Genomic DNA, 55,138 nt, shown 5'->3' with positions numbered 1-55,138 from the left:
TTCCTGGCCAATGGCAAAGCCTCCCAGGCGCTGATCTCGATCATCAAGCAAGCGGGCGCCACCGTTGCCGGCCTGGGTATCGTCATCGAGAAGTCGTTCCAGGGCGGCCGTGCCGAGCTGGACAGCCAGGGCTACCGCGTTGAATCGCTGGCTCGGGTCAAGTCGCTGAAAGATGGCGTGGTTACTTTCATCGAGTAATTCGCGTTGATCCAATCGCCGGCAAGGCCGGCTCCCACAGGGAACTGGGTTGATCCTGGACTATTGTGGGAGCCGGCCTTGCCGGCGAATGGCCCTCAAGCGACCGCTGTAGCCTGCAACCCCGCCAGCAACAACCGCTGATACAGCTCCTCTTTCAGCCCCTGCGGCTGCGCCAGCCCCATCCGCGCCAGCTGTTGTGGGTAAGCCTCAGGCGCCGGAGCGTCGAGTGCTGCCCTGCCCAGCTCCAAAACCTCGCTCAACTTGAACTTGCTCTTGAGCCAGTTCAACGCCCGCAACAAATCGCGCTCTTCATCGGTGAAATCACTGCCCAGCGGATACTCGGGAAACAACCGTGCATGGGCGTTACGCAACTGCTGCAGCCGTTGCGGCGTGTTGTTGGTAAAACGCGCCTCCAGCTGAAATCCGGACGGTAGTTTTCCAGCTTTCTGCGCTTGCTCGATCAGCCCGGGCTGAAAACGCGAATCACAGACCGCCAGCAATCGTTGAATCGTCTCGGCATCGGTTTGCCCGCGTAAATCGGCAATGCCGTACTCGGTGACGACCACATCACGCAGGTGCCGGGGAATGGTGCAATGGCCGTAGTTCCAGACCAGGTTGGAACTGACCTCGCCGCCTGATTCGCGCCAGCTACGCAGCAACAGAATCGAGCGCGCGCCCTCCAGCGCATGCCCCTGGGCAACAAAGTTGTATTGCCCGCCGACACCGCTGAGCACCCGCCCATCTTCCAGCTGATCAGCAACCCCGGCGCCCATCAGGGTCATGGTGAACACCGTGTTGATGAAGCGCGCATCGAGGCGTTGCGAGCGCTTGAGCGACTCCTCACCGTACAGTTCGTTGATGTAGCTGATTGCGCGCATATCAATGCATTTGCGGGTTTCCAGCGGCATATCACGCAAGCGCTGGTAGAACGCCTGGGGCCCGAGGAAGAAGCCACCATGCACCAACACGCCGCCATCGACCGGGCGCCGGATGATGCCCGCCTCCAACAGCGCCAACAGGCCGTTGACGAACATCTCACTGCAGCCATACAGCCCGTGGGTAAAGGGCTCGGTGCCACCTTCGCGGGCAATCAGTTGCTGCCATGGCTGAAGATCCATGTCTGCGAGTAACGCCTGGTAGGCTTCACTTTCAGCTTGTCGGGCCAGGAGCGCAGCAGTCAGGGCATCGCCCATGGCACCAATGCCGATCTGCAAAGTGCCGCCATCGCGCACCAGGGTGCTGGCGTGTAAACCAATGAAGTGATCCTGGGTGGTGACCGGCATGTTCGGCGTCGAGAACAGGCGTCGGTGCTCGACGGTATCGATCAACAAGTCGAACTCTTGCCGAGGCAATTCAGAAGCACCGGGCATGTAGGGCAGCTCGGCATGTACCTGACCCAACAGCAGGATGGTTTCCCCTGCCACGCGCCGACGCTCGATCATCGGCAACAGGTCGAGGGTGATGTCCGGGTTGCAACTCAAACTCAGGTGATCCGGGTGTTGCGGATCTTCAGCCACCAGCTGGGCCACCAGGTTCAGGCCTTTGGCGTTGATGTCCCGCGCGGCGTGGCTGTAGTTGCTGCTGACGTAATCCTGCTGGGCCGTAGCACTGTGCAGCAGACTGCCGGGCTGCATGAAGAACTGCTCGACGCGAATGTTCGCCGGTAATCGGTCCTTGCGCAGGTCACTTAGGTATTCGAGCTCTTCATAGTCGGCGAACACGCGCTCGATAAAGGGTTCGAGAAAGCGCCGTTGCAGACCATCGCCCAGATCGGGCCTGCCCAGGCTCAAAGCGGTATAGATCGTCAGGCGCCGTTCCGGTAACTGGCGGATGCGCGCATACAACGCGTTGACGAAGGCATTGGGCTTGCCCAAGCCCAGTGGCAGGCCCATGTGAATGTGCGCCGGCAAACGCGCCAGCACTTCGTCTACGGCCTTTTCGATCGAGCAGCTTTGCGCCATCTGCGCCTCCCGGTCATCCTTGCAGGTTCGACCGAGCATGGCCCGAGATTGCTCCGCAGGCCAGCGCTAAAAACGACAAAGCCCGCACACGGCGGGCTTTGTTGGCGAAGCGCAGGCTTACAGGCCGGACATCTTCTTGATGGCGCCCATCAGGTCGTCATCCGAGCAGTCGGCGCAGGTGCCTTTAGGCGGCATGGCGTTGATACCAGTGATGGCCTTGGCCAGGATGCCGTCCAGACCACCCTGGTGGTCGGCACGCTCTTTCCAGGCCGGGGTGTCGCCGATCTTCGGCGCGCCGAGCAGTCCACTGCCGTGGCAAGCATTGCAGTGCTTGGCGATGATTTCATCCGGGGTCTTGGCACCACCGCCGCCAGCGGAGGCAGCGACTTCCATACCCTTGCATTCCTGACCTTGTACACACACCTGGCCGACCGGTTCCAGTCGCTTGGCGATATCGTCGTTGGTCGCAGCTGTTGCGCTGACTGCCCAAAGGGCCAATACGGCAGCTGGTACGGCCAGCATTTTCTTGATTAGATTCACACGTACACCCTCATGGTGGCTAGTCACGCCCGCGGCCACGGATTCGCAGGCGGCGCAAGTATAACGGGAACCCTGCCATACCGAAACAACCCTAGTGTCCAAAGGGTCTTAGCCGCGACAATCCGCCGCGCTATACGCCTTAGAAGTTGGCCGGGGTCGCCGCACTGATCAGCCGGGCCGGCTCATCGTACGGATTACGGAAACGGTGCGGCTTGGTACTTTCAAAATAGTAGCTGTCGCCCGCTTCGAGGATAAAAGTTTCCAGGCCGACCACCAGTTCCAGGCGACCTTCGAGAAGAATGCCGGTCTCTTCACCATCATGGGTGAGCATTTCTTCGCCAGTATCGGCACCCGGCGGGTAGACCTCATTGAGAAACGCGATCGCCCGGCTCGGGTGCGCCTTGCCGACCAGCTTCATGGTCACCGCACCGTCGGAAATATCGATCAGCTCGTGGGCCTTGTAGACGATCTGCGTGGGGTTTTCCGGCTGCAGTTCTTCAGAGAAGAACTCGACCATGGACATAGGAATACCGCCCAGCACTTTACGCAACGAGCTGATTGAAGGGCTGACGCTGTTCTTCTCGATCATCGAGATCGTGCTGTTGGTGACACCCGCACGTTTGGCGAGTTCACGCTGGGACAGGCCCTTGAGCTTGCGAATGGCTTGCAGTCGTTCACCGACGTCCAATGCTGGAGCCCTCCTAAACGAACGAGTGGGGTCGAAATTGAACGTTATCATCGCAACAGCGTTCAGTATTTACAACACTTCGACCCGCAGCCTGTCCGCTTTCGCGTGTTAATCGCCGCTGTAGTCCAGCGGTACGCGCTTGAGGTTGCAGAAAATCTGGTAGGGGATGTTGCCGGCATGCATGGCCACTTCGCTGGCCAGCACGTTTTTGCCCCACAATTCGACCGGGCTGCCCAGGCCGGCTTCCGGTACGTCGGTAAGGTCGATGCAGAGCATGTCCATCGATACCCGGCCGATCAGCTGGGTGCGCTTGCCGGACACCAGTACCGGGGTGCCGTTTGGCGCCTGGCGTGGATAACCATCGGCATAACCCATGGCCACTACACCGACCCGGGTCGGCCGCGGGCTGACGAACTTGGCGCCATAGCCCACCGGCTCGCCGGCCGGCAGCTCACGCACGCTGATGACCCGCGATTGCACGGTCATCACCGGCTGCAGCCGGGCGGCCTCTGCCTGTGGCACTTCGAACGGCGTGGCCCCGTACAGCATCAGACCCGGACGCACCCAGTCGCTGGGCATGTTCGGCCAACCGAGCACCGCCGGCGAGTTGCGCAGGCTGACCTCGGCACTCAGGCCCTGACGGGCGCTCTGGAATACCGCGAGCTGCTCGTTGCTGGCTGCGCTGTCGAGTTCATCGGCACGGGCGAAGTGGCTCATCAGCACGATGCGCGCGACCTTGCCGCTGGCCAGCAGACGCTGGTAGGCCGCCTGATAGTCCTTGGCGTGCAGGCCAACTCGGTGCATGCCCGAGTCGAGCTTGAGCCACACGGTGATCGGTTTGCTCAACTGCGCCTGCTCGATGGCTTCGAGTTGCCACAACGAATGCACCACGCACCACAGATCATGCTGGACGATCAATGGCAGTTCGCTGGCTTCGAAAAAGCCTTCGAGCAGCAACACCGGTGCCTTGATTCCGGCCGCGCGCAACTCCAGCGCCTCTTCGATGCAAGCCACGGCAAAACCATCGGCTTGCTGCTCAAGCGCCAGGGCGCAACGCACGGCGCCATGACCGTAGGCATCGGCCTTGATCACGGCCAGGGCTTTGGCACCGGTCAGTTCGCGGGCAAGTTGATAGTTGTGACGCAGGGCTTGTAGATCGATAAGGGCACGGGCAGGACGCATGACGGCAGCCTTCTGGGCAGTCTGGTTAGAAGTAAAAAGCCCGGTGCTCAATCGCAGCTGATGGGCCGCCAGCGGCACCGGGTGAGGGATTGCGGTTACGGCAGTGCGGCGACCACCGACAGCTCTACGAGGATTTCCGGCTCGCACAGCTTGGCTTCAACGGTGGCGCGGGCAGGTGCGACGCCTTTCGGCAGCCAGCTGTCCCAGACACTGTTCATGCCCTGGAAGTGGGCATCGATGTCCTTCAGATAGATGGTCACCGAGAGCAAACGGCTCTTGTCGGTGCCCGCCAGATCCAGCAGACGCTCGATGTTGGCCAGGGTTTCACGGGTCTGCTGCTCAATCCCGGCATTCATGTCGTCGCCCACCTGGCCCGCCAGGTAGACGGTGCCATTGTGGGTAACGATCTGACTCATGCGCTCATTGGTGAGCTGGCGCTGGATTGCCATGTTTTGCAGGCTCCTGATGTTTTCCGTAACGAGAGATATCGAGACCTTCGGCACTGATCTGCGGCTTTTTGCGCGCGATCAGGTCGGCCAGCAAGCGACCGGAACCGCAGGCCATGGTCCAGCCCAGTGTACCGTGACCGGTGTTGAGGAACAGGTTGCGGAACGGCGTGGCACCGACGATCGGCGTGCCGTCCGGAGTGGTCGGACGCAGGCCGGTCCAGAAACTGGCCTGGCTGAGGTCGCCGCCACGAGGATAAAGATCGTTGACGATCATCTCCAGGGTTTCGCGCCGACGCGGGTTCAGCGACAGGTCAAAACCGGCGATTTCAGCCATGCCACCAACGCGGATGCGATTGTCGAAACGGGTGATCGCAACCTTGTAGGTCTCGTCGAGAATGGTCGAGGTCGGGGCCATGGCCGGGTCGGTGATCGGCACGGTCAGCGAGTAGCCCTTGAGCGGATAGACCGGGGCCTTGATGCCCAGCGGCTTGAGCAATTGCGGCGAGTAGCTGCCCAGCGCCAGCACGTAGCGGTCGGCGGTTTCCAGCTTGCCGTCGATCCACACGCCGTTGATACGGTCACCGGCGTAGTCCAGGCGCTGAATGTCCTGACCGAAGCGGAATTCGACACCGAGCTTGATGGCCATTTCCGCCAGGCGGGTGGTGAACAGCTGGCAGTCGCCGGTCTGGTCGTTAGGCAGACGCAGGGCGCCGGCGAGAATGTCGGTGACGTTGGCCAGGGCCGGCTCGACGCGGGCGATGCCTTCGCGGTCGAGGACCTCATATGGCACACCGGACTGCTCGAGGACGGCGATGTCCTTGGCGGCGTTGTCCAGTTGCGCCTGGGTGCGGAACAGCTGGGTAGTACCCAGGGTGCGGCCTTCGTAGGCAATGCCGGTTTCGGCACGCAGCTCGTCGAGGCAGTCGCGGCTGTACTCGGACAGACGCACCATGCGCTCTTTGTTCACGGCATAGCGGTTGGCGGTGCAGTTGCGCAACATCTGCGCCATCCACAGGTATTGGTCGATGTCAGCGGTGGCCTTGATCGCCAGAGGTGCATGGCGCTCGAGTAGCCATTTGATGGCCTTGAGCGGCACGCCCGGCGCAGCCCAGGGCGAGGCGTAGCCTGGCGAGACCTGGCCGGCGTTGGCAAAGCTGGTTTCCATGGCGACGGCCGGTTGACGGTCGACCACGACGACTTCAAAACCCTGCCGTGCCAGATAGTAGGCACTGGCGGTTCCGATCACACCGCTACCAAGTACCAGAACTCGCATGTTGATTACCCTCGACGCAGCGTACCGCTGACATTTGTTGTTAATGGCATAGATGCGCGCAGTATAGGAAGGTATGACCAGTGCATTTCACTATATAAAAGCCTATATTTGGCGAGAATTCTCGGCAGAGTACGCTTTTACGGAGGGGCATCCACTATGAGAACCCAGCACCAAAGCAAACGTGAACTGGATAAGATCGACCGCAATATCCTGCGGATCCTGCAGGCAGATGGACGGATCTCGTTTACTGAACTGGGCGAAAAAGTCGGCTTGTCGACGACACCCTGCACCGAACGGGTCCGGCGTCTGGAGCGCGAAGGGATCATCATGGGCTACAACGCCCGGCTCAACCCGCAGCACCTCAAGGGTAGCCTGCTGGTATTCGTCGAAATCAGCCTGGACTACAAGTCGGGCGACACCTTCGAAGAGTTCCGCCGCGCGGTGCTGAAGCTGCCTCACGTACTGGAATGCCACCTGGTTTCGGGCGACTTCGATTACCTGGTCAAGGCACGGATCTCGGAGATGGCCTCGTACCGCAAGCTGCTCGGCGACATCCTGCTGAAGTTGCCGCACGTGCGCGAATCGAAGAGTTACATTGTCATGGAAGAGGTCAAAGAGAGCCTCAGCCTGCCGATTCCGGATTGAGGTTCAGACCAGCACCTGACGGGTGCTGGCGATGTACTGGTGCACCAGCTTCTCGGCCTGGGGATCGATCATTTCGGCCGGGCCGCGACCGTTGGGGCATGGCAGACGCTCAGTGGTACCGAACAGCCGGCAGATCAGTGGCCGCTCTTCGTACACCGTGCAGCCGTTGGGCCCCAGGTGCACACAGTTGAGCTCGGCCAGGGCGGCCTCCTGCTCGGCGGCGCTTTTGCGTGGCAGCCGGGCCATTTCTTCCGAGGACGTAGTCACCGGCCCACAGCAGTCATGGCAACCGGGGACGCACTCGAACGACGGGATCTGATCGCGCAGGAAACGGATCTTGTGGCTGTTGCAACTCATGGCGGCCTGCGGCGAAGAACGGGAAAGGCGCTATTTTGCCCCATGGTTGCCCGGTGCCGAAAGTGCAGCTTATCCTGCGTCAATTTTTCCAAACACTTAAAATCAGGACTCATCCATGAGCGCCCCTGTTCAATCACCCGCTTCTCACGTCGCTTCCTACTACGCCGCCAGCAGCCTGCCACAACCGGAGTATCCACCGCTGCAGGGCGAATTGAGCTGCGACGTCTGTGTGGTCGGCGGCGGTTTTTCCGGGTTGAACACGGCGATCGAGCTGGCCGAGCGCGGCCTCAACGTGATCCTCCTTGAGGCCCGCAAGATCGGCTGGGGCGCCAGCGGGCGTAATGGCGGGCAACTGATTCGTGGCGTTGGCCACGGCCTTGATCAGTTCACCCCGGTGCTGGGCAGCGATGGTGTGCGTGAGCTGAAACTGATGGGCCTGGAAGCGGTGGATATCGTCCGCCAGCGCATCGAACGCCACGCCATCAGCTGCGACCTGACCTGGGGCTACTGCGACCTGGCCAACAAACCGAAAGACCTGCAGGGCTTCGCCGAGGACGCCGAGGAGTTGCGCAGCCTGGGCTACCGCCATGAACTGCGCCTGGTGCAACCTGATCAGATGCGCACGGTAGTGGGCTCGGACCGCTATGTTGGCGGCCTGATCGACATGGGCTCGGGACATCTGCACCCGCTGAACCTGGCTTTGGGCGAGGCGGCTGTGGCCAACAAGCTTGGGGTTCGCCTGTTCGAACAATCGGCGGTCACCCGCATCGACTATGGCTCGCAGGTGCGGGTACACACCGCACAAGGTTCGGTGCAAGCCAGCACGCTGGTGCTGGGCTGCAACGCCTACCTCAATGACCTGAATGCCGAACTGGGCGGCAAGGTACTGCCCGCCGGTAGCTACATCATCGCCACCGAACCCTTGAGCGAAGCGCAGGCGCACGATTTGCTGCCACAGAACATGGCGGTCTGCGATCAGCGCGTGGCCCTGGATTACTACCGCCTTTCCGCGGACCGACGCCTGCTGTTCGGCGGCGCCTGTCATTATTCCGGACGCGATCCGCAGGATATCGCCGCGTACATGCGGCCGAAGATGCTCAAAGTGTTCCCGCAGTTGGCCGACGTACGCATCGACTACCAGTGGGGCGGCATGATCGGCATCGGCGCCAATCGCCTGCCGCAGATCGGCCGCCTGCCAGGCCAGCCGAACGTGTACTTTGCCCAGGCCTACTCCGGCCACGGCCTCAATGCCACCCACCTGGCCGGCAAGTTGCTCGGTGAGGCCATCAGCGGCCAGCACAGCGGGCGCTTCGACCTGTTCGCCAAGGTGCCGCACATCACCTTCCCGGGCGGCAAACACCTGCGTTCACCGTTGCTCGCCTTGGGCATGCTCTGGCATCGGCTCAAAGAGCTGGTTTGAGAAAGGCCTCAGGGCCTCTCGCCGGCAAGGCCGGCTCCCACAATGGTCAGTGCCGCTTTTGTGGGAGCCGGCCTTGCCGGCGCAGCGATTTCAGCCACGCCAGAACGGCTTGAGCCCTTCCTCGCGCGCCTGCTCCGGCGTCAGGCCAACATCACGCAGCTGCTCGGGCGTCAGCTCCAGCAGGGCGCGGCGGCTGTGCCAGCGGTGCGCCATCAGCCCCCAGCGCCCGAGCCCGGCCGGTACATCAAACAGCTGCAGACGCTGTTCACGGCCCAGTTCATCCGCGTGTAATTTCAGGCGCACATCGCTCATACCGCTCATTGCTTGACTCCTCCGGGTTTGGATAACCGTAGGAAAAGCTTGCGCGCATGAGGAAAAGCATTACAGATTCAAAACCTAGTTATTATTTCCATACAGAATTGGCAGTTTTCCTACTGAATGCTGTATTTTTTTGCCATCTGTATTGGTGATTAGCTGAAGCCTTCTACGGGAGTATGCCGTGACCCTCTATGTCAACCTTGCCGAGTTGCTCAGCGCCCGCATCGAACAAGGCCTGTACCGCCCTGGCGACCGCTTGCCGTCGGTACGCGCCCTGAGCGTGGAACATGGCGTCAGCCTGAGTACCGTGCAGCAGGCCTATCGCCTGCTGGAAGACAATGGCCTGGCCGCGCCACGGCCCAAGTCCGGTTACTTCGTACCCACAGACCGTAGCCTGCCAGCCCTGCCAGCGGTAAGTCGGCCGGCGCAACGGCCGGTGGAAATCTCCCAGTGGGAACAGGTCATCGAGCTGATCCGCAGCGTACCGAGCAAGGATGTGGTGCAACTGGGCCGCGGCATGCCCGACGTCGACAGCCCGACGCTCAAGCCCCTGCTGCGCAGCCTGGCCCAGCTCAGCCGCCGCCAGGACATGCCCGGCCTGTACTACGACACCATTTCCGGCACCCTGGCCCTGCGCGAACAGATCGCCCGGCTGATGCTCGACTCCGGCTGCAGCCTCGGCCCGGCCGACCTGGTGGTCACCACCGGTTGCCACGAAGCGCTGTCGACCAGTATCCGCGCGGTGTGCCAGCCCGGCGATATCGTTGCGGTGGACTCACCGAGCTTTCACGGCGCCATGCAGACCCTCAAGGGCCTGGGCATGAAAGCCCTGGAAATCCCCACCGACCCGCTCACCGGCATCAGCCTCGAAGCCCTGGAGCTGGCCCTGGAGCAATGGCCGATCAAACTCATCCAGATCACCCCGAGCTGCAACAACCCGCTGGGCTACATCATGCCCGAGGCACGCAAGAAGGCCTTGCTGACCCTCGCCCAGCGCTTTGACGTGGCAATCCTTGAAGACGACGTGTATGGCGACCTGGCCTACACCTACCCACGCCCGCGCACGATCAAATCGTTCGACGAAGACGGCCGGGTACTACTCTGCAGTTCGTTTTCCAAGACCCTGGCACCGGGCCTGCGCATCGGCTGGGTTGCTCCCGGGCGCTATCTGGAGCGAGTGCTGCACATGAAGTACATCAGCACCGGCTGCACCGCGACGCAACCGCAACTGGCCATCGCCGATTTCATCGAAGCCGGGCACTACCAGCCGCATCTGCGGCGCATGCGCAGTCAGTATCAGCGCAGCCGCGACCAGATGAGCGACTGGGTCACCCGCTACTTTCCCCCCGGCACCCGTGCCAGCCGGCCGCAGGGTGGTTTCATGCTGTGGATAGAATTGCCGGAAAGTTTCGACACCCTGCGCCTGAACCGGGCTTTACTAGGGCAAGGCGTACAGATTGCCGTGGGCAGTATTTTTTCCGCCTCGGGTAAGTACCGTAACTGCCTGCGAATGAATTTCGCCGCCCGCCCTACCGCCGAAATCGAAGCGGCCGTGCGCAAGGTTGGCGAGACCGCCATTCGTCTACTGGCCGAAGCCGCAAGCGACGGGTAACTTTCCGCCGCCGTTCGCGGTCGATATCCATAAGTCCCTGTCGTGAAGGATTCATTGCCTTGATAAGCCCGCGTGCGCTGCCCTTGCTGCTGTCGCTGATGCTCGGCCTGAGCGGATGCGCCAGTGTCAGCCAGCCCCGCGATGTCAGTCAGGCGCTGCCAGCCAGTGACTCGGCCTTCGGGCGCTCAGTGCAGCGTCAGGCCTCCGCCTATGAAGGGCGTTCCGGATTTCGTCTGCTGCCCAACAGCAATGAAGCGTTTCGCGCGCGGGCCGAGCTGATTCGCAACGCCCAGTCCAGCATCGACCTGCAGTACTACATTGTCCACGACGGCCTCAGCACCCGCGCCCTGGTCCACGAGCTGCTGCAGGCTGCCGACCGCGGTGTGCGGGTCCGCATCCTGCTCGATGACACCACCAGCGACGGCATCGACGACAAGATGGCCACCCTCGCCGCGCACCCGAACATCCACATCCGCGTCTTCAACCCGCTACACCTGGGGCGCAGCACCGGCGTGACCCGGGCGGTGGGCCGCCTGTTCAATCTCAACCTGCAACACCGGCGCATGCACAACAAGCTGTGGCTGGTGGACAACAGCATGGCCATCGTCGGCGGCCGAAACATTGGCGATGAGTACTTCGACGCCGAGCCCAACCTGAATTTCACCGATATCGACCTGTTAGGTGTGGGGCCGGTTGCCGAACAACTCGGGCACAGCTTCGATCAGTACTGGAACAGTGCCCTGAGCCGACCGATTGGCGACTTCCTCATGACCCAGCCTGACGCCAATGACCTGCGTGCCAGCCGCCAGCGCCTGGAAGCGTCACTGGCCGAAGCCGAAGTCGAGCGCAAAGCGCTGTATGACCGCCTGATGTCGTACAAAACCAACCCGCGCCTGGGCGTCTGGCGCAATGAATTGATCTGGGCCCACAACCAGGCGCTGTGGGATGCACCGAGCAAGGTCCTGGCCCGCGATGAGCCGGACCCGCAACTACTGATGACCCACCAGCTGGCACCTGACATGAACGGCGTCCAGCACGAACTGATCCTGATCTCGGCCTACTTCGTGCCTGGCGAGCCCGGCCTGCTGTACCTGACCAGCCGCGCCGATGCCGGCGTCTCGGTCAAGCTGCTGACCAACTCCCTAGAGGCCACTGATGTGCCAGCGGTACATGGGGGTTATGCGCCCTACCGCCGGGCGCTGCTGGAACATGGCGTGCACCTGTATGAACTGCGTCGGCAACCGGGCGACCCCGGCTCCAAACGCGCCCTGCACATCTATGGCAGCTCCGACTCAAGCCTGCACAGCAAGGCGATCATTTTCGACCGGCGCAAGACCTTCATCGGCTCGTTCAACTTCGACCCACGCTCGGTGCTGTGGAACACTGAGGTCGGCGTGCTGGTCGACAGCCCCGAACTCGCCGAGTACACCCGCGACCTGGCGGTCCAGGGCATGGCCGCAGCGCTGAGTTACCAGCCGCAGCTGGTCAACGGCGAACTGGTCTGGGTGACCGAAGACAATCACCACCTGCACACCCTGACCACCGAGCCCGGAGGCCTGTGGCGCCGCTTCAACGCCTGGATCAGCAAGGCCGTGGGCCTGGAACGGATGCTCTAGACCGGCGCCGGCTCGAAGGCATTCGGGCGCCGCGCGAGCAGCACCAGGCCGGCAGCACCGGCAGCCATCAGCAGCGGCAAGGCATGCCCACTGACCCACTGGCTGCCGGCACCGGCAACCAGCGGCCCGATCAGGCAACCGATACCCCAGAGTTGCGCGACATGGGCGTTGGCGCGCACCAGCGCATCATCGCGGTAACGCTCGCCAATCAACACCAACGACAAAGTAAACAAACCACCGGCACTGGCGCCGAACAACACCCATAGCGGCCAGATCGCCCAGGTTTGCAACATCAGCGGAATCGCCAGGCTCGACAACAGCAGTGCCAGCGCGCAACCGCTGAACAGCGTGCGCCGCGACATACGGTCGGCCAGCGCGCCAATCGGCAGCTGCAGCAGCGCATCACCGACCACCACCGTGCTGACCATGAACAGGGCGATCTCGGTGCTGAAGCCTTGCTGCAGGCAATACACCGGCAACAGGGTCAGGATCATCGCCTCGAACGCAGCGAACAGGGCAATTGCCCAGGCAATGACCGGCAAACGCCGGCAGAAACCGACCAGGTCCAGCAAGGTCACACTGCACGCTTCTGCGCTCGGCGCACCGTCACGTCCCAACAGCACCAGCGGTGCCAACAGCAGCAAGCCGGCACCGATCCAGAAACCCAGGTCATCCTCCGAACCCATTACCCCCAGCAGCAACGGCCCGGCCAGCTGGCTCAGGGCATAACTACTGCCGTACAAGGCCACCAAGCGCCCACGCCACTGCTCGACCACCAACTGGTTGATCCAGCTTTCGCCGAGGATGAACACGATGGTCAGGATCATGCCGATCAGCAGGCGCAGCACCAGCCACAACGGGTAGCTGGGCAACAGCGCCAGCAGGCCGATGGACAATGCCCCGGCCCACAGGCACAGACGCATCAACCCGGGCGTGCCAAAGCGGGCAGCGAGCCGGCTGGACAGGCTGGCACCGAGCAATACGCCGATCGCCGGCATCGCCGCCATCACGCCAATGGCAAAGCTGCCGTAGCCCCAGCTTTCCAGACGCAAAGACACCAGCGGCATGCTCACGCCCAGCGCCAGGCCGACACTGAGCACCGCCGTCAGCACGGCGAAATAGGTTCCCCAACGCATTGCAGCCTCCCAGGCTGTCGTGGTTCTGCAGAAACAACACAGCCGGACCTGCTTGGAGCAAGGTCCGGCTGTGAACGGGATCGCGCGGTTGCGGTTACAGCTTGATCCAGGTCGCCTTCAGCTCGGTGTACTTGTCCAGTGCGTGCAAGGACTTGTCACGGCCGTTGCCCGACTGCTTGAAGCCACCGAACGGTGCGGTCATGTCGCCGCCGTCGTACTGGTTGACCCAAACGCTACCTGCACGCAGTGCCTTGGCGGTCAGGTGAGCCTTGGAGATATCGGCAGTCCACACACCGGCAGCCAGGCCGTACGGGGTGTCGTTGGCGATGTTGATAGCTTCTTCAACGCTGTCGAAGGTAATGACCGACAGTACTGGGCCGAAGATTTCTTCCTTGGCAATGCGCATGGCGTTGCTGACGCCGTCGAAAATGGTCGGCTCGACGTAGGTGCCACCGGTTTCTTCGAGGATACGCTTACCACCGACCAGCAACTTGGCGCCGTCACTGTGACCGGCTTCGATGTAGGACAGCACGGTGTTCATCTGCTGGCTATCGACCAGCGCGCCGACGGTGGTGGCCGGGTCCAGCGGGTTGCCCGGTTTCCAGGCCTTGAGGGCCTCGAGTACCAGCGGCAGGAACTTGTTTTTGATCGAACGCTCGACCAGCAGGCGCGAACCTGCAGTGCAGACTTCGCCCTGGTTGAAGGCGATGGCGCTGGCGGCAGCTTCGGCAGCGGCGTTGAGGTCCGGGGCGTCGGCGAAGACGATGTTCGGGCTCTTGCCACCGGCTTCCAGCCAGACGCGCTTCATGTTCGACTCACCGGCGTAGATCATCAATTGCTTGGCGATCTTGGTCGAACCGGTGAACACCAGGGTGTCGACGTCCATGTGCAGGGCCAGGGCCTTGCCAACGGTGTGGCCGTAGCCTGGCAGCACGTTGAGCACGCCAGCCGGAATACCGGCTTCGATTGCCAGCTGGGCGATACGAATGGCGGTCAGCGGCGATTTTTCCGAAGGTTTGAGCACTACCGAGTTACCGGTGGCCAGGGCCGGGCCGAGTTTCCAGCAGGCCATCAGCAGCGGGAAGTTCCACGGCACGATGGCGGCAACCACACCCACAGGCTCGCGGGTCACCAGACCCAGCTGATCGTGCGGGGTAGCCGCGACTTCGTCGTAGATCTTGTCGATCGCTTCACCGTTCCAGCTCAGGGCCTGGGCAGCGCCTGGCACGTCGATGGTCAGCGAATCGTTGATCGGCTTACCCATGTCCAGGGTTTCCAGCAGCGCCAGCTCTTCGACGTTCGCGTTGAGCAGGGCAGCGAAACGGATCATGGTGGCTTTGCGCTTGGCCGGGGCCAGACGCGACCAGACGCCGGACGCGAAAGTAGCGCGGGCGTTTTCTACGGCACGCTGGGCATCGGCTTCATCACAGCTGGCGACCTGCGCCAGCAGGCGGCCGTCGACCGGGCTGAGGCATTCGAACGTCGCGCCGGAAACGGCGGCGGTGTATTCACCGTTGATGAAAGCGCGGCCTTCGATTTTCAGTTGTTGGGCACGCTGTTCCCAATCCGCACGAGTCAGGGTGGTCATACGAAACTCCTCCTCTTGTTAAGGTGCAGTGCCGCACGAGGGATCACCGGCACTGTCAAAAATTCTGGCTTGGGCGAGCTACGCGCACAGGCACCTGCCACCCTAAACCACTGGCGACCCAATTATCAATATATTTGACATAATCGCACCAAACGCCTACTGATGTTCATTTTATTAAACAAACAAGAGACATAGCCATGCGCATAGACCAGATCATCGACTTCGCCCAGGTCCTCACCGAGGCCGAACGTTATCGCCCGGCAGCCGAAAAAATCCTCAAGGGCGATCCTGAGCAAGCGGTCTACAACCACTACTCCAGCCCCTGCGGCCAGTTTGCAGCCGGGGTCTGGGAAGGCGCCGTAGGTCAATGGACCGTCAATTACACTGAACACGAGTACTGCGAGATCGTTCAGGGCGTTTCGGTGCTGCGCGATGCAGATGGCGGCGCGAAAACCTTGCGCGCCGGTGATCGCTTTGTGATCCCGGCAGGCTTCAAGGGCACCTGGGAAGTGCTGGAGCCGTGCCGTAAGATCTATGTGATGTTCGAGCAGAAATAACGGCATCGCAGGCGTGTGGGAAACCACTGTGGGAGCTGGCGATAGCCTGCGATCGACCGCGAAGCGGTCGTAAAACTCGAGACCACAATGCTGCTGATACACCGCATTCACCGGTTTTGCTGCCGCTTTGCGGCAGATCGCGGGGCAAGGCCCGCTCCCACAGTGGTATGCCCCACAGCCCATAAAAAAGGGCCCGTATCGTGAGATACGGGCCCTTTTTTCGTCAGCCGGATCAATTACTTGATCTTGGCTTCCTTGTAGATCACGTGCTTGCGAACAACCGGATCGAATTTTTTGATTTCGATTTTGTCCGGAGTGGTGCGCTTGTTCTTGTCGGTGGTGTAGAAGTGGCCGGTATTAGCGGTCGACACCAGACGGATCAATTCACGCATGATTCTCTCCCTTAGACCTTAGCGCCGTTACGGCGAATGTCGACCAGAACGGCATCGATGCCGCGCTTGTCGATGATGCGCATGCCTTTGGCAGATACGCGCAGACGCACGAAACGCTTCTCGGACTCGACCCAGAAGCGATGATGCTGCAGGTTCGGCAGGAAACGACGACGGGTTTTGTTGTTTGCGTGGGAAATGTTATTCCCGGTTACCGGACCCTTACCGGTAACTTGACAGACTCTCGACATGCCTCAGCCCTCTAAAACCACATGCCCAACCCGGCATGGGTTGGCCGCTTAATCTCTCAGTCTTTGGCGCCAGGCGCCGTGTTTCTTCAGGGTCTTATCGACTCAATCAACAGATGCGACAAGCCGAGCCCCTAGAAAAGAGCGCTGCTTTATACCAGAAAGACCAAAGCACAACAACAGAAGATGTGTTTTACCTTGCTGGGCGACACGCCGGAGCAGCATAACGACTGGCCCGGCAAGGTGTCGACCACTCGTCGCACGATTGGCAAAAAAGGCTATGGTCATTTCTGGCTTGGCACACTAGGGTAAGACTTTTCCAGACTGCACTGGCAGATGGGCCATCGATCAGCCAAGGATTCCTCATGCGTGCTGCCGCTCTACCCCTGTTGTTCGCCACCCTGCTCGGCCCGGCACTCGCCCAGGCGGCCGCGTTGAGTGTGTGTACCGAAGCCAGTCCCGAAGGCTTCGATGTGGTTCAGTACAACTCGTTGACCACCACCAACGCCTCGGCTGACGTTTTGATGAACCGCCTGGTCGAGTTCGATGCCGCCAAAGGCCAGGTGGTGCCAAGCCTGGCCGAAAGCTGGACGGTTTCGCCCGATGGCCTGATCTACGAGTTCAAGCTGCGCCCCGAGGTGAAGCTCCACAGCACCGGCTACTTCAAGCCCAGCCGCACCCTGGACGCCGACGACGTCCTGTTCAGCTTCCAGCGCATGCTCTACCCCGCGCACTCCTGGCACAAGATTGCTCAGAGCGGCTACCCGCACGCCCAATCGCTGCAGCTACCGAGCCTGATCAAGCAGATCGACGCTGTCGACCCGCTGACCGTGCGCTTCACCCTTGATCACGCGGATGCGACCTTCCTGGCCACCCTGAGCATGGGCTTCGCCTCGATCTATTCCGCCGAATATGCCGATCAGCTGCTCAAGGCCGGTACGCCGGAAAAGCTCAACAGCCAACCGATCGGCACCGGCCCGTTCGTGTTCAACCGCTTCCAGAAGGACGCGGTGATCCGCTACCGGGCCAACCCGGACTACTTTGCCGGCAAGCCCGCAGTCGATCCGCTGATCTTCGCCATTACCCCGGACGCCAACGTGCGCCTGCAGAAGCTCAAGCGCAACGAGTGCCAGATCGCCTTGTCGCCCAAGCCGCTGGATATCGCCGCCGCCAGCGAAGATCCGGCACTGAAGGCAGAAAAGACCGAAGCCTTCATGACGGCTTTCGTCGCTATCAATAGCCAGCATGCACCGCTGGACAAGCCCGAGGTGCGCCAAGCCATTAACCTGGCGTTCGACAAGGCCAGCTACCTCAAAGCGGTGTTCGAAGACACTGCAGTCGCCGCCAATGGCCCCTACCCGCCCAATACCTGGAGTTATGCCAAGGACCTGCCGGGCTACCCCACCGACCTGGACAAAGCCCGCGCGCTACTGGGCAAGGCCGGCCTTAAAGACGGCTTCAACACCACCATCTGGACCCGTCCGCAAGGCAGCCTGCTCAACCCCAATCCGAGCCTCGGCGCGCAGTTGCTCCAGGCAGACCTGGCCAAGATCGGCATCAAGGCCGAGATCCGCGTGATCGAATGGGGTGAGCTGATCCGCCGCGCCAAGGCTGGCGAGCATGACCTGCTGTTCATGGGCTGGGCCGGTGACAACGGCGACCCGGATAACTTCCTCAGCCCGCAGTTCGCCTGCGCGGCGGTGAAGTCCGGGACCAACTTTGCCCGCTATTGCGACCAGCGCCTTGACCAGTTGATCAGCGCCGGCAAGACCACCACCGACCAGAGCGTGCGTAGCCGTCTGTACCAGCAGGCCCAGACGCAGATCCAGCAGCAGGCGCTGTGGCTGCCGCTGGCGCATCCTACGGCTGCAGCGTTGGTCCGTCAGAACGTTGAGGGCTATCAAGTCAGCCCGTTCGGTCGCCAGGACTTCGCCAAGGTCAGCTCGACGCGCTGAACCAGCCATGCTCGACCATCGACAGGGGCTCGCCATCGCCGACGATGAGGTGGTCGAGCACCCTGACATCAACGAGCTCCAACGCAGTCTTCAGACGGCGGGTCAGCACCAGGTCAGCATGACTGGGCTCACTCACGCCTGATGGATGGTTATGGCAAAGAATCAATGCCGCCGCATTGTTTGCCAGGGCGCGCTTGATGACTTCTCGGGGATAGACGCTGGCGCTGTCGATCGAGCCGCGAAACAGCACTTCAAAACCTAGAGGACGGTGCTTGGTATCGAGAAACAGGCATCCGAATACTTCGCTCCGTTCGTGACGCAGCTTGGCTTTCAGATAGCGACGTACCGCGCCTGGGCTTTGCAGCGCCGAGTCGCGGACTATGGTTTGTTCCAGGTGCCGACGACCGATTTCCATCACGGCCTGCAACTGGGTGTATTTCGCCGGTCCCAACCCGACTTCGCGCTGAAACGTGGCCTGGTCTGCCTCAAGCAGATGGCGCAAACCGCCAAATTGCTTCAACAAATGCCGGGCCAGGTCGACGGCGCTCATGCCCGCTACACCGGTGCGTAAAAAAACCGCTAGCAGCTCAGCATCCGACAGACTGCTCGCTCCGCGCTCCAGCAACTTTTCCCGCGGCCGCTCCGCCACAGGCCAGTCCCTGATACTCATCCTCACCTCCCTGTCCATCGGTTACTGCTCCTGTGTTTCAGCCCTGTGCTACATTACCCGCTCTTTTTTACGCGACGATTCGGCCTGGGGAGGCGTCGTCGCCGCGTGTAATCATCGAGCAAAAGGCAAGCCTATGCAGCGGCTGTATCGTAAGCGCATCGTTCTCGGCGTCGGCGGCGGCATCGCCGCCTACAAGAGTGCCGAACTGGTCCGCCGACTCCTGGAACACGGTGCGCAGGTGCGTGTCGTCATGACCCGCGGCGGCGCGGAGTTCATCACCCCGCTCACCCTGCAAGCACTGTCCGGTCACCCGGTGCACATGGATCTATTGGACCCTGCTGCCGAAGCGGCGATGGGCCATATCGAACTGGCCAAGTGGGCCGATCTGGTACTGATTGCCCCGGCCACCGCCGACCTGCTGGCGCGTATGGCCCAGGGCGTCGCCGACGACCTGCTGACCACCCTGGTGCTGGCCACCGACGCCACCGTGGCCGTCGCGCCGGCGATGAACCAGGCCATGTGGCGCGATCCGGCCACCCAGGCCAACCTCGAACTGCTGCAGAGCCGCGACATCAAGGTGTTCGGCCCGGCCTCCGGCAGTCAGGCCTGTGGCGATGTTGGCCTCGGCCGCATGCTCGAGGCCACCGACCTGGCCTGGTGCGCCGCCGAAAGCTTCAAGCGCGAATCGCTGACCGGCAAACACATCGTGATCACTGCTGGACCGACCCAGGAAAACATCGACCCGGTGCGCTACATCACCAACCACAGCTCCGGGAAAATGGGCTTTGCCCTGGCCGAAGCGGCGGTGGAAGCCGGTGCCAAGGTGACCCTGATCAGTGGCCCGGTGCACCTGCCAACACCCGACCGGGTCAACCGTATCGACGTGGTCAGCGCCCGCGACATGCTCGCAGCCTGCGAAGCAGCGATGCCTTGCGACATTTTCATTGCCTCGGCCGCGGTTGCAGACTACCGCCCAGAGGTGGTTGCACCACAGAAACTCAAGAAAGACCCTACGACAGGTGACGGCCTGCTGCTGCAAATGGTCCGCAACCCGGACATTCTCGCCAGCATCGCCACCCGCCCCGATCGCCCGTTCAGCGTCGGCTTCGCCGCCGAGACCGAACACCTGCTCGACTACGCTGCGCGCAAACTCAAGGACAAGAACCTCGACCTGATTGTCGCCAACGATGTGGCCAACCCCAGCATCGGCTTCAACAGCGAGGAAAACGCCTGCAGCGTGATCGATCGCCAGCTTCACGAAACACTCTTCGCACAGACCAGCAAAGGCAAGATCGCCCGCCAGCTGGTTGCTTTCATCGCCGAACGTCTCAACCAGGTTTAACTCTGCATGCACGCTCTACAAGCCAAGATTCTCGATCCACGCATCGGCAGCGAATTCCCGCTGCCGCAGTACGCTACTCCAGGCTCCGCCGGTCTCGACCTGCGCGCCATGCTCAAAGAAGACACCGTGCTGGAGCCGGGTCAGACTGTACTGATCCCTACCGGTCTGTCGGTGTACATCGGCGACCCGGGCCTGGCCGCGCTGATCCTGCCGCGCTCGGGCCTGGGCCACAAGCACGGCATCGTGCTGGGTAACCTGGTCGGCCTGATCGACTCCGACTACCAGGGCGAGCTGATGGTTTCCTGCTGGAACCGCGGCCAGACCGCGTTCACCATCACCATCGGCGAGCGCATTGCACAACTGGTCCTGGTACCTGTGGTGCAGGCTCATTTCGACATCGTCGAAGCCTTCGACGAAAGCCAGCGTGGCGCTGGCGGCTTTGGCCATTCCGGCAGCAACTGATCCACTCGCTGCCCACTGCGCGCCAAGGACGGCGAACTCTCTGGCGAAATGACCGTCAAAGCGTTCAGTTTGAGCCTGCCCTGCACGCCCTCGATATTGGAGCTCCCCAGAGATGAACGACATGGCACACCTGGTACCCGCACTCCCGGAAAGCATCTTCCGCGCCTACGACATCCGTGGCGTGGTCGGTGACACCCTGACTGCCGAAACCGCCTACTGGATCGGCCGCGCCATCGGTGCACAAACCCTGGCCCAGGGCGAACCGAACATCTCGGTCGGCCGTGACGGCCGCCTGTCCGGCCCGATGCTGGTCGAGCAATTGATCAAAGGCCTGGTCGAAGCCGGCTGCAAAGTCAGCGATGTCGGCCTGGTGCCGACCCCCGCCCTGTACTATGCCGCCAACGTCCTGGCCGGCAAGTCCGGTGTGATGCTTACCGGCAGCCACAACCCGCCGAACTACAACGGTTTCAAGATCGTCATTGCCGGCGACACTCTGGCCAACGAACAGATCCAGGCCCTGTTGACCCGCCTGAAAACCAACGACCTGAGCCGCGGCGAAGGCAGCGTCGAGAAAGTCGAAATCCTTGATCGCTATTTCCAGCAGATCACTGGCGACATCAAGCTGGCGAAAAAACTCAAAGTCGTCGTCGATTGCGGCAACGGTGCGGCCGGCGTGATTGCCCCGCAACTGATCGAAGCCCTGGGCTGCGAAATGATCCCGTTGTTCTGCGAAGTCGACGGCAACTTCCCTAACCATCACCCGGATCCGGGCAAACCCGAGAACCTGGTCGACCTGATTGCCAAGGTCAAGGAGACCGGTGCCGACCTCGGCCTGGCCTTCGATGGCGATGGCGACCGTGTCGGCGTGGTGACCAACACCGGCAACATCGTCTACCCCGATCGCCTGCTGATGCTGTTTGCCCAGGACGTGCTTGAGCGCAACCCGGGCGCCGAGATCATCTTCGACGTCAAATGCACCCGCCGCCTGACTCCACTGATCGAGCAATACGGTGGTCGCGCTCTAATGTGGAAGACCGGCCATTCGTTGATCAAGAAGAAGATGAAGCAAACCGGCGCTTTGCTGGCCGGCGAGATGAGCGGACACATTTTCATCAAGGAACGCTGGTACGGTTTCGACGACGGCATCTACAGTGCCGCGCGCCTGCTGGAGATCCTCAGCAAGGCCAAAACCGATGCTGAACAACTGTTCGCCGCGTTCCCGAATGATATTTCCACCCCGGAAATCAATATTGATGTGACCGACGAGGGTAAATTCAGCATCATTGATGCACTGCAACGCGAAGCCGACTGGGGCCAAGACGCCAACCTGACCACCATTGACGGTGTGCGGGTCGACTATCCCCACGGCTGGGGTCTGGTTCGCGCCTCCAACACCACACCGGTGCTGGTACTGCGCTTCGAGGCCGACAATGACGCCGAACTGCAGCGTATCCAGGAAGTCTTCCGCGCCCAGTTGAAGCGCGTTGCTCCTGATCTGCAACCCAAGTTCTGACTGACTATCTGTTCCAACTGGAGCCCTGCATGACCCTCGATCGCGATGCCGCCACCCATGTCGCCCAGGTTTTGTCCGAAGCGCTGCCTTACATCCGCCGTTTTGTCGGCAAGACCCTGGTGATCAAATACGGCGGCAACGCGATGGAGAGCGAAGAGCTCAAAACCGGTTTTGCCCGCGATGTGGTGCTGATGAAAGCGGTCGGCATCAACCCGGTGGTCGTGCATGGCGGCGGCCCGCAGATCGGTGATCTGCTCAAGCGCCTGTCGATCGAAAGCCACTTCATCGATGGTATGCGCGTCACCGACGCACAGACCATGGACGTGGTCGAGATGGTCCTCGGCGGCCAGGTGAACAAGGACATCGTCAACCTGATCAACAGCCATGGCGGCAGCGCCATTGGCCTGACCGGCAAAGACGCTCAGCTGATCCGTGCGAAAAAACTGACCGTTACCCGTCAGACGCCAGAGATGACCACCCCGGAAATCATCGATATCGGTCATGTCGGCGAAGTCACCAGCGTCAACACCGACCTGCTGAACATGCTGGTCAAAGGTGACTTCATCCCGGTCATCGCGCCGATCGGCGTCGGTGCCAACGGTGAGTCGTACAACATCAACGCCGACCTGGTAGCGGGCAAGGTGGCCGAAGCACTGAAGGCCGAGAAGCTGATGCTGCTGACCAACATCGCCGGCCTGATGGACAAGCAAGGCACCGTGCTCACCGGCCTGACCACCGAGCAGGTCAACGAGCTGATCGCTGACGGCACCATCTACGGCGGCATGCTGCCGAAGATCCGCTGCGCCCTGGAAGCAGTGCAAGGCGGCGTCAACAGCTCGCACATCATCGACGGCCGGGTGCCGAATGCGGTGCTGCTGGAGATCTTTACCGACAGTGGTGTGGGTACCCTGATCACCAATAGCAAGCCGCGATAAGGCTTTTGGGAAGGCTTTGCCTTCCATCGCTGGCAACGCCAGCTCCCACAATGAAGCGGTGTACAGCAACTCCTGTGGGAGCCGGCATTGCCGGCGATGGGCGGCAAAGCAGCCCCAAGACTCAATAAAAAGGCGACCCCAGGGTCGCCTTTTTATTTGCCTCAGATCCCGTACTGGGCTCGGTACGCCTCGACGGCCGGCAGATGCTGCTTGAGCGCCGGGTCGTCGGCGAGGAACTCCAGCACCTGGGTCAGCGAAACGATGCTGACCACCGGAATACCGAAGTCGCGCTCCACTTCCTGGATCGCCGACAGCTCGCCGTTACCGCGTTCCTGGCGGTTCAACGCGATCAGCACGCCAGCAGCCTTGGCCTGCTGGCCCTGGATGATCTGCATGACTTCGCGGATCGCGGTGCCAGCGGTGATCACATCGTCGATGATCAGCACGTCGCCGGTCAGCGGTGCGCCAACCAGGCTGCCACCTTCGCCGTGAGCCTTGGCTTCTTTACGGTTGAAGCACCAGGGCAGGTCGAGGTCATGATGCTCGGCCAGCGCCACGGCAGTGGCTGCCGCCAGGGGGATACCCTTGTAGGCCGGGCCGAACAGCACATCGAACGGAATCTTGCTGTCGACGATCGCCGCTGCATAGAAACGCCCGAGCTGAGCCAGGGCCGAACCACTGTTGAACAGGCCGGCATTGAAGAAATACGGGCTGGTGCGCCCGGACTTGAGGGTGAATTCACCGAAGCGCAGAACCCCGCGGTCGATGGCAAAACGAATGAAGTCGCGCTGATACGGCTGCATGAAGAGTCCCGGATACCACGGATTTAGCTAAATGAGTACAGCTCGGGTATCATACACGCACGAGATTTTTGGGGCCATTTATGCGGATCATCAGTGTGAACGTTAATGGCATTCAGGCTGCCGTTGAGCGTGGTTTGCTCAGCTGGCTACAAGCCCAGAATGCTGACGTCATCTGCCTTCAGGATACCCGCGCCTCGGCCTTTGAACTCGACGACCCAGCTTTCCAGCTTGATGGCTACTTCCTTTATGCCTGCGACGCAGAAGTTCCCGCCCAAGGCGGCGTGGCGCTTTATTCGCGGTTGCAGCCCAAGGCAGTCATCAGCGGCCTGGGCTTCGAGACAGCCGACCGCTACGGACGTTACCTGCAGGCCGATTTCGACAAGGTAAGCATCGCAACGCTGCTGCTGCCTTCGGGAATGAACGGCGACGAAGACTTGAACCAGAAGTTCAAGTTGATGGACGACTTCGCCAAGTACCTGGACAAGCAGCGACGCAAACGTCGCGAGTACATCTATTGCGGCTCGTTGTACGTGGCGCAGCAGAAGCTCGACGTCAAGAACTGGCGCGATGGCCAGCAGTCGCCGGGCTTCCTGGCGCCGGAGCGGGCCTGGATGGACACCGTCGTCGGTGACATGGGTTATGTCGACGCCCTGCGCGAAGTCAGCCGTGAAGGCGACCAGTACAGCTGGTGGCCAGACAACGAACAGGCCGAGATGCTCAACCTGGGCTGGCGTTTCGACTACCAGTTGCTGACTCCAGGCCTGCGCCGCTTCGTACGAAGCGCACGCTTGCCGCGTCAACCGCGCTTCTCCCAGCACGCGCCACTGATCGTGGACTACGACTGGACGCTGACGATCTGATTCGTTCAGGCACAAAAAAACCGACATCACGTCGGTTTTTTTGTGCCTGCTGCTAGCTGATCATTATTTGATCGGCCGCCAGGTCATCGGGTAACGATAGGGCTGACCATCATTGGCCTTGACCCCGGCAACGATCGTGAGAACCAGCACGGCAACCATCAACATGCCGAACAACACGATTCCCACCAGCACGAACATCAGCGCAAAGCAGATGATCGAGGCCAGGAACACGGTGAGCTGAAAATTCAGCGCTTCCTTACCCTGGGCATCGATGAACGGGTCCAGATCCTTCTTCCAGATCCACATCACCAGCGGACCCAGCAAGTTGCCAAACGGCACCACCAGCCCCAGCAGGGCGGCCAGGTGACAGAACATCGCCCACTGTCGAATCTCGGCATTGGGGGTGGGCAACTGTAACGGTTGCTCGGTCATGTTCTGCTCCTTGCCGTGTCGAAATCAGTCAGCCAGCGAAGCTTGCTGCAGTTCGAACAGATCGACCATGCCTTTTTGCGCCAGCGCCAGCATGGCGTTGAGCTCTTCCGGCTGGAACGGCGCGCCTTCGGCAGTGCCCTGGACTTCGATGAAGCCACCCTGGCTGGTCATGACCACGTTCAGGTCAGTCTCGGCAGCCGAGTCTTCCAGGTAGTCCAGGTCGAGCACTGCTTCGCCCTGGTACATGCCAACCGAAACGGCAGCGATCATGTGCTTGAGCGGGTCGCCGCCTTTCAGGCCGCCACGCTTCTTGACCACGCGCAGGGCATCGACCAGGGCAACCATGGCACCGGTGATTGAGGCAGTGCGGGTGCCGCCATCAGCCTGGATCACGTCGCAGTCGACGTACAGGGTGATGTCGCCGAGCTTGCTCATGTCCAGCGCGGCGCGCAGCGAACGGCCGATCAGGCGCTGGATTTCGAGGGTACGGCCACCCTGCTTGCCGCGGGCGGCTTCACGCTGGTTACGCTCGCCGGTGGAGCGCGGCAGCATGCCGTACTCGGCGGTCAGCCAGCCTTGGCCCTGACCTTTAAGGAAGCGCGGCACACCGTTCTCGACGCTGACGGTACAGACGACTTTGGTGTCACCGAACTCGACCAGTACTGATCCCTCGGCGTGTTTGGTGTAGTTGCGGGTGATGCGGATCGAGCGGAGCTGATCGGCAGCGCGACCACTTGGACGTTTCATTTGGGATACCTGTACTGGGTTTGAATCTGCCCAGCATTATAGAGCGCACCGGGCCCGGAGGACACGTCTATTGTCGCAGCCCCGAAAACAGTGGGCCCAGAGGCGTTGGTCGGTTTTTTCCGGGAGTTGCCTGACTGTTTGTAACATCAGTGCATTGGGAGCCAGCGCCGCACTGCGCTACAATCCTGCGCCTTTGCAGCCGGTTGGCTTTTCCTTGACCCTTTTTTGCGAGGTACTTCCCATGGTGCACAGCATGACCGCTTTTGCTCGTGTCGAGCGCGCCGGTAGCCAGGGCACCCTGATCTGGGAACTACGCTCGGTCAACCATCGTTACCTGGAGCCGCACCTGCGTTTGCCCGAAGCGCTGCGCGACCTCGAAGGTGCAGTGCGTGAAGCGCTGCGCCAGGGGCTGTCGCGGGGCAAGGTCGAATGCACCTTGCGCTTCAACGAAGAGAACGCCGGCAAGCCCTTGCAGGTCGACCGCGAGCGCGCTGCGCAACTGGTCGCCGCCGCCGAGACCGTGGCCAGCCTGATCAAGCAGCCGGCACCGCTGAACCCGCTGGAGGTGCTGGCCTGGCCCGGCGTGCTGGTCGCTGATGCCAGCGATCCACAGGCGCTGAACAACGAAGCGATGGAGTTGTTCGAAGAAGCCCTCAAAGAGCTCAAGAACGGCCGCAACCGCGAGGGCACCGAACTGGCCCGCCTGATCAACGAGCGCCTCGACGGTATGGCCAGCGAAGTCACCACCCTGCGCGCCCTGGTGCCGCAGATGCTGGCAGCCCAGCGGCAGAAGATTCTCGACCGTTTCACCGACATGCAGGCCGAACTCGACCCGCAGCGCCTGGAACAGGAAATGGTCCTGCTGGCGCAGAAGAGCGACGTCGCTGAAGAGCTCGACCGCCTGAGCACCCACATCAACGAAGTACGCCGGGTGCTCAAATCCGGCGGCGCCGCTGGCCGGCGCCTGGACTTCCTGATGCAGGAGCTCAATCGCGAAGCCAACACCCTGGGCTCCAAAGCCTTCGACCCACGCAGCACCCAGTCCGCGGTCAACCTCAAGGTCCTGATCGAGCAAATGCGTGAACAAGTACAGAACATTGAGTAAGGCCACCCCGACCATGAATCACAGCAGCGGCACCCTTTATATCGTTTCCGCCCCGTCCGGCGCCGGCAAGACCAGCCTGGTCAAGGCCCTGATTGACGCCGACAACAGCATCCAGGTGTCGGTCTCGCACACCACCCGGGCCATGCGCCCGGGCGAAGTGCACGGCGTGAACTACCACTTCGTCGAGCACGCCGAATTCAAGCTGATGATCGAGCAAGGCGACTTCCTCGAACAGGCCGAAGTGTTCGGTAACTTCTACGGGACGTCGCGCAGCGCGCTGCAGCAGACCCTCGACCAGGGCCACGACCTGATCCTGGAAATCGACTGGCAAGGTGCCCAGCAGGTGCGCAAGCTGATGCCTGAGGCGCGTTCGATCTTCATCCTGCCGCCGACCCAGGAAGCCCTGCGCCAGCGCCTGACCAACCGTGGCCAGGACAGCGATGAGATCATCGAAGGACGTATGCGTGAAGCGGTCAGCGAGATGAGTCACTACGACGAGTATGACTTCGTCATCATCAACGATGACTTCGCCACTGCGCTGGAAGACCTCAAGGCGGTGTTCCGCGCCAACCGCTTGCTGCAGGCTAACCAGCAGCAGCGGCATGGCCAGCTGCTCAAGCAATTGCTTGCCTGAGCAACCGGTCACTCCAGCCGCTTAGCGGCGGCTGGAGACAGTGGCGTGACGTTGCAGGGTCATGCCCAGGAAGAACGCCGGCGCCCGCAGGCGTGACAGCATCATCAGCCCCAGCCCCAGCAGTGTGATGATCATTGCGATCACGAACACCAAGCCCAAGCCACCTACATGCGAACCGCTGCCAAACGACGGGGAAGCGCTGTCGTAGGCTGTCTGCAGGAAGATCACCGAGAGAATGCCGCCACCGAGCAGCGGGCACAGGCCACGCATCAGGAAGTGGCGCACGCTGTCGAACAGGCTGTGGCGGAAGTACCAGACACAGGCAAAGGCGGTCAGCGAGTAGTAGAAGCAGATCATCATGCCCAGGGCGGTGATGGTGTCGGCCAGTACGTTCTCGCTCAGGGTGCGCATGGTGACGTAGAACACACCTGCCGCCACACCGGCACAGATCGTCGCGTAACGCGGGGTTTTCGAGCGCGGGCAGATGTTGGCGAAGCGCTCCGGCACCGCACCGTAGTAACCCATGGCCAACAAGGTCCGCGCAGGCGAAACGAAGGTCGACTGCAGCGACGCTGCCGTACTGGCCAGCACCGCGATCGACATCAGGATAGCCAGCGGCCCCATGACCGGGCCTGCCAGGTGGGCGAAGACGTTTTCCTGGATGCGCGGGTTGTTCAGGCCCAGACCAACATCACTGATACCGGCAAACTGCAGCGTGGCGATTGCGGTTACCAGGTACAGCCCCAGAATCAGCAGGACCGTCAGGGTCGCCGCACGGCCAGGGGTGTCACCGCTGCCCACCGACTCTTCGCTGATGCTCAGGCAGACATCCCAGCCCCAGAAGATGAAGATCGACAGCGACAGGCCGGCCGTAAACGCCGAGAACGACTCGACGCCAAAGGGGTTGAACCAGTCGAAATCAAACTCCAGAGGCGGCATCGCCGACGACTCGCCAAACGCGGCCATGGCAAAACCGATCAGCACCACCAGCTGCAGTGCCACCAGGCCGTACTGCACGGTCATGGTGGTGGTAATCCCGCGGCAGCAGATCCACACCGCCATGGCGATGAACACGCAACAGGTGACGACGTTGATCAACAGGTTATCGGCCAGCGCCGCCACCTCGTGGTTGCCGGTTATCTGCCCGAGGAACAGATAGAAGAAGTCGACCGCCACCCCCGCAAGGTTGGACAGCACAATGGTGGTGGCCGTAACCAACCCCCAACCGCCGATCCAGCCGATCATCGGGCCGAACGCCCGCGCCGACCAGGTAAAGGACGTACCGCTGTCAGGCTCGGCCGAGTTCAGCTCACGGTAACCCAGCGCTACCAGCAGCATTGGCAGGAAACCGACGATGAACACCGCCGGCAGGTGAGCACCGACTTCACGCACGGTTGGGCCGAGGGCGCCAGTGAGGGTGTAGACCGGTGCAATGGTGGAGATACCCAGGACAATGCTCGCCAGCAGTCCAAGCCGGCCTGAGGCCAGCCCTTTGGATGCTTTCGATGCACCTTTTTCCTGGGTGCGAGCCTGTCCCATACCCGGGGACAGGCCTGCTTCGTATTCGCTCATGAGTAGTTGCCGCCGCTTTTACTATTGTTTTTCAGGACGCCCCGCAGCGCGTCCGCTTGCACTCAATGAAACCTGTTGCTGTTGCGTGAATTCCGGATTATCCGGATGACCTCATAGGGTCTTCTCCCGGTGACGCTCGCCCCTTGCACGGGCCAGGCATGCCTCACGAAACGCCTGGAACAGACGCAACGAAACCGGGTTTTCGGCCAAGCGGTACTCCGGGTGCCATTGCACACCGACCACAAAGCCCGGGGCGTCCTCCATGGACACTGCTTCGATCAATCCGTCCGGCGCCAGGGCCTCGGCCCGCAGGCTGTCAGCCAGGCGATCGATGCCTTGGCTGTGAAGCGAATTGACCATGAAGCTCTGTTCCAGCCCCAGCCGTTCGAACAGCCCGCCGGGCTGTACGGTAACGCTATGACGTGGGCTGTATTGCTCTTCCAGCGGCGCATCCTGCGGCTCGCGGTGATCGAGGAAACCTGGCAGCTCCTGCACCCGCTGGTGCAGGGTGCCGCCCAAGGCAACGTTCAATTCCTGGAATCCACGGCAGATGCAGAACACCGGCACACCGGTGGCAATGGCGGCCTGCAGTAACGGCAGGGTCAGCCGGTCACGAAACACATCGTGCTTCGTACCTTCCACGCTGGGGGCGCCATTGTAATGATGCGGCTCGACATTTGAAGGCGAACCGGTAAAAAGAATGCCATCGAGGCGCTCTAGCACGCGCTGCGGGTCAACCGGCTCGGCACGCGCCGGCAGGATCAGCGGGATCCCGGCGAAACCTGCCGCTTCGACATACTTGTCGCCAACGGTGTGCGACGAATTATTGCCCAACTGCTGACGACAGGCGGAAATGCCAATCAAAGGCGGCAGGTCATTGGTAGTTTGCATGGGTTCACCCTCCCTTACAGCTTGATCCAGGTCGCCTTGAGTTCGGTGTATTTGTCAAAAGCGTGCAGCGACTTGTCGCGGCCGTTACCCGACTGCTTGAAGCCGCCAAACGGCGCGGTCATGTCGCCGCCGTCGTACTGGTTGACCCAGACGCTGCCTGCGCGCAGGGCACGGGCCGTCTTGTGGGCGCGGGAAATGTCGTTGGTCCAGACCGCCGCGGCCAGACCGAACGGTGAGTCGTTGGCGATAGCAACGGCCTCTTCGGCGCTGTCGAAGGTGATCACTGACAGCACCGGCCCGAAGATTTCCTCGCGGGCGATGCGCATGGCGTTGGTCACGCCATCGAAGATCGCCGGCTGCAGGTACACGCCACAGGTGTCTTCCAGCACGCGCTCGCCGCCCGTCAGCAATGTGGCGCCGTCAGCCTTGCCGGCTTCGATGTAGCCGAGCACGGTATCCAGCTGGGTGCTGTCCACCAGCGCGCCGACGCGAGTTTCCGGGTCCAGCGCGTGCCCCGGCTTCCAGGCCTTGAGCGCCTCGACCACCATCGGCAGGAAACGCTCCTTGATGCTGCGCTCGACCAGCAGGCGCGAACCGGCAATGCACACCTCGCCCTGGTTGAAGGCAATGGCCGCTGCAGCTGCATCGGCAGCCGCCTGCAGGTCAGGGGCGTCGGCAAAGACGATGTTCGGGCTCTTGCCACCGGCTTCCAGCCAGACCCGCTTCATGTTCGACTCACCGGCATAGACCATCAGCTGCTTGGCAATGCGCGTGGAGCCGGTGAACACCAGGGTGTCGACATCCATGTGCAGGGCCAGGGCCTTGCCGACGGTGTGACCGTAGCCAGGCAGCACGTTCAGTACACCGGCCGGAATACCGGCGTCGAGTGCCAACTGGGCGATACGGATCGCCGTCAGCGGTGATTTTTCGGACGGCTTGAGGATCACCGAGTTACCGGTGGCCAGGGCCGGGCCGAGCTTCCAACAGGCCATCATCAGTGGAAAGTTCCACGGAACAATGGCCGCAACCACGCCGACCGGCTCGCGGGTGACCAGACCCAGCTGGTCGGACGCGGTTGCAGCAACTTCGTCATAAATCTTGTCGATGGCTTCGGCATGCCAGCGAATGGCATTGGCCGCAGCCGGAATATCGATGCTCAGGGAATCGGCAATCGGCTTGCCCATGTCCAGGGTTTCCAGCAGCGCCAGTTCCTCGGCGTTGGCCAGCAGCAGATCGGCGAAGGCAATCAGTACCCGTTTGCGCTGTGCCGGCGCCTGCTGTGCCCAGACGCCACTGTCAAAGCTGCGGCGGGCGGCGGCCACGGCGCGCTCGGCGTCGGCACTGTCGCAGCTGGCAACCTGCGCCAGCTGGCGGCCATCGACCGGGCTGGAACAATCGAAAATGTCACCAGCAACACTGGCGCAGTACTGCCCGTCGACAAAGGCACGGCCTTCGATCTTCAGGGTCTGGAACAGCTGTTCCCAGTGTTCACGTGGTGCAATTGTCATTGTTGTTTTCTCCGGGCATCACACGGTATGCAGGTACCAGTTGTATTCGAGGTCGGAAATCGACACCTCGAATTCGGCCATTTCGCTTTCCTTGCAGGCGACAAAAATGTCGATGTAGTCCGGGCTGATGTACTTGTTCAGCACTTCGCTGTCATCGAGCTCACGCAACGCATCGCGCAGGTTGTTCGGCAGGCTCTGCTCCAGCTGCTCGTAGGAGTTGCCTTCAATCGGCGCGCCCGGCTCGATCTGGTTGGTCAGGCCGTGGTGAATACCGGCCAGAATCGCCGCCATCATCAGGTACGGGTTGGCATCGGCGCCGGCTACGCGGTGTTCGATGCGCACCGCATCGCTGCTGCCGGTCGGTACGCGGACCGCCACGGTGCGGTTGTCCAGGCCCCAGCTTGGCGCATTGGGCACATAGAACTGGGCACCGAAACGACGGTAGGAGTTGATGTTCGGGCAGAGGAACGCCATCGACGCCGGCATGGTTTCCAGGACGCCACCGATGGCGTGGCGCAGGGTCTCGCTCTGCTCGGGATCATCGCTGGTAAAGATGTTCTTGCCGGTTTTCTTGTCCAGCAACGAGATATGCACATGCAGACCGTTGCCCGCCTGGCCCGGGTAAGGCTTGGCCATGAAGGTGGAATCCATCTCATGGTCGTAGGCGATGTTCTTGATCAGGCGCTTGAGCAGTACCGCATAGTCGCAGGCCTTGATCGCGTCGGCGACGTGATGCAGGTTGACCTCGAACTGCGCAGGCGCGCTTTCCTTGACGATGGCATCGGCAGGAATGCCCTGCTCTTTCGCCGCTTCGAGCATGTCCTGCAGGCAGTCGACGTACTCGTCGAGATCGTCGATCAGGTACACCTGGGTCGACTGCGGGCGCTTGCCGGAGATCGGCGAGCGCGGCGGTTGTGGACGGCCGTTGAGGTTGTCCTGGTCGATCAGGTAGAACTCCAGCTCGAACGCCGCACAGATATCCAGGCCCAATGCGTCGAATTTCTCCACGACGCCACGCAAAACCTCACGCGGGTCGGCGAAGAACGGCGCACCGTCCAGCTCGTGCATGGTCATCAGCAACTGCGCAGTCGGGCGCTTCTGCCAGGGTTCATAGCTCAGGGTGCCGGGGATCGGGAAACAGATGCGGTCGGCGTCGCCGATATCCAGGCCCAGGCCGGTGCTTTCCACGGTGGAACCGTTGATATCCAGGGCGAACAGCGAGGCCGGCAGGTTGATGCCTTTTTCGTAGACTTTGACCAGGCTCGCACGCTCGATGCGCTTGCCACGTACCACGCCGTTCATGTCGGCAATCAACAGATCGACAAACTGCACCTCAGGGTGGGCCTGGAGAAATTCACCCATCTCGTCGAGAGGGATGGCGCGCGGGGAGACCGACGTCATGGCTAGGCATCCTTTGATTTTTTTATCGAACGACTGTGGAGGAGGTACTGCGGCGCTAACGGGAGCGGCGATGGTTTCATTTGTTCTTTTAAGTAGTCCCATCGTGGGGAACTGCAGAGCGTTGTCATATAGGACTTTCGTTCCACATGCTGACAACGTTACGAGTTGATTCACGACTGCTGCCGCACTATAGAATGGCCCTAGCGCAACAGACATTGGCATTTAGGCAAGCAAAGAGTGCACCCATGCAATATCAGATCAGTCACGCCGACCTCTCACTGGTACTCGCCCTGGTACGCGGACGCTCACTGGCAAAGGCCGCAGAGCTGCTGCGGGTGGATGTTTCGACGGTGTTCCGCTCGATCCGGCGCATGGAAGCTGCCCTCGGTACCGCGTTGTTCGTAAAGAGCCGCAAAGGCTACATCCCCACCGGCACCGCCCAGGCCCTGGCCGAGCAGGCCGAGCGCGCCGAACAGGCCCTGGATGCCGCGCGGGTGGCGCTGGAGCACGGTGAGCAGGTGGTCAGCGGTACCGTTCGTCTGACGTGTACCGATGCCGTGCTGCACAGCCTGTTGCTGCCGGCCTTGGCCGAGTTCATGCCGGCCTATCCGGCCCTGTCGCTTGAACTGGCGACCTCCAACACCTTCGCCAACCTGAGCCGCCGCGATGCCGACCTGGCCCTGCGCCTGACCAACGCGCCACCGGAGCACCTGGTCGGTCGCTGCCTGGGCTCGGCTTCTTATGTGGTCTGTGGCCGCGAGGAGTATCGCGAAAAGCTCACGCAAGCTCCGACCAGCCTGCCGTGGATCGCCCCCGACGACACCATGCAGGACCACCCCACCGTGGTCTGGCGCAGCGAGCACCTGCCCGGCGTCATGCCGCGCTATCGCTGCAGCAGCATCTCGGCGATTGCTCAGCTGGTGACTGCCGGGCTTGGCGTCGCGGCCCTGCCCGATTACATGGCCCACACCCTGCCGGGTGTCGAGCCGTTGAGCGACGCCCTGCCCGGCTGCGACACCGAGCTCTGGCTGCTGACCCGCCCGGATTGCCGGGCGTTGCGCTCGGTGCAGACCTTGTTCGATGAGCTGACGCCGCGGCTGCGCGATGCCTTGGGGCGGCAATAAAATCGCTATCGCGGGGCAAGCCCGCTCCCACAGGGTGGCCAGTGGGAGCGGGCTTGCCCCGCGATGCTTTAATTCCGACAACACGACAAACAGTTGTGCCAGAGCCCCTGAAGTGGTTATCGTCAGCGCTATCAAGGACCCGAAACAAAATCAAAGCTTCCCTAAAGGCTGGTGATTTTTTAAACTATCGAGTCCGCTCGCCCATTCGGGCTGAACACCGCATTTGCTACTTGAGGAAGACCATGGCCCGCGTAACCGTTGAAGACTGCCTAGAACACGTGGATAACCGTTTTGAGCTGGTCATGCTCTCTACCAAGCGTGCCCGTCAGCTGGCCACCGGCGGCAAAGAGCCGAAAGTGGCATGGGAAAACGACAAACCTACCGTCGTTGCCCTGCGTGAAATCGCTGAAGGCATCTGCACCCCTGAATTCATCGCTGCCGAATCCATTGTCGAAGTCGAGCCTGCCTTTGCATTTGGTAGCGAGGAAGAGGCCAACGAGGCGGTCTAAGCCTATGCCTGGTCGACGTAGTACGGCGCAGGTCCCCTTTCCTCGACAGGAGGTAATCCTGTGCCGAGCATAGACGCCCTCGCCGATCGTCTGTCGACCTACCTCGGCGCTGACCAGGTCAACCTGGTGCGCCGAGCGTACTTCTACGCCGAACAAGCCCACGATGGCCAACGCCGTCGTAGCGGTGAAGCCTACGTCACGCATCCGCTGGCGGTGGCAAGCATCCTCGCCGACATGCACATGGACCATCAGAGCCTGATGGCGGCCATGCTCCATGACGTGATCGAAGACACCGGCATCGCCAAGGAAGCCCTCAGCTCGCAATTTGGCGAGACCGTGGCCGAACTGGTCGATGGGGTCAGCAAACTGACCCAGATGAACTTCGAGACCAAAGCCGAAGCCCAGGCGGAAAACTTCCAGAAAATGGCCATGGCCATGGCCCGGGATATCCGCGTGATCCTGGTCAAACTGGCCGACCGCCTGCACAACATGCGCACGCTTGAAGTGCTGTCAGGCGAGAAACGCCGGCGCATCGCCAAAGAAACCCTGGAAATCTACGCCCCCATCGCCAACCGTCTGGGGATGCACAGTGTGCGCGTGGAATTCGAAGACCTGGGTTTCAAGGCCATGCACCCGATGCGCTCCGCGCGCATCTACCAGGCAGTCAAGCGCGCCCGCGGCAACCGCAAGGAAATCGTCAACAAGATCGAAGAGTCGCTGGCCCACTGCCTGGCCGTCGACGGCATCGAAGGCGAAGTCAGCGGCCGGCAGAAGCACCTCTATGGCATCTACAAGAAGATGCGCGGCAAGCGCCGCGCCTTCAACGAGATCATGGATGTCTATGCGTTTCGCATCATCGTCGACAAGGTAGACACCTGCTACCGCGTGCTCGGTGCCGTGCACAACCTGTACAAGCCGCTGCCCGGACGCTTCAAGGACTACATCGCAATTCCCAAGGCCAACGGCTACCAGTCGCTGCATACCACGCTGTTCGGCATGCACGGGGTACCTATCGAGATCCAGATTCGCACCCGCGAAATGGAAGAGATGGCCAACAACGGCATTGCCGCCCACTGGCTGTACAAGTCCAGCGACGACGAACAGCCCAAAGGCACCCACGCCCGCGCCCGCCAGTGGGTCAAAGGCGTGCTGGAGATGCAGCAACGCGCAGGCAACTCCCTGGAATTCATTGAAAGCGTGAAGATCGACCTGTTCCCGGACGAGGTCTACGTGTTCACGCCCAAAGGCCGCATCATGGAGCTGCCCAAAGGCTCCACGGCGGTCGATTTCGCTTACGCGGTGCACACCGACGTCGGCAACAGCTGTATCGCCTGCCGGATCAACCGGCGCCTGGCGCCACTGTCCGAACCGCTGCAGAGCGGCTCGACGGTCGAGATCGTCAGCGCTCCGGGCGCGCGACCGAACCCAGCCTGGCTGAATTTCGTCGTCACCGGTAAAGCCCGCACGCATATCCGCCACGCCCTCAAGCTGCAGCGCCGTTCCGAGTCCATCAGCCTTGGCGAGCGCCTGCTGAACAAGGTGCTCAACGGTTTCGACAGCGCCCTGGACAAGATTCCCCAGGAGCGCGTTCAGGCCATGCTCAGCGAGTACCGCCTGGAGCAGCTCGAGGACATGCTTGAAGACATCGGCCTGGGCAACCGCATGGCCTATGTGGTCGCCCGCCGCTTGCTGTCCAGCGAAGGCGAGCAGTTGCCGACCCCCGAAGGTCCGTTGGCGATCCGCGGTACCGAAGGCCTGGTGCTCAGCTATGCGAAATGCTGCACACCGATCCCGGGCGATCCGATCGTCGGCCACCTGTCGGCCGGCAAAGGCATGGTCGTGCACCTGGAAAATTGCCGAAACATCAGTGAAATCCGCCACAACCCGGAAAAGTGCGTGCAGCTGTCCTGGGCCAAGGATGTCACCGGTGAGTTCAACGTCGAACTGCGCGTCGAGCTGGAGCACCAACGCGGCCTGATCGCGCTGCTGGCCAGCAGCGTCAACGCCGCCGACGGCAACATCGAAAAAATCAGCATGGATGAACGCGATGGCCGCATCAGCGTGGTCCAACTGGTGGTCAGCGTGCACGACCGCGTGCATCTGGCCCGCGTGATCAAGAAACTGCGTGCCCTGACCGGGGTGATCCGCATCACCCGCATGCGCACGTAGCCCAATAACAGCAAGGAGTCATCATGACCAAGACCGTCATCACCAGTGACAAGGCCCCCGCCGCCATCGGCACCTACTCCCAGGCGATCAAGGCCGGTAACACGGTGTATATGTCCGGCCAGATCCCACTGGATCCGAAAACCATGGAACTGGTCGAAGGCTTCGAAGCCCAGACCGTTCAGGTCTTCGAAAACCTCAAGGCGGTTGCTGAAGCGGCTGGCGGTTCGTTCAAGGACATCGTCAAGCTGAACATCTTCCTGACCGACCTGAGCCACTTCGCCAAGGTCAACGAGATCATGGGCAAGTACTTCGAACAGCCGTACCCAGCGCGCGCCGCCATCGGTGTTGCCGCCCTGCCACGTGGTTCGCAAGTTGAAATGGACGCGATTCTGGTCCTCGAGTAATACCCCGCGCGGCGAGCCGCCCGGCTCGCCCTCGCTCTGCCCCGGAAGGATCCCGCCATGCGCCACGCGCTTGCCCTGACCCTGGCTGCCGCACTGCTGAGCGGATGCGCCAGCCACAAACCTGAAGACTACAACGGCATCTGGATCAACCAGAAAGCCATCGATACTGCCGCCAAAGGCGTCAGCCTGCGCCAGGCCCTGCACGACAACGGCCCGAACTTCGAATGGAAGGTCAATGTCGCCGCTTCGCAGGCCAGTTTCGACAACGGCTTTGAAATCGCCGAAGGCCAGCTCAAGGCTGGCGACAAGCAATACCAGGTGGAATTCTCCGGCAACCAGGTCGCAACCCTGGTCCTGGACGGTGACGAGCTGGTGCAGAACACCAGCGACTGGGCACCGCAACAAAGCTTCGAGAAAGCCCGCACGCCTGCACCTATGGGTGCTCGCACCGGCACCACGTTTGAACAGGCCCTGTACAACGCCTACCTCGGTGGCGAGTGGAAGATCATCGAAGGCCCGGGCCAGGGCGCCCTGGTGCATTTTCGCGACAACGGCAGCGTCGAGGGTTTGCCCAACCTGGACCGCTACGCGCTGTGCCTGGCCGGCGACTGTGCCGACATGAGCGGCAACAACGACAGCCTTTGGCTTGAGCGCAATCAAAAAGGCGCGCCGTGGATCTTCAAGCGCAACGGCGATCAGCTGGAAATTCTGCGCGCCCTCAACAGCGCGCAGCCTGACGAGAAGCCGCTGCTACAGCCTGGTGCTCGCCAGTGGTTGCTCGAGCGCGACTGATCACCGGGTGAACTAGGGTTTGTACGAAAAGTCGCCGAGCGGCGATCAGGCAAGGCGAAAACAGGCGAGGAACGGCCGGGGTCGCGCGCGACTTTACGTGTTGTAAATGAGCATTCCGAGCCTGTTTTCAACGCAGCATGATCGTCGCGCAGGCACTTTTCGTACAAAGCCTAAGCGCGCCCTTCAAGGATGGCTGCATAGCCTTCCTTGTAGCTTGGGTACTGCGGCGCCCAGCCCAGTGCCCGGGCGCGGGCGTTGCTGCAACGCTTGCTGCCGGTACGGCGTACCCGATCCTGTTCCGACCACTCGGTGACACCCATGTACTGGCGCAGCCAGGCCACCACTTCGGCCAACGGTGCCGGGGCATCATCCACGCCGATGTAGCAATCCTCCAGCGCCTGCCCGCCAGCGTCGGCCTTGAGCAAAAAAGCCAGCAAGCCGGCGGCATCCTCGGCATGGATGCGGTTGGCATACAGTGGCGGCTCTTCCGTGACCCGGTAACCCTGACGCACCTGGCTGAGCAGCCACTCCCGTCCCGGGCCATAGATACCGGTCAGACGCACGATGGAAGCAGGGATGCCGCTGGCCAGCGCCAGCTTTTCCGCCTCCAGCATCACCGTACCACTGTAGTTCTGCGGCTCGGCCACCGATGTCTCGTCGATCCATTCACCGCCCTGCTGGGCATAGACGCCGCTGCTGGATACAAACAGCAAGCGCTTCGGCGCCTGCCCACGCTCAGCCAACCAGCTCAGCACATGCTTCAAGCCATCGACATAGGCGGCTCGATAACCGGCCTCGTCATGCTGACTGGCCGCTGCGCAGTAGACCAGATAGTCCGGCGCCGCTGATGGCCAGGCGGCCGGACACTGCGCATCGAACAGGTCCGCAGCCACGCCCGTGACCCCGGCCGGCAGCTGCTCGACGCTGCGACGCAGGCCGCTCACCTGCCAGTTGCACGCCAGCATTTGCTTGGCCAGACGGCTACCGACATCCCCACAACCGACGATCAGAACAGAACACGCAGACATCCCGAAACTCCGCAAATCAAAGGCCCAGCCTATCCAAATAAATCGATAGGCGGCTAGCGATGATGGAAAAAAAGTAACTTTATTACTTCTGCTAACAAGAATTACTTGCAATAATGGCCGCCGAATTTTTGTTCTCGGCCTGTCTCGAGGCCTAGAAGGACAACCACCTCTTTCTTCTTCATCAGGTCCGGCCAGCATGACACGTATCCAACCTTCCGCTTCGCCAACCACGCCGCGCGTATGGCGCGCCATTGCCGCGCTGATGTTCAGCCTGGCAGTGGCCCCGGCTGCACTGGCCGATGAGCCGACCACAGCCGCTGCCGCCCCCGCTGCTGCCGTAGCCCCGGCTGCAGCGCCTGCCGCGCCAGGCACCGAGCCAGCTGCTGCGCCGGCCGCCGCTGCCGCAGCGCCGGTTGATGGCCAGGCTGTTACCGAAGCCGAAGAAGTCGAAGCACTGGTTGAAGACACCAGCCTGGGCATGGCCCACGACCTGTCCCCATGGGGCATGTACAAAAACGCCGACATCGTGGTCAAGATCGTCATGATCGGCCTGGCCATCGCCTCGATCATCACCTGGACCATCTGGATCGCCAAGGGCTTCGAGCTGATGGGCGCCAAGCGTCGTCTGCGCGGTGAAATCGCCCTGCTGAAGAAATCCACCACCCTCAAGGAAGCCAGCGATGGCGCCAACAAGGAAGGCACCCTGGCCCACCTGCTGGTTCACGATGCCCTGGATGAAATGCGCCTGTCGGCCAACGCCCGCGAGAAAGAAGGTATCAAGGAACGCGTCAGCTTCCGCCTTGAGCGCCTGGTAGCCGCCAGCGGCCGCAACATGAGCAGCGGTACCGGCGTACTGGCAACCATCGGCTCCACTGCACCGTTCGTCGGTCTGTTCGGTACCGTGTGGGGCATCATGAACAGCTTCATCGGCATCGCCAAAACCCAGACCACCAACCTGGCCGTGGTCGCCCCCGGCATCGCCGAGGCCCTGCTGGCCACCGCACTGGGTCTGGTTGCCGCAATCCCGGCAGTGGTCATCTACAACGTCTTCGCCCGCTCCATCGCCGGTTACAAGGCCCAGGTTGCCGACGCCTCGGCAGAAGTCCTGCTGCTGGTCAGCCGCGACCTGGACCATCAGCCAGGTGAACGCGCCACTGCACCTCACATGGTGAAAGTGGGGTAATCCATGGGCCTGCATCTTAACGAAGGTGGCGACGACCTCGCCGAGAACCACGAAATCAACGTCACGCCGTTCATCGACGTGATGTTGGTCCTGCTGATCATCTTCATGGTGGCAGCGCCTCTGGCAACCGTCGACATCAAGGTTGACCTGCCCGCCTCGACTGCCAAACCGGCACCGAGGCCGGAGAAGCCGATTTTCCTCAGCGTCAAGGCTGACCAGAACGTCTATGTCGGCGAAGAGCAGGTCCAGCGCGACCAGCTCGGCGCGGTGCTCGACGCCAAGACCAAGGGCGACAAGGACACCACGATCTTCTTCCAGGCCGACAAAGGCGTGGATTACGGCGATCTGATGGAAGTCATGAATTCGCTGCGCGCGGCCGGTTACCTGAAAGTCGGTCTGGTCGGGCTTGAGACGGCAGCCAAGAAATGATCAAGACGCGGCATAAGTTCGCGCGTTACGGCACTAGTCTGGCGATTGTGTTGGGTATCCATGCTGTCGCCGTGCTGCTGACGCTCAATTGGTCGGTACCCCAAGCGATCGAGTTGCCGCCTGCGGCAATGATGATCGAGATGGCCCCGATGCCGGTACCGGCGCCTCCACCGCCGCCCAAGGTAGTGACCCCGCCACAGCCGCCAGCGCCGGTTGAAGAACTGCCGCTGCCGAAACTGGCCGAGGCGCCGAAACCGAAAATCGCCATCGCCAAGCAGGTCAAGCCGAAGGCTAAACCGCAGCCGCCCAAGCCGGAGAAAAAGCCTGAGCCGCCGCAAGACAAGCCTACCGACGAGCAAGTGGTCGATACGCCGCCGAGCAACGCGCCTGCGCAGAAATCCGCAGCGCCGGCACCGAGCATCGCCACCAACAGCAATGCCCTGCCAACCTGGCAGAGCGATCTGTTGCGCCACCTGGCCAAGTACAAGCGCTACCCGGAAAACGCCCGGCGCATGCGCATGGAAGGCATCAACCGGTTGCGCTTTGTAGTCGATGGCGAGGGCAAGATTCTGTCGTACAACCTGGCCGGTGGCTCGGGCAGTGCGGCACTGGATCGGGCGACCCTGGAGATGATCCGTCGCGCCCAGCCGGTGCCACCACCACCCAAGGAATTGCTCAATAACGGCAGCATCGAAGTGATCGCGCCATTCGTCTACTCGCTGGACAAGCGCTGACGCTTTGTTTCTGTCACAAACAAGCAACTCTGATAACGTGCGTCTATCGATTGCAGCCGCTATGCTGGGGCCGCAACTTCATGGACGCACGTTATGACCCTCACAGAATTGCGCTACATCGTCACCCTCGCCCAGGAGCAGCACTTCGGCCATGCCGCCGAGCGTTGCCATGTCAGCCAGCCGACTCTGTCGGTCGGCGTGAAAAAGCTCGAGGACGAGCTGGGTGTACTGATCTTCGAGCGCAGCAAAAGCGCTGTACGCCTGACCCCGGTTGGCGAAGGCATTGTCGCCCAGGCGCAGAAAGTCCTCGAGCAGGCCCAAGGCATCCGCGAACTGGCCCAGGCCGGCAAGAACCAGCTGACCGCACCGCTGAAAGTCGGGGCGATCTACACGGTTGGCCCCTATCTGTTCCCGCACCTGATTCCACAACTGCATCGGGTTGCCCCGCAGATGCCGTTGTACATCGAAGAGAACTTCACCCACATCCTGCGCGACAAGCTGCGCAACGGTGAGCTGGACGCCGTGATCATCGCCCTGCCGTTCAACGAGGCCGATGTCCTGACCCTGCCGCTGTACGATGAACCTTTCTATGTGCTGATGCCCAGCGAGCACCCCTGGACCAAGAAGCAAACCATCGACGCCAGCCTGCTCAACGACAAGAGCCTGCTGCTGCTCGGCGAGGGCCATTGCTTCCGCGACCAGGTACTCGAAGCCTGCCCGACCCTGACCAAGGGTAGCGACGGCGCCAAGCACACCACGGTCGAGTCCAGCTCGCTGGAAACCATTCGCCACATGGTCGCGTCGGGTCTGGGTGTGTCGATCCTGCCGTTGTCGGCGGTGCACAGCCATCACTACGCTCCCGGGGTTATCGAAGTGCGTCCGTTGAGCCCGCCGGCACCGTTTCGCACCGTGGCGATCGCCTGGCGCGCGAGCTTCCCGCGGCCCAAGGCAATCGAGATCCTCGCCGACTCCATCCGCCTGTGCTCGGTGGCCAAGCCACCTGCGAGCGCGTAGGAAGTCGCCATGCCGGAGTTGTCCCAGGTATCGGTAACTGCATTGAAGGGCGTTGGCGAGGCCATGGCCGAGAAGCTCGCCAAGGTCGGCCTGGAGAACCTTCAGGATGTGCTGTTCCACCTGCCCCTGCGCTATCAGGACCGCACCCGTGTGGTCCCGATCGGCGCTCTGCGCCCTGGCCAGGACGCGGTGATCGAAGGAGTGGTCAGCGGCACCGATGTGGTCATGGGCAAGCGTCGCAGTCTGCTGGTGCGCCTGGGTGACGGCACTGGCGTGCTGAGCCTGCGCTTTTACCACTTCAGCAATGCGCAGAAGGAAGGTCTCAAGCGCGGCACCCACCTGCGTTGCTACGGCGAAGCCCGTCCCGGCGCCTCGGGGCTGGAGATCTACCACCCGGAATACCGCGCCCTGACTGGCGACGAACCGGTGCCGGTGGAACAGACCCTGACGCCAATCTACCCGACCACCGAAGGCCTGACTCAGCAGCGCCTGCGCCAGCTGTGCCAGCAAAGCCTGGCCATGCTAGGCCCGCGCAGCCTGCCGGACTGGCTGCCAGTGGAGCTGGCCCGGGACTACCAGCTCGCGCCGCTGGACGACGCCATCCGCTACCTGCATCACCCGCCGGCCGATGCCGACGTCGACGAACTTGCCGAAGGCCAGCACTGGGCCCAGCATCGCCTGGCCTTTGAAGAGCTGCTGACCCACCAGCTGTCCCAGCAGCGCCTGCGCGAAAGCCTGCGGGCGCAACGGGCACCGGTATTGCCCAAGGCAACACGCTTGCCCCAACAATACCTGGCCAACCTCGGCTTCGCCCCGACCGGCGCCCAGCAACGGGTCGGCAACGAGATTGCCTACGACCTCAGCCAGCCCGAGCCGATGCTGCGTCTGGTCCAGGGCGACGTCGGCGCCGGCAAGACCGTGGTTGCCGCCCTTGCCGCCCTGCAGGCTCTGGAGGCTGGCTATCAGGTCGCGCTGATGGCCCCGACCGAGATTCTCGCCGAACAGCACTTCGTGACCTTCAAACGCTGGCTGGAGCCGCTGGGCATCGAAGTGGCCTGGTTGGCCGGCAAGCTCAAGGGCAAGGCTCGCGTCAGCGCCCTGGAGCAGATCGCCGCTGGTGCACCGATGGTGGTCGGCACCCATGCCCTGTTCCAGGACGAGGTGAAATTCAAGAATCTGGCCCTGGCGATCATCGACGAACAGCACCGTTTCGGCGTACAGCAGCGCCTGGCGCTACGCCAGAAAGGCGTGGGCGGCCAGCTCTGCCCGCATCAGCTGATCATGACCGCAACGCCTATCCCACGGACCTTGGCGATGAGTGCCTACGCCGATCTCGACACCTCGATCCTCGACGAGCTGCCGCCCGGGCGTACACCCGTCAATACTGTATTGGTCGCCGACAGCCGCCGCTTCGAAGTGGTCGAGCGGGTCCGCGCCGCCTGCGCCGAAGGCCGCCAGGCGTATTGGGTGTGTACGCTGATCGAGGAGTCCGAAGAGCTGACCTGCCAGGCTGCCGAAACCACCTTCGAGGAGCTGGGCAGCGCCTTGGGTGAGTTGCGTGTCGGCTTGATCCACGGGCGCATGAAGCCTGCCGAAAAGGCCGCAGTCATGGCCGAGTTCAAGCAAGGCCACCTGCAGCTACTGGTGGCGACCACAGTGATCGAGGTCGGCGTCGATGTCCCCAACGCCAGCCTGATGATCATCGAGAACCCCGAACGCCTGGGCCTGGCCCAGCTGCACCAGTTGCGCGGGCGGGTCGGCCGGGGCAGCGCGGTGAGCCATTGCGTACTGCTCTACCACCCGCCGCTGTCGCAGATCGGTCGCGAACGACTGGGGATCATGCGTGAAACCAATGATGGCTTCATCATTGCCGAGAAAGACCTGGAGCTGCGCGGCCCCGGTGAAATGCTTGGCACCCGCCAGACCGGCCTGCTGCAGTTCAAGGTCGCCGACCTGATGCGCGATGCCGACCTGCTCCCCGCCGTGCGTGATGCCGCCCAGGCCCTGCTGGCGCGCTGGCCCGAGCATGTCAGCCCGCTGCTCGAGCGCTGGCTGCGTCATGGCCAGCAATATGGTCAGGTGTGACGCCCGTCTCAGAATGGATCCAGCTGAAGGTCCAAGCTGGTTATACTCTCGCGATCGTAAAATTTCTGGATACAGACCATGACTGAAGTTGCCCTGGATACCGCAACCCCCCACGCTCCGTCTGTTATCCGGTTGCTGTTGGAAAAGCTCGGCATTGCCTATCGTGAAGTGCTCGATCACCCGAACCTGTTGAGCGAACGCAAGGTCCAGGCGGTGTTACTCGACGACGCGGTCGGCGCGCTGATGGTGCTGTTCCCGCAGAACCAATTGCTCGACCTCAACCGCTTGACCGAGCTGACCGGTCGCAAGCTGGCCGCCGTGCCCCTGGATCGCCTGAAAACCATGCTCGACAAGCATGGTCTGAAAATCCTCCCCGGCCTTCCGGCACTGACCAGCTCGCCCTGCCTTTATGATGAGAGCCTGCTCAAGCCTGAAAGGCTGCTGATTCACTCCGGCGAAGCAGGCCTGCTGCTGGAAATCGAACGCGACGACTTCAAGAAGATGCTGAGCAAGGCCAGCGCCGGCAATTTTGGCGAGCCCCTGAGCAGTATCCGGCCGAACCTTGACCGCCCGACCGACGACCGCGAAGAAATCACCCAGGCGGTGCAGGCCTTCACGGCCCGGCGTATCCAGCAGCGTCTGGAAAATACCATCGAGATTCCGCCGCTGGCGGAAACCGCGCAAAAGATCATCAAGCTGCGCGTCGACCCCAACGCCACCATCGACGATATCACCGGCGTGGTCGAGACCGACCCGGCCCTGGCGGCCCAGGTGGTCAGTTGGGCGGCTTCGCCCTACTACGCCTCTCCCGGCAAGATTCGTTCAGTGGAGGACGCCATCGTCCGCGTGCTGGGCTTCGATCTGGTGATCAACCTGGCACTGGGCCTAGCACTGGGCAAAACCCTGAGCCTGCCCAAGGACCATCCACAGGCCACCACACCGTACTGGCAGCAGTCGATCTACACCGCAGCGGTGATCGAAGGCCTGACCCGCGCCATGCCTCGTGCCGAGCGCCCGGAAGCCGGCCTGACTTACCTCGCCGGCTTGCTGCACAACTTCGGCTACCTGTTGCTGGCGCATGTCTTCCCGCCGCACTTCTCGCTGATCTGCCGCCACCTGGAGGTCAATCCGCACTTGTGCCACAGCTATGTCGAACAGCACTTGCTGGGCATCAGCCGTGAGCAGATCGGCGCCTGGCTGATGCGTTTCTGGGACATGCCCGAGGAGCTGGCCACCGCGCTGCGCTTCCAGAACGACCCGCAATACGACGGTGACTACGCGGCGTTCCCGAACCTGGTGTGCCTGGCTATTCGCCTGCTGCGCGCCCGCGGTATCGGCTCGGGCCCGGAAGAGTCCATCCCGGACGAACTGCTTGAGCGCCTGAACATCTCCCGCGAAAAGGCGGAAGATGTGGTGAGTAAAGTGCTGGAAGCAGAAGCCCTGCTACGCGAGCTGGCCTCGCAATTCAACCAGCACTGAGCAGGGTGGCCTGGCCCTGCGGGTCAGGCCTTCTTCTTGGGTTTCAGGTACTTCATCAGGCCCTGGAACCAGATCACCAGCGCCGGGTTGCCCTTGATCTGGATGCTCTTGTCCTGAATCCCCTGCATGAATGCCAATTGCTTGTTCTTCGCTTGCAAGGTGGCGAAGCCGAAGGCCGCATCCTTGAAGGCAATGGCGAAGGCCGGCTGCGGGTGCGTGCCGGACTGGCTGCTGATACGCATGTCCTTGACGATGAAATGGCGCGCCGCCTTGCCGTCGAGGGTCTGCAGCTGAAAAACCAGATCCTTGTCGGCCAGTTGCTGCTGGAACGCCGGGTTCTTGCGACTGGCCTTGGCCATCAACAACCCCATGGCCCAAAGGAGAAAGCGAAACTTCATGTGCACGCCTCGGCTAAAAAGTGACTGGCGAAGCAGTTTATAGTCTCGTTATAAAAACACCATACTTTGCCGCACATTTCGCGAAGATCAGGGCAATTTGCTCTGTAACCGGGTAATTCGCGGCTTAGTAGCAACGTCCCCCAGGCTGCGCACCGGCTTGTTGCAAGCGTTTTACGCTGTCCACGTACTCCACGACCCCTTTCTCTCGCGCCAGCTCATAGCAGGCCAGTGCACGAGACAGGTCGATGGCGCCGCCCAAACGGCCACTCTCCCAATCAGACGCCAAGGTTGTCAGAGACTCCCAGTTGCCCATGTCGATCGACTTGATCAGCCATGAACGGGCACGCTCAGGGTCCATGCACGGGCCATCGTAGCTCTGGTCAGTCCCTGAGCAATAGAACCCGTACAAGGCAGCCGCACCCGTAGGCAAACTCTGCGCAGCGGCGAGGAACAGCTTCTCGGTCACCTCAGCGCTCAAAGCAGGCGCCATTCCGGAATACCCCAGGCTCGCAGCGGCCAGGCTGGCGTCCGGGTTACCCGAAGCCGCGGCGCACAGCAGGAACTGCATGCCTACCTCGAAAAACTCTGCAGTAGGTGGATACTTCTCCACCCCGCCCAGGGCCAGGAAGATGTTGGCTTTGCGGTAGCAGACTTCCTCGGCCGGGTTCATCTTTGGCAGGCCTGTCAGCAACAGGCGTGACTCATCCACCGACCACTCATCGATAGAGACCAATGCCCAGCATGCCTTGCGCTCGAACTGATAGCCCCTGAGCCGGTCGAGACCGCCGCGTTTGTCCAGCACCCGGACATGGCCATCCGTCAAGCGCTGCACCTCCAGGCCTTTGAGATCCGCCGTCAAGGGCGCGATCAATGGCAATGCAAGCTGCGCGCCCTGCATCGCCCGGACCAATGGATAGACATTATCCTGCAGCCCCTGCAACTGGCTGTACAGGACTCGCCCGCTGCTGGCTTGGCGTTGCACCTGAGGATCGTTGGCAAACTCGTACAGAAAACTGTCGAACTCAGCCACGCATGAAGTCTCGGCCATCGCTGGAGGAACCAGCACGCTCAATAGCAGCAGACACACTAAAAGCCTGATCACGATTGTGGCTCCTGGCTGCGCGCCCGTGCCCGCTCCGGGATGATCCCCGGCTTACCGGCGCTGTTCATGGCCTGGACATAGCTGCGGTAGTACTCGGCAGCCTGTTTGCGCTTGTACAACGCCCAGAGGCTGTCGGCGATGTTGAGCTTGAGTACGACCCGCTGCGGCACGACCCCTTCGACTTTGGCAAACAGCTCATAGGCCGCGCTGTGCCACTCGCCCTGCTGCAGGACGTAACCGAGGTCGTTGTACAGTGCTGCGGTCTGCGCGTTCAGCGGCTCCTCACGCAGCAGTCGTGGCAGCTCGATATCGAGGTAGGTATACACCGCATCGCGGTCCTCGATTGCAAGCCGCGCGAGGACGATTTCCCGCGCCAGTTTCAACGAATCCCGCTCATGCCCTCGCACCTGCTCCAGCAACTTCTGCCTGGCCAGCGGCTGTGTGTGGTACCAATGATGCTGGCTCCAGTTTTCCGTCATGTTCCCTTCGTAACCGGACAACGCCAGCGAGGCGCGGGCGTCACGGACCAGTGCGCCGTTGTCCCAGAAGTACACGCCGGCCTGAAATACCAGGCCGTTGAGCGCGTAGTACTCAAAGCCCGGATGAGCGACCACCGCCGCGCATTGCACCACGAGGTAATCCTTGTCGCCGCGCACCGTGAAGACGTCACGTACCTGCACCTGACCCAGCTCGGGCTGGCAGACATCGGCCAGCGACTGAGACCGCCCATCGCCTCCCGACAGCTGCACCTGCCAACGATTGTCCTGCAGCGTCAACTGCACTTGCGAGGCGCCACTGAAGTCCGGCGTCAAGGTGAAGGTGCGACTGTCGGCCAAGGCCTGCGCAACACCCAGGCCACAGATCACTGCCAGCAGGCGCCTCATGCATCCACCTGCGAGCTGGCGGCCGGCTTCAAGCGACGCCCCATCCCTTCACTCAAAAGCACGGCCAGCAGAGTCAGGCCAGCATTGAGGCTGCTATAGAACAGGGCGCGTACCGGGTGCTCCGGCAACAGCCAATAGAGGATGAGCAAGGCTTGCGCCAGGGTCAGCAGCAGACGAACCCTGAGGCGCAGGAACAACGCAATCGGCACACTGAATATCATCAGCAGGTACCAGGCCCCCCAGGCAACCATGCCGGCTGCCACGCCCCGGGCAGTGAAGCCACCGAAATGCTGTTTGTAGTAGCTCACGGCGTAATCGTTGAGCAGCACGAAGAGCACGCAGGCCAATGCATGCAAGGCGAAATTGAGCAGAAGACGGCGCCGGATCATGCGGCACCTGAATCGCGAGCGACCGCCACGGCGGTCAATGACATACCTTTGCAGTGCATCCTGCGCCCCTCCCTGGACGTGTCCCGCTGCCATCGCGGCAGGGGCGCCGTATGCTAGTCACAAGCTCCGGGCGGGGCAATAAAAAACGGGCACCGTGTCGGGTGCCCGTTTTTCAATGCAATCAATCTGTGCGAGGCATCACGGATTGACGCTGTCCTTCAGGGATTTGCCTGGTTTGAAGGCCACCGTGTTGCTGGCTTTGATTTTGACTGGCTCACCGGTTTGCGGGTTCTTGCCAGTGCGAGCGCCACGATGACGTTGCAGGAATGTACCGAATCCGACCAGCGTCACGCTGTCCTTGCGGTGCAGGGCGCCGGTGATTTCTTCGAGCACGGCGTTGAGCACGCGATTGGCTTGCTCTTTGGTGAGGTCGGCCTTTTCAGCAATAGCTGCGGCGAGTTCTGGTTTGCGCATAGTGAAGCCTCTTAGACGGTTTTTTGTTGTTATGCCGTGCTGCTCTTCAAGAACAGCGCCCAAGGCACCGCAGGCTCTAAACTGCGGCAGACGGGAGTGAGGATGGCATGCCGTCAGGGGCCGCGCCAGTCTCTGGGCGGCCATTGTTGCGGCAATAGCAGGGGAAATCCGACAGAACGCCCGCTATTTACGCCATGAGCGCCGGAAGCTGCCGATTTAGAGCCAGCTTCTCCATCACTGCCGAGCCCGTCAGGGCGTAGCCCAACAAGTTGCCATCGACGTCATGACAGAGCACCTTGAGGTCAAGGCCCTGACCTTCGACCTGCCATGTACCTTCGCGGCCATGGGGAGGTGGCGAGACCACCAGCGGGCAAGCCGGTGTCTTTACCGTAACCGGCATAGGGCCGTAGGCAACTGTTGTCGGGTTGCCAGCCAGGGTTTGTGCCAGCGCGCGCGCGCAGCTCATCAACGGCATGACATAGAGCAGGTTGAGGCCATCGACTTCGGCGCAATCGCCCAAGGCGTAGATATTGGCATGCGAAGTACGCAGGTGCCGGTCGACCACCACGCCACGGTTAACCTGCAAGCCGGCCGCAGAGGCCAGGTCGATGCGTGGGCGCAGGCCAACCGCCGAAACCACCAGATCGCACGCGATCACCGTACCGTCGCTCAGGTGTGCCTCCAGCCCTTCGGTAACTCGTTGCAGACGCGTCAGCACCGGCCCCAGATGAAAGCGCACGCCAAGCGCCTCCAGACCAGTCTGCACGGCAGCAGCCGCTGCCGGGTGCAGCAAGGTCGGCATGACCTGCTCGCACGGCGCCACCAGCTCGACCTGGAAGCCGCCCAGGCTCATGTCGTTGGCAAATTCACAGCCGATCAGGCCGGCCCCGAGGATCAACACCCGCTGCTTGCCCGCCGCCGCTGCACGGAAGCGGGCGTAATCCTCCAGATCGTTGATCGGGAAGATCGCCTCACCGGCATCGCCTTCGACCGGCACCTGCACGGTTTGCGCGCCCCAGGCCAGGATCAGGTCACGGTAGGCCACCTGTTCTTCGCCGATCCACAGGCGCTTGTGGCCCGGATCGATGCCGCTGATACGGGTATGGGTACGCACTTCGGCCTTGAGCTGCTCAGCCATCGCCCCCGGCTCGGCCATGCTCAGGCCGTCGGCATCCTTGTTCTTGGCAAAGCCGGTGGACAGCATTGGCTTGGAATAGGAACGGCCGTCGTCGGCGGTAATCAACAGCAACGGCGTCTCGCCGTCGAGCTTGCGAAATTCGCGGGCCAGGTTGTAACCCGCCAAGCCAGTACCCACAATTACCACCGGTGCCGTCATGCCATGTGTCCTTGCATCCTGATTAAATTTTGATCAGCCGATGGCGATCATTTCGAAATCCATCTTGCCCACACCGCAGTCCGGGCACAGCCAGTCTGCCGGGACATCTTCCCAACGGGTACCTGGAGCGATGCCATCATCCGGCCAACCCTCGGCCTCGTCGTAGATCAGGCCACAAACAATACACTGCCACTTTTTCATCACTTACTTCCTCAACAAACCCAGGCATTGGAGTGGTCGCTCTCGGGAACATTACAGTGGCGACCTGCTCAAGGAGGGGCTTTGTACTGGAGCCAGGTGCCAGCATGCAAGCCGGATCGGGCAATCATGCTAAGCTCGCGGTCTCTTTGGCCTGTTAACCCATACCATCGTGCCGTACGAAACATCGCAAGCGCCCGCTGCAGAATGGTTGCAGTACTCTCAGGTAGCAGACAGCGCAACGCCTGCGCTGCTTGATTGGTTGTTCGATCAAGGATCACTGACCCGTCGCCTGACTCGATTATCCGCCGATCACTTTTCTGTTACACCCCTTTACGAGGGTTGGCAGCCCCTGCGTGATGACGAGTGCCAGGCGCTGGATCTGGCGCCTGGTAGCGAAGGCTGGGTCCGCGAAGTGTACTTGCGCGGCCACGGCCAGGCCTGGGTGTTCGCCCGCAGTGTCGCCTCGCGCAGTGCCCTCGAAAGTGGCGGGCTGGACATGGAAGCGCTGGGCAGCCGCTCGCTGGGCGAACTGTTGTTCTGCGACCAGGCCTTTACGCGCCGCGCCATTGAGGTCTGTCATTACCCCAAGGCCTGGCTGCCGGCCATCGACGCCAGCGACACGCTCTGGGGGCGTCGCTCGCGCTTTGATCGGGCCACACTGAGCGTGTTGGTTGCCGAAGTCTTCCTGCCGTCGCTGTGGCAGGCCGCCGAGATTTCCGGGGAGATCCGCTGATGTACCTGCAGCTGCTCAAGTCGCTCAATCGTTTGCATCCGCGCGCCTGGGACTTCATCCAGTTGAGCCGCATGGACCGGCCGATCGGTATCTATCTGCTGTTGTGGCCGACGCTGTCAGCGGTGTGGATTGCCGCCAAGGGCACCCCGACTCTGGCCAACGTGCTGATTTTCACCCTCGGCGTGGTGCTGATGCGTGCGGCCGGTTGCGCCATCAACGACTTCGCCGACCGCAAGGTCGATGGCCACGTCAAACGCACCGCCGACCGCCCGTTGGCAGCCGGCCGGATCAATGCCCGCGAAGCACTGGTGCTGTTTGCCGTGCTGGTGGGCGTGAGCTTCCTGCTGGTGCTGTGCACCAATACCCAGACGGTATGGTTGTCGTTCGGCGCGGTGGCGTTGGCGGCCTGCTACCCCTTCATGAAGCGCTACACCTACTACCCGCAAGTGGTGCTCGGGGCGGCTTACTCCTGGGGCATTCCCATGGCCTTCACCGCAGCCAGCGGCGAGTTGCCGGCCATCGCCTGGCTGCTGTATATCGCCAACCTGCTGTGGACGGTGGGCTATGACACTTACTACGCCATGGTCGATCGCGACGATGATCTGAAGATCGGGGTCAAATCTACCGCGATCCTGTTCGGTGAAGCCGACCGGATGATTATCCTGACCCTGCAAGTGCTGTCGCTGGGCTGTTTGCTGATGGCCGGTAACCGCTTTGAACTGGGAGGCTGGTTCCACCTTGGGCTGGTGGCCGCCCTGGTGTGCTTCGTCTGGGAATTCTGGACGACCCGCAAGCTGGACCGTGAATCGTGTTTCAAGGCCTTCCTGCATAACCACTGGGCCGGGTTGCTGGTATTTGGCGGGATCGTGCTGGATTACAGCTTCTGATTCATCGCAGGGCAAGCCCGCTCCCACAGAGCAGTGGGAGCGGGCCTGCCCCGCGATTGCGGCACGACTACTTGATCACATGCCAGACATCCTTCATGCCGTCACCGGTCATGTCACCGGCTTTCTTGTCCTTGATGAAGGTGTACACCGGCTTGCCTTTGTAGGCCCATTGCATCGAACCGTCATCGCGCTTGATCTGTGTCCAGCCCTCCTCAGCCATGTCACCAGACTTGACCATCAGCGGCGGCCAGTTCTTGGCACACTCATCGTTGCACATGGACTTGCCGTCCGAATCCTTGTCAAAGGTGTAGAGCGTCATGCCAGCATGGTCGACCATCACACCGTCTTTCATCATGGCATGATGCGCCGACGCTATTCCTGGCAACGCCAGTGCCACCGCAGTGAAAAGCGCCATCCAGTTCAGCGTATGTCGTGTCATTGGATCCACCGTGTTTCTCGGGAGAGGGAATTTAAGCCTAGCCCAGTAACCGAATGTTGCTGAAACGCCCACGACCTGTCACACGACTGCAATAATTCCGTTATCTAATGCGGGCCAAGACACCTGAACGGGAAGAGGTTTGAACATGGTTGGCAGAAACATTCTGATCGTTGACGACGAAGCGCCAATCCGCGAGATGATCGCCGTTGCATTGGAAATGGCCGGCTATGACTGCCTGGAAGCAGAAAACTCGCAGCAGGCCCACGCCATGATCGTCGACCGCAAACCGGACCTGATCCTGCTCGACTGGATGCTCCCGGGCACTTCCGGCATCGAACTGGCCCGACGCCTGAAGCGCGACGAGCTGACCGGCGATATCCCGATCATCATGCTGACCGCCAAGGGTGAGGAAGACAACAAGATCCAGGGTCTTGAAGTCGGTGCCGACGACTACATCACCAAACCCTTCTCGCCCCGCGAGCTGGTCGCCCGGCTCAAGGCCGTGCTGCGCCGCGCCGGCCCAAGCGATGGCGAAGCGCCCATTGAAGTCGGTGGCCTGCTGCTCGATCCGATCAGCCACCGCGTGACCATTGATGGCAAGCCAGCCGAAATGGGCCCGACCGAATACCGCCTGCTGCAGTTCTTCATGACCCACCAGGAACGCGCCTACACCCGCGGGCAGTTGCTCGATCAGGTCTGGGGCGGCAACGTCTATGTCGAAGAGCGCACCGTCGACGTGCACATCCGCCGCCTGCGCAAGGCGCTGGGTGATGCCTACGAGAATCTGGTACAAACCGTACGCGGTACCGGTTATCGCTTCTCCACCAAGAGCTGAACCGCTATATCAGGCCCAAGGTATTGGAAAGGACGCGTCGTTAATTGAACCAGAACTGGCATGGCACCCTGATTCGCCACATGCTGCTATTGATCAGCGCCTGCCTGCTGGTCGGCCTGATCAGCGGCTATTACGGCTGGAGCCTGGCCCTGGGCCTGGCGCTCTACCTGGGCTGGACCCTCAAGCAACTGCTGCGCCTGCATGAATGGTTGCGGCTGCACAAACCCGACGAAGCACCGCCTGATGGCTATGGCCTGTGGGGCGAGGTGTTCGACAGCATCTATCACCTGCAACGCCGCGACCAGCGCGTGCGTGGCCGCCTGCAGGCGGTGATCGACCGCGTGCAGGAGTCCACCGCCGCGCTCAAGGACGCGGTGATCATGCTCGACAGCGACGGCAACCTGGAGTGGTGGAACCGCGCCGCCGAAACCCTGCTGGGCCTGAAAACCCCACAGGACAGCGGCCAGCCAGTCACCAACCTGGTGCGCCACCCACGCTTCAAGGAGTACTTCGAGCAGGAGAACTACCTCGAACCGCTGGAGATCCCTTCGCCGATCAACGACCGCCTGCGCGTGCAGCTGCATATCACCCGCTATGGCAACAACGAGCACCTGATGCTGGTACGCGACGTCACCCGTATCCACCAGCTCGAACAGATGCGCAAGGATTTCGTTGCCAACGTCTCGCATGAACTGCGCACGCCGCTGACGGTGATCGCCGGCTACCTGGAAACCCTGCTCGACAATGTCGAGGACGTGAATCCGCGCTGGGTCCGCGCCCTGCAGCAAATGCAGCAACAAGGCGGGCGCATGCAGACCCTGCTCAATGACCTGCTGTTGCTGGCCAAGCTGGAAGCCACCGATTACCCCTCGGACAACCAGCCGGTAGCGGTTGAAGCCTTGCTGCAATCGATCAAGGGCGATGCCCAGGCGTTGTCGGGCCAGCGTAACCAGCGCATCAGCCTGGAAACCACACCCGGTATTTTCCTCAAGGGCAGTGAGGCCGAGCTGCGCAGCGCGTTCTCCAATCTGATTTTCAATGCGGTCAAATACACCCAGGACGAAGGACAGATCCGCATTCGCTGGTGGGCCGACGAACAGGGCGCGCACCTCAGCGTTCAGGACTCGGGTATCGGCATTGACGCCAAGCACTTGCCACGCCTGACCGAGCGTTTCTACCGGGTCGACTCCAGCCGCGCCTCCAATACCGGCGGCACCGGCCTTGGCCTGGCGATCGTCAAGCACGTACTGTTGCGTCACCGCGCACGCCTGGAGATCAGCAGCGTACCCGGCCACGGCAGCACCTTCACCTGCCATTTCGCCCCCGTGCAGATTGCCCAGCGCCTGGCTTCCTGAGGCCTCGCCCCTAGGCAACCGCGCCCTCACCCGCTACATTGGCGGACTTGTGCCAGCGAATGCTGGCACGGCATTTCTTTCTTTTTTCAGATGACGGACCCCGTAAAACCCCATCATGGACCCTTCCCCTGGTATTAGCTTCGCCTCA

General features: G+C 61.8%; 58 protein-coding genes and 1 pseudogene (2 of these 59 running past the window's edge). 30 read left to right on the top strand and 29 right to left on the bottom strand.

From position 1 onward, the window contains the following. Positions 1-198 carry the end of a xanthine phosphoribosyltransferase gene (locus AC07OF_RS01345; RefSeq protein WP_038615864.1) on the top strand. The gene continues 375 nt to the left of window position 1, outside the view, so the window shows 198 of its 573 coding nt (coding positions 376-573); the start codon falls outside the window, past its left edge; it ends in the stop codon at positions 196-198. A gap of 95 nt (positions 199-293) precedes the next feature. Here the strand turns inward: AC07OF_RS01345 and AC07OF_RS01340 are convergent, their stop codons facing one another. From AC07OF_RS01340 to dadA, 6 genes are all read right to left on the bottom strand, one after another. Then, positions 294-2,159, bottom strand: a complete 1,866-nt coding sequence (locus AC07OF_RS01340) for an acetyl-CoA hydrolase/transferase C-terminal domain-containing protein (protein WP_495072559.1) — start codon at positions 2,157-2,159, stop codon at positions 294-296. A gap of 117 nt (positions 2,160-2,276) precedes the next feature. Then, positions 2,277-2,699: a c-type cytochrome gene (locus AC07OF_RS01335; protein ID WP_191830497.1), complete on the bottom strand. Its 423-nt coding sequence runs from the start codon at positions 2,697-2,699 to the stop codon at positions 2,277-2,279. Between the two features lie 139 nt (positions 2,700-2,838). Then, entirely contained in the window at positions 2,839-3,387 is a 549-nt protein-coding gene (locus AC07OF_RS01330) for a cupin domain-containing protein (protein WP_028942437.1), read from the bottom strand. 108 nt (positions 3,388-3,495) lie between these two features. Further along, the gene (gene alr / locus AC07OF_RS01325; protein ID WP_495072498.1) at positions 3,496-4,569 is read right to left on the bottom strand and encodes an alanine racemase; all 1,074 of its coding nucleotides are present in this window, start codon (positions 4,567-4,569) and stop codon (positions 3,496-3,498) included. Between the two features lie 95 nt (positions 4,570-4,664). Continuing rightward, on the bottom strand, positions 4,665-5,018 hold the full coding sequence (locus tag AC07OF_RS01320) for a RidA family protein (RefSeq protein ID WP_038615873.1): 354 nt from the start codon (positions 5,016-5,018) through the stop codon (positions 4,665-4,667). After that, positions 4,990-6,291, bottom strand: a complete 1,302-nt coding sequence (dadA, locus tag AC07OF_RS01315) for a D-amino acid dehydrogenase (RefSeq protein WP_157190518.1) — start codon at positions 6,289-6,291, stop codon at positions 4,990-4,992. Before dadA ends, AC07OF_RS01320 begins: the two co-directional genes overlap by 29 nt. A gap of 156 nt (positions 6,292-6,447) precedes the next feature. On the opposite strand from dadA, the gene dadR reads away from it, so the two are divergent. After that, positions 6,448-6,936 carry a transcriptional regulator DadR gene (dadR, locus tag AC07OF_RS01310; RefSeq protein WP_027980766.1) on the top strand — a complete coding sequence of 163 codons (489 nt, stop codon included), beginning with the start codon at positions 6,448-6,450 and terminating at the stop codon, positions 6,934-6,936. 3 nt (positions 6,937-6,939) lie between these two features. Here the strand turns inward: dadR and AC07OF_RS01305 are convergent, their stop codons facing one another. Beyond that, entirely contained in the window at positions 6,940-7,293 is a 354-nt protein-coding gene (locus tag AC07OF_RS01305) for a YkgJ family cysteine cluster protein (protein ID WP_157190519.1), read from the bottom strand. A gap of 115 nt (positions 7,294-7,408) precedes the next feature. Here AC07OF_RS01305 and AC07OF_RS01300 point away from each other — a divergent pair, with 115 nt between their 5' ends. Continuing rightward, positions 7,409-8,713 carry an NAD(P)/FAD-dependent oxidoreductase gene (locus AC07OF_RS01300; protein ID WP_157190520.1) on the top strand — a complete coding sequence of 435 codons (1,305 nt, stop codon included), beginning with the start codon at positions 7,409-7,411 and terminating at the stop codon, positions 8,711-8,713. A gap of 90 nt (positions 8,714-8,803) precedes the next feature. Here AC07OF_RS01300 and AC07OF_RS01295 read toward each other — a convergent pair whose 3' ends face one another. Then, the gene (locus AC07OF_RS01295; protein ID WP_157190521.1) at positions 8,804-9,034 is read right to left on the bottom strand and encodes a DUF1127 domain-containing protein; all 231 of its coding nucleotides are present in this window, start codon (positions 9,032-9,034) and stop codon (positions 8,804-8,806) included. A gap of 178 nt (positions 9,035-9,212) precedes the next feature. Here AC07OF_RS01295 and AC07OF_RS01290 point away from each other — a divergent pair, with 178 nt between their 5' ends. Beyond that, entirely contained in the window at positions 9,213-10,643 is a 1,431-nt protein-coding gene (locus AC07OF_RS01290; protein WP_157190522.1) for an aminotransferase-like domain-containing protein, read from the top strand. 98 nt (positions 10,644-10,741) lie between these two features. Beyond that, on the top strand, positions 10,742-12,259 hold the full coding sequence (locus AC07OF_RS01285) for a phospholipase D family protein (RefSeq protein ID WP_495072558.1): 1,518 nt from the start codon (positions 10,742-10,744) through the stop codon (positions 12,257-12,259). On the opposite strand, the gene AC07OF_RS01280 is transcribed toward AC07OF_RS01285, so the two are convergent. Both AC07OF_RS01280 and AC07OF_RS01275 read right to left on the bottom strand, forming a co-directional pair. Further along, positions 12,256-13,395 carry an MFS transporter gene (locus AC07OF_RS01280; RefSeq protein WP_157190523.1) on the bottom strand — a complete coding sequence of 380 codons (1,140 nt, stop codon included), beginning with the start codon at positions 13,393-13,395 and terminating at the stop codon, positions 12,256-12,258. The two genes, AC07OF_RS01285 and AC07OF_RS01280, sit on opposite strands and share 4 nt — an antisense overlap. Before the next feature lie 94 nt (positions 13,396-13,489). Then, entirely contained in the window at positions 13,490-14,983 is a 1,494-nt protein-coding gene (locus tag AC07OF_RS01275) for an aldehyde dehydrogenase (protein ID WP_495072497.1), read from the bottom strand. A 197-nt stretch (positions 14,984-15,180) separates the two neighbouring features. Between AC07OF_RS01275 and AC07OF_RS01270 the strand changes: the two genes are divergently transcribed. After that, the gene (locus tag AC07OF_RS01270) at positions 15,181-15,540 is read left to right on the top strand and encodes a cupin domain-containing protein (RefSeq protein ID WP_038615887.1); all 360 of its coding nucleotides are present in this window, start codon (positions 15,181-15,183) and stop codon (positions 15,538-15,540) included. 236 nt (positions 15,541-15,776) lie between these two features. Here the strand turns inward: AC07OF_RS01270 and rpmG are convergent, their stop codons facing one another. Both rpmG and rpmB read right to left on the bottom strand, forming a co-directional pair. Next, on the bottom strand, positions 15,777-15,932 hold the full coding sequence (gene rpmG, locus AC07OF_RS01265; protein WP_010225867.1) for a 50S ribosomal protein L33: 156 nt from the start codon (positions 15,930-15,932) through the stop codon (positions 15,777-15,779). An 11-nt stretch (positions 15,933-15,943) separates the two neighbouring features. After that, on the bottom strand, positions 15,944-16,180 hold the full coding sequence (gene rpmB / locus AC07OF_RS01260) for a 50S ribosomal protein L28 (protein WP_010225868.1): 237 nt from the start codon (positions 16,178-16,180) through the stop codon (positions 15,944-15,946). A gap of 362 nt (positions 16,181-16,542) precedes the next feature. On the opposite strand from rpmB, the gene AC07OF_RS01255 reads away from it, so the two are divergent. Beyond that, the gene (locus tag AC07OF_RS01255) at positions 16,543-18,132 is read left to right on the top strand and encodes an ABC transporter substrate-binding protein (protein WP_495072496.1); all 1,590 of its coding nucleotides are present in this window, start codon (positions 16,543-16,545) and stop codon (positions 18,130-18,132) included. On the opposite strand, the gene radC is transcribed toward AC07OF_RS01255, so the two are convergent. Further along, on the bottom strand, positions 18,116-18,802 hold the full coding sequence (radC, locus tag AC07OF_RS01250; RefSeq protein WP_157190526.1) for a RadC family protein: 687 nt from the start codon (positions 18,800-18,802) through the stop codon (positions 18,116-18,118). The genes AC07OF_RS01255 and radC overlap by 17 nt on opposite strands. A gap of 133 nt (positions 18,803-18,935) precedes the next feature. Between radC and coaBC the strand changes: the two genes are divergently transcribed. From coaBC to argB, 4 genes and pseudogenes are all read left to right on the top strand, one after another. Beyond that, entirely contained in the window at positions 18,936-20,144 is a 1,209-nt protein-coding gene (gene coaBC, locus AC07OF_RS01245) for a bifunctional phosphopantothenoylcysteine decarboxylase/phosphopantothenate--cysteine ligase CoaBC (protein ID WP_157190527.1), read from the top strand. A 6-nt stretch (positions 20,145-20,150) separates the two neighbouring features. Beyond that, entirely contained in the window at positions 20,151-20,606 is a 456-nt protein-coding gene (dut, locus tag AC07OF_RS01240) for a dUTP diphosphatase (RefSeq protein ID WP_157190528.1), read from the top strand. A 136-nt stretch (positions 20,607-20,742) separates the two neighbouring features. After that, positions 20,743-22,119, top strand: a pseudogene (locus AC07OF_RS01235) (phosphomannomutase/phosphoglucomutase); the annotation flags it as partial. Between the two features lie 29 nt (positions 22,120-22,148). Further along, positions 22,149-23,054 carry an acetylglutamate kinase gene (gene argB / locus AC07OF_RS01230; RefSeq protein WP_157190530.1) on the top strand — a complete coding sequence of 302 codons (906 nt, stop codon included), beginning with the start codon at positions 22,149-22,151 and terminating at the stop codon, positions 23,052-23,054. 161 nt (positions 23,055-23,215) lie between these two features. Here the strand turns inward: argB and pyrE are convergent, their stop codons facing one another. Next, on the bottom strand, positions 23,216-23,857 hold the full coding sequence (pyrE, locus tag AC07OF_RS01225) for an orotate phosphoribosyltransferase (protein ID WP_010225878.1): 642 nt from the start codon (positions 23,855-23,857) through the stop codon (positions 23,216-23,218). 80 nt (positions 23,858-23,937) lie between these two features. Between pyrE and crc the strand changes: the two genes are divergently transcribed. Beyond that, positions 23,938-24,717: a catabolite repression control protein Crc gene (gene crc, locus AC07OF_RS01220; protein ID WP_028942456.1), complete on the top strand. Its 780-nt coding sequence runs from the start codon at positions 23,938-23,940 to the stop codon at positions 24,715-24,717. A 63-nt stretch (positions 24,718-24,780) separates the two neighbouring features. On the opposite strand, the gene AC07OF_RS01215 is transcribed toward crc, so the two are convergent. Further along, positions 24,781-25,149 carry a DUF4870 domain-containing protein gene (locus AC07OF_RS01215; RefSeq protein ID WP_107024511.1) on the bottom strand — a complete coding sequence of 123 codons (369 nt, stop codon included), beginning with the start codon at positions 25,147-25,149 and terminating at the stop codon, positions 24,781-24,783. 24 nt (positions 25,150-25,173) lie between these two features. Then, entirely contained in the window at positions 25,174-25,896 is a 723-nt protein-coding gene (rph, locus tag AC07OF_RS01210) for a ribonuclease PH (protein WP_045186166.1), read from the bottom strand. 241 nt (positions 25,897-26,137) lie between these two features. On the opposite strand from rph, the gene AC07OF_RS01205 reads away from it, so the two are divergent. Beyond that, entirely contained in the window at positions 26,138-27,001 is an 864-nt protein-coding gene (locus AC07OF_RS01205) for a YicC/YloC family endoribonuclease (RefSeq protein WP_157190531.1), read from the top strand. Positions 27,002-27,014: 13 nt separating this feature from the next. Next, positions 27,015-27,635 carry a guanylate kinase gene (gene gmk / locus AC07OF_RS01200; RefSeq protein WP_157190532.1) on the top strand — a complete coding sequence of 207 codons (621 nt, stop codon included), beginning with the start codon at positions 27,015-27,017 and terminating at the stop codon, positions 27,633-27,635. 21 nt (positions 27,636-27,656) lie between these two features. Here the strand turns inward: gmk and AC07OF_RS01195 are convergent, their stop codons facing one another. From AC07OF_RS01195 to AC07OF_RS01180, 4 genes are all read right to left on the bottom strand, one after another. Then, a complete protein-coding gene (locus AC07OF_RS01195; protein ID WP_157190533.1) occupies positions 27,657-29,207 on the bottom strand; it encodes an APC family permease in 1,551 nt (516 codons plus the stop codon). Positions 29,208-29,318: 111 nt separating this feature from the next. Then, positions 29,319-30,098: a gamma-glutamyl-gamma-aminobutyrate hydrolase family protein gene (locus AC07OF_RS01190; RefSeq protein WP_038615913.1), complete on the bottom strand. Its 780-nt coding sequence runs from the start codon at positions 30,096-30,098 to the stop codon at positions 29,319-29,321. Positions 30,099-30,112: 14 nt separating this feature from the next. After that, complete coding sequence (locus tag AC07OF_RS01185; protein ID WP_157190534.1) at positions 30,113-31,606, bottom strand: aldehyde dehydrogenase; 1,494 nt, start codon at positions 31,604-31,606, stop codon at positions 30,113-30,115. Positions 31,607-31,624: 18 nt separating this feature from the next. Next, positions 31,625-33,007, bottom strand: coding sequence for a glutamine synthetase family protein (locus tag AC07OF_RS01180; protein WP_038615917.1), 1,383 nt, complete (start codon positions 33,005-33,007; stop codon positions 31,625-31,627). 245 nt (positions 33,008-33,252) lie between these two features. On the opposite strand from AC07OF_RS01180, the gene AC07OF_RS01175 reads away from it, so the two are divergent. From AC07OF_RS01175 to AC07OF_RS01155, 5 genes are all read left to right on the top strand, one after another. After that, positions 33,253-34,131 (top strand): LysR family transcriptional regulator, encoded by an 879-nt coding sequence (locus AC07OF_RS01175; RefSeq protein ID WP_157190535.1) that lies wholly within the window; start codon positions 33,253-33,255, stop codon positions 34,129-34,131. A 242-nt stretch (positions 34,132-34,373) separates the two neighbouring features. Continuing rightward, entirely contained in the window at positions 34,374-34,640 is a 267-nt protein-coding gene (gene rpoZ, locus AC07OF_RS01170; RefSeq protein ID WP_028942466.1) for a DNA-directed RNA polymerase subunit omega, read from the top strand. Positions 34,641-34,700: 60 nt separating this feature from the next. Beyond that, positions 34,701-36,809, top strand: coding sequence for a bifunctional GTP diphosphokinase/guanosine-3',5'-bis pyrophosphate 3'-pyrophosphohydrolase (gene spoT / locus AC07OF_RS01165; protein WP_038615922.1), 2,109 nt, complete (start codon positions 34,701-34,703; stop codon positions 36,807-36,809). Between the two features lie 23 nt (positions 36,810-36,832). Beyond that, positions 36,833-37,213, top strand: a complete 381-nt coding sequence (locus AC07OF_RS01160; RefSeq protein ID WP_038615925.1) for a RidA family protein — start codon at positions 36,833-36,835, stop codon at positions 37,211-37,213. 57 nt (positions 37,214-37,270) lie between these two features. Continuing rightward, positions 37,271-38,005, top strand: a complete 735-nt coding sequence (locus AC07OF_RS01155; RefSeq protein WP_495072495.1) for a hypothetical protein — start codon at positions 37,271-37,273, stop codon at positions 38,003-38,005. A 170-nt stretch (positions 38,006-38,175) separates the two neighbouring features. On the opposite strand, the gene AC07OF_RS01150 is transcribed toward AC07OF_RS01155, so the two are convergent. Next, positions 38,176-39,033, bottom strand: coding sequence for an NAD-dependent epimerase/dehydratase family protein (locus AC07OF_RS01150; RefSeq protein WP_422419323.1), 858 nt, complete (start codon positions 39,031-39,033; stop codon positions 38,176-38,178). A 196-nt stretch (positions 39,034-39,229) separates the two neighbouring features. Here AC07OF_RS01150 and exbB point away from each other — a divergent pair, with 196 nt between their 5' ends. The 6 genes from exbB to AC07OF_RS01120 all read left to right on the top strand — a co-directional run bounded on the left by exbB (position 39,230) and on the right by AC07OF_RS01120 (position 45,957). Continuing rightward, positions 39,230-40,216: a tonB-system energizer ExbB gene (gene exbB, locus AC07OF_RS01145; RefSeq protein ID WP_461530065.1), complete on the top strand. Its 987-nt coding sequence runs from the start codon at positions 39,230-39,232 to the stop codon at positions 40,214-40,216. Between the two features lie 3 nt (positions 40,217-40,219). Then, positions 40,220-40,645, top strand: coding sequence for a TonB system transport protein ExbD (exbD, locus tag AC07OF_RS01140; RefSeq protein ID WP_038615935.1), 426 nt, complete (start codon positions 40,220-40,222; stop codon positions 40,643-40,645). Then, entirely contained in the window at positions 40,642-41,379 is a 738-nt protein-coding gene (locus AC07OF_RS01135; RefSeq protein WP_495072494.1) for a TonB family protein, read from the top strand. Before exbD ends, AC07OF_RS01135 begins: the two co-directional genes overlap by 4 nt. Before the next feature lie 93 nt (positions 41,380-41,472). Further along, positions 41,473-42,393, top strand: coding sequence for a hydrogen peroxide-inducible genes activator (locus AC07OF_RS01130; RefSeq protein WP_157190540.1), 921 nt, complete (start codon positions 41,473-41,475; stop codon positions 42,391-42,393). 9 nt (positions 42,394-42,402) lie between these two features. Further along, complete coding sequence (gene recG / locus AC07OF_RS01125) at positions 42,403-44,478, top strand: ATP-dependent DNA helicase RecG (protein WP_157190541.1); 2,076 nt, start codon at positions 42,403-42,405, stop codon at positions 44,476-44,478. A gap of 78 nt (positions 44,479-44,556) precedes the next feature. Further along, positions 44,557-45,957 carry an aminoacyl-tRNA deacylase and HDOD domain-containing protein gene (locus AC07OF_RS01120; protein WP_476446247.1) on the top strand — a complete coding sequence of 467 codons (1,401 nt, stop codon included), beginning with the start codon at positions 44,557-44,559 and terminating at the stop codon, positions 45,955-45,957. A 23-nt stretch (positions 45,958-45,980) separates the two neighbouring features. Here AC07OF_RS01120 and AC07OF_RS01115 read toward each other — a convergent pair whose 3' ends face one another. The 7 genes from AC07OF_RS01115 to AC07OF_RS01085 form a co-directional block, all read right to left on the bottom strand. Continuing rightward, positions 45,981-46,355, bottom strand: a complete 375-nt coding sequence (locus tag AC07OF_RS01115) for an SCP2 sterol-binding domain-containing protein (RefSeq protein ID WP_157190543.1) — start codon at positions 46,353-46,355, stop codon at positions 45,981-45,983. Positions 46,356-46,479: 124 nt separating this feature from the next. Beyond that, the gene (locus tag AC07OF_RS01110; protein WP_476446248.1) at positions 46,480-47,457 is read right to left on the bottom strand and encodes an SEL1-like repeat protein; all 978 of its coding nucleotides are present in this window, start codon (positions 47,455-47,457) and stop codon (positions 46,480-46,482) included. Next, on the bottom strand, positions 47,454-48,341 hold the full coding sequence (locus AC07OF_RS01105) for a hypothetical protein (RefSeq protein WP_476446249.1): 888 nt from the start codon (positions 48,339-48,341) through the stop codon (positions 47,454-47,456). The genes AC07OF_RS01110 and AC07OF_RS01105 overlap by 4 nt, the downstream gene beginning before the upstream one ends. Continuing rightward, positions 48,338-48,730 carry a hypothetical protein gene (locus AC07OF_RS01100; RefSeq protein WP_495072493.1) on the bottom strand — a complete coding sequence of 131 codons (393 nt, stop codon included), beginning with the start codon at positions 48,728-48,730 and terminating at the stop codon, positions 48,338-48,340. Before AC07OF_RS01100 ends, AC07OF_RS01105 begins: the two co-directional genes overlap by 4 nt. 198 nt (positions 48,731-48,928) lie before the next feature. Then, the gene (locus AC07OF_RS01095; RefSeq protein ID WP_003213368.1) at positions 48,929-49,204 is read right to left on the bottom strand and encodes an HU family DNA-binding protein; all 276 of its coding nucleotides are present in this window, start codon (positions 49,202-49,204) and stop codon (positions 48,929-48,931) included. Positions 49,205-49,391: 187 nt separating this feature from the next. Then, positions 49,392-50,540: an NAD(P)/FAD-dependent oxidoreductase gene (locus tag AC07OF_RS01090; RefSeq protein WP_157190547.1), complete on the bottom strand. Its 1,149-nt coding sequence runs from the start codon at positions 50,538-50,540 to the stop codon at positions 49,392-49,394. Positions 50,541-50,573: 33 nt separating this feature from the next. After that, positions 50,574-50,741 (bottom strand): rubredoxin, encoded by a 168-nt coding sequence (locus AC07OF_RS01085; protein WP_028942479.1) that lies wholly within the window; start codon positions 50,739-50,741, stop codon positions 50,574-50,576. A 169-nt stretch (positions 50,742-50,910) separates the two neighbouring features. Here AC07OF_RS01085 and AC07OF_RS01080 point away from each other — a divergent pair, with 169 nt between their 5' ends. Further along, positions 50,911-51,474 carry a chorismate--pyruvate lyase family protein gene (locus tag AC07OF_RS01080; RefSeq protein WP_157190548.1) on the top strand — a complete coding sequence of 188 codons (564 nt, stop codon included), beginning with the start codon at positions 50,911-50,913 and terminating at the stop codon, positions 51,472-51,474. Then, the gene (gene ubiA / locus AC07OF_RS01075) at positions 51,474-52,361 is read left to right on the top strand and encodes a 4-hydroxybenzoate octaprenyltransferase (protein WP_476446251.1); all 888 of its coding nucleotides are present in this window, start codon (positions 51,474-51,476) and stop codon (positions 52,359-52,361) included. The genes AC07OF_RS01080 and ubiA overlap by 1 nt, the downstream gene beginning before the upstream one ends. 67 nt (positions 52,362-52,428) lie before the next feature. On the opposite strand, the gene AC07OF_RS01070 is transcribed toward ubiA, so the two are convergent. Beyond that, on the bottom strand, positions 52,429-52,800 hold the full coding sequence (locus AC07OF_RS01070) for a COG4315 family predicted lipoprotein (RefSeq protein ID WP_157190550.1): 372 nt from the start codon (positions 52,798-52,800) through the stop codon (positions 52,429-52,431). Positions 52,801-52,945: 145 nt separating this feature from the next. Between AC07OF_RS01070 and phoB the strand changes: the two genes are divergently transcribed. The 3 genes from phoB to AC07OF_RS01055 form a co-directional block, all read left to right on the top strand. After that, positions 52,946-53,635, top strand: a complete 690-nt coding sequence (gene phoB / locus AC07OF_RS01065; protein WP_038615964.1) for a phosphate regulon transcriptional regulator PhoB — start codon at positions 52,946-52,948, stop codon at positions 53,633-53,635. 80 nt (positions 53,636-53,715) lie between these two features. Further along, on the top strand, positions 53,716-54,990 hold the full coding sequence (gene phoR, locus AC07OF_RS01060) for a phosphate regulon sensor histidine kinase PhoR (RefSeq protein ID WP_262405455.1): 1,275 nt from the start codon (positions 53,716-53,718) through the stop codon (positions 54,988-54,990). A 115-nt stretch (positions 54,991-55,105) separates the two neighbouring features. Continuing rightward, positions 55,106-55,138 carry the 5' portion of a hemolysin family protein gene (locus AC07OF_RS01055; RefSeq protein ID WP_157190552.1) on the top strand. The gene runs 1,308 nt beyond the window's last position, so 33 of the gene's 1,341 nt are visible here — the first part of the coding sequence; the start codon lies at positions 55,106-55,108; its stop codon lies off the right edge, out of view.

The organism is Pseudomonas sp. GW821-FHT10B02 (genome assembly GCF_059415665.1).
The sequence above is the reverse complement of the archived record's forward strand: the minus strand, read 5'-3'. Positions and strand labels throughout refer to the sequence as shown.

Excerpts from the sequence above, each read along its gene's own strand:
- AC07OF_RS01280 (WP_157190523.1), bottom strand. The coding sequence starts at position 13,395 with ATGCGTTGGGGAACCTATTTCGCCGTGCTGACGGCGGTGCTCAGTGTC.
- exbB (WP_461530065.1), top strand. The coding sequence starts at position 39,230 with ATGACACGTATCCAACCTTCCGCTTCGCCAACCACGCCGCGCGTATGG.
- phoR (WP_262405455.1), top strand. The coding sequence starts at position 53,716 with ATGCTGCTATTGATCAGCGCCTGCCTGCTGGTCGGCCTGATCAGCGGC.
- AC07OF_RS01285 (WP_495072558.1), top strand. The coding sequence starts at position 10,742 with ATGCTCGGCCTGAGCGGATGCGCCAGTGTCAGCCAGCCCCGCGATGTC.
- AC07OF_RS01275 (WP_495072497.1), bottom strand. The coding sequence starts at position 14,983 with ATGACCACCCTGACTCGTGCGGATTGGGAACAGCGTGCCCAACAACTG.
- AC07OF_RS01085 (WP_028942479.1), bottom strand. The coding sequence starts at position 50,741 with ATGAAAAAGTGGCAGTGTATTGTTTGTGGCCTGATCTACGACGAGGCC.
- pyrE (WP_010225878.1), bottom strand. The coding sequence starts at position 23,857 with ATGCAGCCGTATCAGCGCGACTTCATTCGTTTTGCCATCGACCGCGGG.
- AC07OF_RS01305 (WP_157190519.1), bottom strand. The coding sequence starts at position 7,293 with ATGAGTTGCAACAGCCACAAGATCCGTTTCCTGCGCGATCAGATCCCG.
- rpmG (WP_010225867.1), bottom strand. The coding sequence starts at position 15,932 with ATGCGTGAATTGATCCGTCTGGTGTCGACCGCTAATACCGGCCACTTC.
- AC07OF_RS01180 (WP_038615917.1), bottom strand. The coding sequence starts at position 33,007 with ATGACGTCGGTCTCCCCGCGCGCCATCCCTCTCGACGAGATGGGTGAA.
- ubiA (WP_476446251.1), top strand. The coding sequence starts at position 51,474 with ATGTACCTGCAGCTGCTCAAGTCGCTCAATCGTTTGCATCCGCGCGCC.
- AC07OF_RS01190 (WP_038615913.1), bottom strand. The coding sequence starts at position 30,098 with ATGCAAACTACCAATGACCTGCCGCCTTTGATTGGCATTTCCGCCTGT.
- phoB (WP_038615964.1), top strand. The coding sequence starts at position 52,946 with ATGGTTGGCAGAAACATTCTGATCGTTGACGACGAAGCGCCAATCCGC.
- AC07OF_RS01135 (WP_495072494.1), top strand. The coding sequence starts at position 40,642 with ATGATCAAGACGCGGCATAAGTTCGCGCGTTACGGCACTAGTCTGGCG.
- coaBC (WP_157190527.1), top strand. The coding sequence starts at position 18,936 with ATGCAGCGGCTGTATCGTAAGCGCATCGTTCTCGGCGTCGGCGGCGGC.
- recG (WP_157190541.1), top strand. The coding sequence starts at position 42,403 with ATGCCGGAGTTGTCCCAGGTATCGGTAACTGCATTGAAGGGCGTTGGC.
- dut (WP_157190528.1), top strand. The coding sequence starts at position 20,151 with ATGCACGCTCTACAAGCCAAGATTCTCGATCCACGCATCGGCAGCGAA.
- AC07OF_RS01295 (WP_157190521.1), bottom strand. The coding sequence starts at position 9,034 with ATGAGCGGTATGAGCGATGTGCGCCTGAAATTACACGCGGATGAACTG.
- AC07OF_RS01150 (WP_422419323.1), bottom strand. The coding sequence starts at position 39,033 with ATGTCTGCGTGTTCTGTTCTGATCGTCGGTTGTGGGGATGTCGGTAGC.
- AC07OF_RS01095 (WP_003213368.1), bottom strand. The coding sequence starts at position 49,204 with ATGCGCAAACCAGAACTCGCCGCAGCTATTGCTGAAAAGGCCGACCTC.
- AC07OF_RS01255 (WP_495072496.1), top strand. The coding sequence starts at position 16,543 with ATGCGTGCTGCCGCTCTACCCCTGTTGTTCGCCACCCTGCTCGGCCCG.
- AC07OF_RS01155 (WP_495072495.1), top strand. The coding sequence starts at position 37,271 with ATGCGCCACGCGCTTGCCCTGACCCTGGCTGCCGCACTGCTGAGCGGA.
- exbD (WP_038615935.1), top strand. The coding sequence starts at position 40,220 with ATGGGCCTGCATCTTAACGAAGGTGGCGACGACCTCGCCGAGAACCAC.
- AC07OF_RS01205 (WP_157190531.1), top strand. The coding sequence starts at position 26,138 with ATGGTGCACAGCATGACCGCTTTTGCTCGTGTCGAGCGCGCCGGTAGC.
- rph (WP_045186166.1), bottom strand. The coding sequence starts at position 25,896 with ATGAAACGTCCAAGTGGTCGCGCTGCCGATCAGCTCCGCTCGATCCGC.
- gmk (WP_157190532.1), top strand. The coding sequence starts at position 27,015 with ATGAATCACAGCAGCGGCACCCTTTATATCGTTTCCGCCCCGTCCGGC.
- AC07OF_RS01185 (WP_157190534.1), bottom strand. The coding sequence starts at position 31,606 with ATGACAATTGCACCACGTGAACACTGGGAACAGCTGTTCCAGACCCTG.
- AC07OF_RS01195 (WP_157190533.1), bottom strand. The coding sequence starts at position 29,207 with ATGAGCGAATACGAAGCAGGCCTGTCCCCGGGTATGGGACAGGCTCGC.
- rpoZ (WP_028942466.1), top strand. The coding sequence starts at position 34,374 with ATGGCCCGCGTAACCGTTGAAGACTGCCTAGAACACGTGGATAACCGT.
- rpmB (WP_010225868.1), bottom strand. The coding sequence starts at position 16,180 with ATGTCGAGAGTCTGTCAAGTTACCGGTAAGGGTCCGGTAACCGGGAAT.
- AC07OF_RS01160 (WP_038615925.1), top strand. The coding sequence starts at position 36,833 with ATGACCAAGACCGTCATCACCAGTGACAAGGCCCCCGCCGCCATCGGC.
- alr (WP_495072498.1), bottom strand. The coding sequence starts at position 4,569 with ATGCGTCCTGCCCGTGCCCTTATCGATCTACAAGCCCTGCGTCACAAC.
- AC07OF_RS01105 (WP_476446249.1), bottom strand. The coding sequence starts at position 48,341 with ATGAGGCGCCTGCTGGCAGTGATCTGTGGCCTGGGTGTTGCGCAGGCC.
- dadR (WP_027980766.1), top strand. The coding sequence starts at position 6,448 with ATGAGAACCCAGCACCAAAGCAAACGTGAACTGGATAAGATCGACCGC.
- AC07OF_RS01120 (WP_476446247.1), top strand. The coding sequence starts at position 44,557 with ATGACTGAAGTTGCCCTGGATACCGCAACCCCCCACGCTCCGTCTGTT.
- AC07OF_RS01340 (WP_495072559.1), bottom strand. The coding sequence starts at position 2,159 with ATGGCGCAAAGCTGCTCGATCGAAAAGGCCGTAGACGAAGTGCTGGCG.
- AC07OF_RS01100 (WP_495072493.1), bottom strand. The coding sequence starts at position 48,730 with ATGATCCGGCGCCGTCTTCTGCTCAATTTCGCCTTGCATGCATTGGCC.
- AC07OF_RS01215 (WP_107024511.1), bottom strand. The coding sequence starts at position 25,149 with ATGACCGAGCAACCGTTACAGTTGCCCACCCCCAATGCCGAGATTCGA.
- radC (WP_157190526.1), bottom strand. The coding sequence starts at position 18,802 with ATGAGTATCAGGGACTGGCCTGTGGCGGAGCGGCCGCGGGAAAAGTTG.
- crc (WP_028942456.1), top strand. The coding sequence starts at position 23,938 with ATGCGGATCATCAGTGTGAACGTTAATGGCATTCAGGCTGCCGTTGAG.
- AC07OF_RS01300 (WP_157190520.1), top strand. The coding sequence starts at position 7,409 with ATGAGCGCCCCTGTTCAATCACCCGCTTCTCACGTCGCTTCCTACTAC.
- AC07OF_RS01320 (WP_038615873.1), bottom strand. The coding sequence starts at position 5,018 with ATGGCAATCCAGCGCCAGCTCACCAATGAGCGCATGAGTCAGATCGTT.
- argB (WP_157190530.1), top strand. The coding sequence starts at position 22,149 with ATGACCCTCGATCGCGATGCCGCCACCCATGTCGCCCAGGTTTTGTCC.
- AC07OF_RS01115 (WP_157190543.1), bottom strand. The coding sequence starts at position 46,355 with ATGAAGTTTCGCTTTCTCCTTTGGGCCATGGGGTTGTTGATGGCCAAG.
- AC07OF_RS01175 (WP_157190535.1), top strand. The coding sequence starts at position 33,253 with ATGCAATATCAGATCAGTCACGCCGACCTCTCACTGGTACTCGCCCTG.
- dadA (WP_157190518.1), bottom strand. The coding sequence starts at position 6,291 with ATGCGAGTTCTGGTACTTGGTAGCGGTGTGATCGGAACCGCCAGTGCC.
- AC07OF_RS01070 (WP_157190550.1), bottom strand. The coding sequence starts at position 52,800 with ATGACACGACATACGCTGAACTGGATGGCGCTTTTCACTGCGGTGGCA.
- AC07OF_RS01130 (WP_157190540.1), top strand. The coding sequence starts at position 41,473 with ATGACCCTCACAGAATTGCGCTACATCGTCACCCTCGCCCAGGAGCAG.
- AC07OF_RS01270 (WP_038615887.1), top strand. The coding sequence starts at position 15,181 with ATGCGCATAGACCAGATCATCGACTTCGCCCAGGTCCTCACCGAGGCC.
- AC07OF_RS01090 (WP_157190547.1), bottom strand. The coding sequence starts at position 50,540 with ATGACGGCACCGGTGGTAATTGTGGGTACTGGCTTGGCGGGTTACAAC.